The organism is Roseomonas sp. TF40 (genome assembly GCF_057219975.1).
Map to the genome: position 1 here is coordinate 1 of NZ_JBXVVR010000009.1, position 55,458 is coordinate 55,458.

Consider the following 55,458-nt stretch of genomic DNA (forward strand, 5'->3'; position numbering starts at 1 on the left):
ACCTGGCCCATAGCGCGTCCTTCCATGCCTGGGAAAAGACTGCACCATCAAACCCTGGGATCAAACACCTAGAGCACGAGCTGCGTTCATGAGAACGCAGCGTGCTCTAAGGGCCGCCTGCTATCCCAGAAGCCGCGCGAGCGCCGGGGAGAGCGCGATGCTCTCCACCGGCCCATGCGGGATGAGGTCCGCGCGCGGTGAACCGAGCGCCGCGATGATGGCCTGCACGCCCGTCTCCACCGAGCAGAGCACCGGCACCGCCACGCGCGGCGCGATCATCGCGCGCAGCCCGGCGAGGCCCGCCCCGCCCAGGATCACCACCTGCGCGCCGGCCGCGATGGCCTCGTTGCAACTGCCCACGAGGCTGTCCACCGCGCCTTCCGGGTCGCGCGCGATCTCCGCCCCCGTCGGCGTGATGGTGTGCACGCCGCTCAGCGCCGCCGCATAGCCGCGTGCGGCGAAGAATTCGGTGAGCATGGGCCGCCACGCCACGCCGCCCGTCACCACGCCGAAGCGCGCGCCCAGCTTCAAGGCAGCGAGGGCCGAGGCCTCGGCGAGGCCCAGCACCGGCACGGGCGAGACCTCCTTCAGCGCGTCCAGCCCCGGATCCCCGAAGCAGCCCAGCAGCACGCCCTCCACGCCCGCGCCATGTTCCGCGAAGGCATCCAGCGCCGCATGGCCGGCGATGGCGCTCGCCGCGCGGCTGGCGATGTAGCGCGCGCCGAAACGGCCCGTCGCCCCCTCGAAAAGCACGCCCGGCGGCGCCAGGGCATTGGCGATATCGACGAGCCTGTCGGTGAGTGCCGCCGTTGTGTTGGCGTTGATCAGCAGGATGCGGCGCGGTGCGCTCAGGTCGGGTCGCCGCTCGCCAGATACCATGCCATGATCTCCTGCCCCTGCATGAAGACGGTATCGGGCAGGGCGAGCAGATCGTCCAGCATCGCCTCGAAGGCCGCGATGCGGTGCGGCACGGCGCTGATATAGGGGTGGACGGCGAAGCACATGACCTTGGGCGTGCGCGTCGCCTCCGCCAGCAGCCGCGCGGCGGCAAGGCGGGCGCGGCGGGGGAGTTCCTGCTCGTCATGGTGCTGGATCATGGCGATGGGGATGTCGTTCAGCTCGGCGCTGTAGGGCATGGTCAGCATCGGCCCCTGCGCGGTGGCGAGCCGGCAGGGCAGGTCATCGACGATCCAGTCGGCGCAGTAGCGGATGCCGGCCTCGGCCAGCAGGTCCGGCGTCTCCAGCGTCTCGGTGAGGCCCGGGCCGAGCCAGCCGGGCGGCGGCGCGCCGGTGCAGGCGCGGATGGCCTCCACCGTCTGCGCGATCATCGCGCGCTGGTCGGCCACGCGATGGGTCGGCACCTGGACATGGCCATGGCCCATGAACTCCCACCCCGCATCGCGCGCGGCGTTCGCGACGCGCGGATAGGTGGTGCAGACCGAGCCATTGATCGACAGCGTGGGTCTTATGCCGCGCTTCTCGAAAGCTTGGAGAAAGCGCCAGAAGCCCACGCGCATGCCGTATTCATGCCAGGCCCAGTTCGCGAGATCCGGCTGCAGCGCGGCCCCGGTCGGCGCAGAGAGCACCTGGCGCGGCATCGGATTGTCGATCAGCCAGGTCTCGACATTGACCACGGGCCAGATGATCAGCCGCTGCCCGCCCGGCAGGGCCGAGGGCGGGCGATCCTGCGGCGCCGCATAGGCGAGCCGATCCTCGGGACGCATCACGCCGCCTTCTTGCCATGGTGCGAGTGCAGCCGCGAGCCGAGATCGCGCCGCACCTCGTTGAACTCGGGCGAGGCCACGTCGCGCGGGCGCGCGAGGTCGATGCGCTCGGCGCTCGCGATGCGCCCCGGGCCGGGCTCCATCACCACCACGCGGTCGCTGAGGAAGATCGCCTCCTCGATGGAATGGGTCACGAACAGCACGGTCAGCCCGGTGCGCTGCCAGAGATCGAGCAACTCATCCTGCAACCGCTCGCGCGTCATCGCATCCAGCGCGCCGAAGGGTTCGTCCATCAGCACCACCTCGGCATCATTGGCGAGCACGCGCGCGATCGCCACGCGCTGCTTCATGCCGCCCGAGAGCTGGTGCGGATGCGCATCCGCGAAGCGGGACAGGCCGATCAGCGCGATGAAGCGCTCGGCCGTCTCACGCACCTCGGCCTTGGGGCGGCCGCGGCTCAGCGGTCCGAAGGCGATGTTCTCGCGCACGGTGAGCCAGGGGAACAGGCCGTAATCCTGGAACACCATGCCGCGATCCGGCGCCGGCCCCTCGATGGGCTTGCCCCACATCAGCGCCTGGCCCGCGCTCGGCTTCTCGAAGCCTGCGACGATGCGCAGCAGGGTCGACTTGCCACAGCCCGAGGCGCCGATCAGGCAGACGAACTCGCCCTTCTTCACGGTGAGGTTCGCATCGCGCAGCGCCTCGATGCGCGCATCGCCCAGCGTATAGGTCTTGCCGACACCCTGGATGTCGAGGATGGGGATCTCAGCCACGGTGCGAGGGGCTCCAGCGCAGGAGGCGGTTCATCAGCATCACCACCACGCGGTCGCTGACGAAGCCCGCGATGCCGATGACGATCATGCCGCAGATGACGAGTTCGGTGCGGCTCAGCGTGCGCCCATCCATGATGACCGCACCCAGCCCCTGCGGCACGCCCGTCATCTCGCCCACCACGATGACGAACCACGCCAGGCCGAGGCCGAGCCGCAGGCCGGTGAAGATGGATGGCAGCGCGGCGGGCAGCACCACCTTGAAGAACTGCGCATTGCCGCGGCAGCCCAGCATGGAGGCGGCCTCGAACAGCCGCGGCTCGACATTCTTCACCCCGAAGATCGTGTTCAGCAGGATCGGGTAGAAGGCGCCGAGAAACACCAGGAAGAAGGCCGAGGTCGAACCCAGCCCGAACAGGATCATCGACAGCGGCAGCCAGGCGGTGACCGGGATGGGCCGCATCAATTGCAGGAAGGGGTCGAGCAATTGCCGCACCAGCTCGACGCGCCCGATCAGCAGGCCGAGCGGCACGGCCACCAGCGCGGCCAGCAGGAAGCCGCCATAGACCCGGCTCGCCGAGGCCAGCAGGTGCAGATGCAGCGTCGCCGAGAAGGCGTCGTCCCAGATGCCGCCGATGGCGAAATCGACCATGTATTCGGCGACATCGGCCGGCGAGGGGATCAGGCGCGTCATGCCCGCCTTCACCGCGAGATGCCAGAACAGCAGCAGCGCCAGCGGCACGATGAGGGAGAGCAGGACAGGCTTCGCCCGGCGCAGGAAACGCACCGCACCGGTGGCCGGCGTCACCGCCACCGGCGCGGTCATTGTGGCCTCCGACATGGCCTGCCCTCCCCCTGCCGTGTCAGCTCATCGCCACTTCGTTGGAGAAGCGCGGGTTGAGGAAGGTGTTGAAGTTCGGCAGCTGGCGGATCTGGCGCATCTCCAGCATCTGCTGCGCATAGGCGCGCGACTGCGTCAGCACCGTGTCGTCGAGCTTCCAGATGTATTCGACGTTCCCCGCGCCCAGCGCCTGCTCGACGGCGGCGCGCGGCGCACCCAGGATGCGCACCGTGGCGTCGGCGACCTCGCGCGGATTGGCCATCATGAACTCGCTCGCGCGGCGATGGATGCCGAGCATGGTGCGCACCAGCGCGGGATCCTGCGCGATGATCTGCTCGCTCGTCGCGAAGATCATGTTGAGCCCGCCCATCGCGGTGCCATAGGGGTATTCCACCAGCTGGCCCACGCCCGAGGAGATGGACAGGCCCGGCCCCGGCTCGGCGCCGACATAGGCGTCGATGTCGCCGCGGTTCAGCATCGCGTGCATCTCGCCGAAGGGCACGCGCACGGCGGTGATGTCGCGCACCGTCATGCCGCTCTGGCGCAGCCGCTCGAGGATGAAGACCTCCTGCGTCGAGCCCGGCCAGATTCCTACGCGCCTGCCGCGCAGATCGGCGATGCTGCGGATCGGCCCGCCCGCCTTGGAGATCACGCCCATGCCGCGGTTGCAGAAGGCGCCGACCACGACAACGGGCTCACCCGCCGCCGCCCCCAGCGTGGCGGCGGCGATGCCGAAGCCGCCGAACTCCACGCTGCGCGTCACCACGGCGTTCTTGCCATCGGTCGGGCTGTCGAAGGTGGTGATGTCGATCGTAAGTCCAGCGGGAGCAAATCGCTGGTAGAAATGCGGCGTCATCGAATGGATCAGGCGCAGCGAGCCCATCTTCACCGTGCGCGGCGCCTGCGCATTGGCGATGTGCGGGGCCGCGAGCGGCGCGAGGGCAGCGGTGGCGAGAAGGTGACGGCGGCGGATCATCATGCGTTCTCCTGTGGGGTTGGTCAGGCGGTGGCGAGCTGGGCGATGAAGGCGCGCCAGCCGCCGAAGCGGGTGATGTCCTGCGCGCCGGCAAGGCCCGCAGGCTCAACAAGGAAGCCCTTGGGCGTGCTGCCATCGGCCAGGATCAGCGTGCCGATGCACAAGGGCGCGGGGATGCCGGCGACGAAGCGCCCGAACCCATCCTCGGGCAGCGCCCAGACCTCGGTGGCGATGGCCGCGCCCTGCTCGGCGCCGACGCGCAGCAGGCCGGGCCGCCGCGGCGGGCCGCCGGCCAGGGCGTGCAGGCGATAGAGGGGCGCGGTCTCCACGGCGCGGCGGAACTCGGCGCCTTGCGCCACCAACTCGGCATTCAGCGCCATGCCGGACAGATGCGCGCCGACGACGCAGATCTCGATCATGCGGCGATCTCCATCGCGAAACGGGCGAGCCGCGCATCGCTCTCGCGCGGGCCGACCAGGGTGACGCCGAAGGGCAGGCCATCCGGGCGCATCGCCCCCGGCACGGCCAGCGCGGCGAGGTCGAGCAGGTTGACGAAATTCGTGTAGGTGCCGAGCCGCGCATTGGGGCCGATCGGGTCAGCGGCGAGTTCCGCCAGCGTCGGGAAGTTGGGCGCGGTGGGCAGCAGCAGCGCGTCGATCCCCGCCCAGCTGGCGCGCGTGGCCAGGCGCAGCGCGGCCAGGCGATGCAGCCCGGCGAAGGCATCGGTTGCCGAGAATCGCGCCGCGCCGGCCAGGATTCGCTGCGTCACCGGATGCATGACCTCGCGCGGCACCGCGGCCCCGAAGGCGGCGTCGCGCTCAGCGACGAAGGCGCCCTCATAGAGCAGCCGCGCGACTTCGAGGAAAGGCGAGAGATCGACTTCCCTGAGCGTGGCAGCGCCCCCGATGCGCGCGATCGAGGCTTCCCAGGCTGCGCGCTGCTCGGGCCCGTCGAGATGCAGGTCGGCGGCGCGGGGGATGCCCAGGCAGCGCAGCGGCGCCGCCAGGGAGGGCGTGCCGATCACGCCCGGGCGCGACCAGGGATCGGCCGCATCCGCGCCCGCCATCACCGCGAAGCAGGTCCAGGCATCCGCGACGTTGGTGGCGAAGACGGAGACGCAATCGAGGCTCGGGCAGGCCGGCACCACGCCGCGATTCGGCACTAGGCCAAGCGAGGGCTTGAGGCCGACCAGCCCGTTCAGCGCCGCCGGCACACGCCCGCTGCCCGCCGTATCCGTCCCCAGCGCGAGCAGCGCGAGACCCTGCGCCACCGCCACCGCGGAGCCGGAAGACGACCCGCCCGGCACGCGATCCGGCGCGCAGGCATTGCGCGGCACGGGGTGGGGCGTCCGCACGCCGACGAGGCCCGTGGCGAACTGGTCGAGATTAGTCTTGCCGATGATGATCGCCCCCGCCGCGCGCAGCCGCGCCACGGCCGGCGCGTCCTCGGCCGGCAGGCGCGCATAGGCCGGGCAGGCCGCGGTGGTGGGCATGCCCGCCACATCGATATTGTCCTTCACCGCCACCGGCACGCCCCAGAGCGGGAAGCGCACGGTGTCGCGCGTCGGCAGGGCGGCGAGCGCCTCGGCCAGCGCGGCGGCGTCCGGCTGGTGCAGGAAGATGCCGGGATCGGCCAGGGCGCGCGCGCGCTCGGCCAGCTCCGCGAGCAGGGCGGCCGGGGTCAGGCCCGCGGCATAGGCGTCATGCAGCGCGGCGATGGTGGCGGGCAAGGGCATGACCCTGCCCTAGCAAGACACGCGCCAAGCGCCGGGCCCTGGGACAGGCACGGCGAATCAGGGGTTTGCGAAAAATGGATCCCTGTTCATGTATGCAAGGCGGCTCGAAACAGGCCCATATGCCGACAAATTAGGCAGCACTCGGATGCCGCCGCGCCCCCGCCATGGCATTCCAGGTCTCCCCGGTCACGCCGATATGCCGCCGCAGCGCCGCCGCCGCCTCCGCCGCATCGCCGCGCTGGATCGCGGTCAGGATCGCGCCATGCTCCTCATGCGAGCGCCGCAGCCGGTCCGGCGCCTCGAGCTGCGCGGCACGGAAAGGGGCGAGGCGCCGTCGCGTGGCGGTGGCGATCTCGGACAGATAGGCGTTCCGCGCCCCCGCATAGAGCAGATGGTGGAAGGCGACATTGGCGGCGCGATAGGCGGCCACGTCGCCCGCCCGCACCATCGCCGCCATGCCGGCGTGCTGGCGTTCCAGCCCGCGCCGCTGCGCCGGGCTCATCGCCACGGCGCAGAGCCCCGCGGCCATCGCCTCCAGCTCCGCCATCACCACGAACATGTCGCCGAGCTGCGCCGCATCCGGCACCGCCACCACCGCGCCGCGTCTCGGCGCGATCTGCACCAGCCCGGTCGGCGCCAATTGGCGCAGCGCCTCGCGCACCGGGGTGCGGGAGACGCCGAAGCGCGCGGCGAGCTGCGTCTCATCCAGCGCCGTGCCGGGCTTGAGCTGCGCGCCCACGATCTCCTCCGCCAGCGCGGCCGCGATCGCCTCGGCCCGCGTGACGGGGCGCGGCGCGGGGCTCGGGGCGATGTCCGGCGGGCGGGGCATGGCGCCGTTGTGATCCCATGCGCCCGCCCTGTGCAAGCAGGAGATGATCCCCGCGCAGGACGTGACGCGCCCCGCGCGCCGTCGCACAATGCGGCGTGGGATTCACGATGGAGCGACACGGATGAAGACGCGCGCGGCGGTGGCCTGGGCGGCGGGCAAGCCCCTCTCGATCACCGAGGTCGAGATCGGCGGGCCGAAGGCCGGCGAGGTGCTCATCGAGGTGAAGGCCACGGGCCTGTGCCATACCGACCTCTACACCCTCTCGGGCGCCGATCCGGAGGGGCTGTTTCCCGCCATCCTCGGCCATGAAGGCGCCGGCATCGTGCGCGAGATCGGCGCCGGCGTGACCAGCGTGAAGCCCGGCGACCATGTGATCCCGCTCTACACGCCCGAATGCCGGCAGTGCAAAACCTGCCTGTCGCAGCGCTCGAACCTGTGCACCGCCATCCGCGCGACGCAGGGCAAGGGCGTGATGCCGGACGGCACCTCCCGCTTCTCCTGCGAGGGTGGACCGGTGATGCACTACATGGGCTGCTCGACCTTCGCGAACCACACGATCCTGCCCGAGATCGCCCTGGCCAAGGTGCGTGAGGACGCGCCCTTCGAGAAGATCTGCTACATCGGCTGCGGCGTGACCACCGGCATCGGGGCTGTGATCAACACGGCCAAGGTCTGGCCCGGCGCCAATGTCGCCGTCTTCGGCCTGGGCGGCATCGGGCTCAACGTCATCCAGGGCGCGCGGATGGTCGGCGCCGACCGGATCATCGGCATCGACCTCAACCCGAAGCGCGAGGAGATGGCGCGGAAGTTCGGCATGACCGACTTCCTCAACCCGAACGAGATCGGCCACGACAAGGTGGTGCAGGCCATCATCGACCTGACGGGCGGTGGTGCGGACTTCTCCTTCGAATGCATCGGCAATGTGAAGGTGATGCGCCAGGCGCTGGAATGCACGCATCGCGGCTGGGGCGAGAGCATCATCATCGGCGTGGCCGGGGCGGGGCAGGAGATCGCGACGCGGCCCTTCCAGCTCGTCACCGGCCGCTCCTGGCGCGGCACCGCCTTCGGCGGCGCGCGCGGGCGCACCGACGTGCCGAAAATCGTGGACTGGTACATGCAGGGAAAGATCGACATCGACAGCCTGATCACCCATGTGATGCCGCTGGATGAGATCAACCACGGCTTCGAACTGATGGAGCGGGGCGAATCCATCCGGTCCGTTGTCGTGTACTGAGGGCTTGATGCTGCGATTGACCGAACTCAAGCTGCCGCTCGATCACGCGCCCGGCGCGATCGAGCAGGCGGTGCGCGCGAAGCTGGGACTGCGGGAGGGCGAGCTGCGCGCCTGCACCGTGGCCCGGCGCGCCTGGGATGCGCGCAAGCGTTCGGCGATCGAGCTGGTCTATTCCGTGGACATCGAGGTGGCGGATGAGGCCGCGCTGCTGCGCCGCCATGCGCGGGACAAGGTGCTCTCCCGCACCCTCGGTCCCACGCCCGACACCAGCTACCGCCATGTCGCGCGCGCGCCGGAGGGCATCCCGCGCCCCGTCGTGATCGGCACCGGGCCCTGCGGCCTCTTCGCCGCGCTGGTCCTGGCGGAGATGGGCTTCCGGCCAATCATCCTCGACCGCGGCAAGGTGGTGCGCGAACGCACCAAGGATACCTGGGCGCTGTGGCGCCGCTCGGTGCTCACGCCCGAGAGCAATGTGCAATTCGGCGAGGGCGGCGCGGGCACCTTCTCCGACGGCAAGCTCTGGTCCGGCATCAAGGACCCGCAGCATCTCGGCCGCAAGGTGCTCACCGAATTCGTCGCGGCCGGCGCGCCGGAGGAGATCCTCTGGGTCGCCAAGCCGCATATCGGCACCTTCCGCCTGGTGCAGATGGTGGAAAGCCTGCGCGCGAAGATCGAGGCGCTGGGCGGCGAGTATCGCTTCGGCACCAAGGTGACCGACCTGCTCGTGGAGGTCGGGCGCGACGGCATCCGCCGCACGCGCGGCGTGGTGACCGAGGCGGGCGAGACCATCGCCACCGACCATGTCGTGCTCGCCATCGGCCACAGCGCACGCGACACCTTCGCGATGCTGCTGGACCGCGGCGTGCATATCGAGCCCAAGCCCTTCTCGATCGGTGTGCGCATCGAGCATCCGCAATCGATCATCGACCGTGCGCGCTTCGGCGATTTCGCCGGCAATCCCATTCTTGGCGCCGCCGACTACAAGCTCGTGCACCATTGCGGCAATGGCCGCAGCGTCTATTCCTTCTGCATGTGTCCCGGCGGCACCGTGGTCGCCGCCACCTCCGAGCCCGGCCGCGTGGTGACCAATGGCATGAGCCAGTATTCGCGCGCCGAGCGCAACGCGAATGCCGGCATCGTGGTGGGCATCACGCCGGAGGTCGACTACCCCGACGGTCCGCTCGCCGGCATCGCGCTGCAGCGGCATTGGGAGACGCAGGCCTTCCTCGCCGGCGGCGGCACCTATGCCGCGCCGGGCCAGCGCGTGGGCGATTTCCTCGCCGGGCGACCCTCGACCGAACTCGGCGCCGTGATCCCGAGCTACAAGCCCGGCGTGACGCCGACCGACCTCGCGCGCTGCCTGCCGGATTTCGTGGTCAGCGCGATCCGCGAGGCGCTGCCCGCCTTCGGCCGCCAGATCGCCGGCTTCGACATGGCGGATGCGGTGATGACCGGCGTCGAGACGCGCACCTCCTCGCCCATCCGCATCCGGCGCGATGCGACGATGCAGAGCCTCAACACGCGCGGCCTCTACCCGGCCGGCGAGGGCGCGGGCTATGCGGGGGGCATCTTCTCGGCCGGCGTGGACGGCATCCGCGTGGCGGAGGCGCTGGCGCGCAACGTGGCGGGCCTCGGCGCGGCGGAAGCCGCCTGAGCGCCATGCGGGATTTCGATGTCGTCGTGCTCGGCGCCGGCGCGGCCGGGTTGTTCTGCGCGATGCGCGCGGGGCAACGCGGGCGGCGCGTGCTGCTGCTCGACCATGCCGAGGCGCCGGGCAAGAAGATTCTCATCTCCGGCGGTGGGCGCTGCAACTTCACGAATACGGGCTGCGTCCCCGAGCGCTTCCTCTCGGCCAATCCGCATTTCGCGCGCTCGGCGCTCAGCCGCTACACGCAGCACGACTTCATCGCGCTGGTGCGCAAGCACGGCATCGCCTTCCATGAGAAGACGCTGGGCCAATTGTTCTGCGACGGATCGGCACGGCAGATCGTGGCGATGCTGCTGGCGGAATGCGATGCCGCGGGGGTGGATCTGCGCCTCGATCACCGCATCACCGAGGTGACGCGCGCCGATCGCTTCCGCATCACCACCTCGCGCGGGGAGTTCAGCGCGGACTCCCTCGTGCTCGCCACCGGTGGGCTGTCGATCCCGAAGATGGGCGCGACGGGCTTCGCACATGACCTCGCGCAGCGCTTCGACCTGCCGCTGACCGAGATCCGCCCGGGCCTGGTGCCGCTGACCTTCGGCGATGCGATGCTGGAATTGATGCGCCCGCTCTCCGGCCTCGCGCTGGAGGCGATCGCGCGCGCCGGCAAGGCCGCCTTCCGCGAGGCGCTGCTCTTCACCCATCGCGGCCTCTCCGGCCCGGCCATCCTGCAGGCGAGCAGTTATTGGCGCGAGGGCGCGACCCTGACGCTCGATCTGGTACCGGAGCGCGACGCCACCGCGCATCTGCTCGCCGGCAAGCGCGCGCGCCCGAAGGCTGAGCCGAAGACGATCCTGGCCGAATTGCTGCCGCAGCGCCTCGCCCAGGCCATGGCCGCGCTGCATCTGCCGCCGCGCGTGATCGGCGAGGTCGGCGACGCCGATCTGCGCCGCCTCGGCGCGCTGCTCAAGGCCTGGACGCTGAAGCCCTCCGGCACCGAAGGCTATGCCAAGGCCGAGGTCACGCTCGGCGGCGTGGACACCGCCGCGCTGTCCTCGCAGAGCATGATGGCGAAGGCCGTGCCAGGACTCTTCGTGATCGGCGAGGCGGTGGACGTGACCGGCTGGCTCGGCGGCTACAATTTCCAATGGGCCTGGTCGAGCGGCTGGGCGGCCGGAGAGGCCGCATGAAGCGCTACGCCGCCGCCTGAAGCCCGCCCGCCTTCAGGATGAAGGCCGCGATCTCCGCCACGCCCTGCTCGGCCTTGAGGTTCGTGAAGATGAAGGGCCGCGCGCCGCGCATCTTCTTCGCGTCGCGGTCCATCACGCCGAGATCCGCACCCACCAGCGGCGCGAGGTCGGTCTTGTTGATCACCAGCAGGTCGCTGCGCGTGATGCCCGGCCCGCCCTTGCGCGGGATCTTGTCACCGGCCGAGACGTCGATCACGTAGATCGTCAGATCCGCGAGTTCCGGGCTGAAGGTGGCGGCGAGGTTGTCCCCGCCGCTCTCGATGAAGAGGATCTCGAGGCCGGGGAAGCGCGCGCTCATTTCCGCCACCGCGGCGAGGTTGATGGAGGCGTCCTCGCGGATCGCGGTATGCGGGCAGCCGCCGGTCTCCACGCCCATGATTCGGTCGGGCGAGAGCGCGCCGCTGCGCGTGAGGAATTCCGCATCCTCCTTTGTGTAGATGTCGTTGGTGATGGCGGCGACATCGTTGCCCTGGCGCATCGCCTTGCACAGGCGCTCGACCAGCGCGGTCTTGCCGGAGCCGACCGGACCGCCGACGCCGACGCGGAAAGGGCCGTTCGTCCGATGACCGAAGCGCAGCTGCTGCGCGGAGGTCTGAATCGGCCGATCAGAGGATGCACTCATGAGCGGAAAAGCCTCGTATACTGGGTTTCGTGACGCATCGAGAACAGGTCCAGCACCGGCGCGGCGCTGCCGAGTTCATCGGGCGAGGTGATGGCGAGCGCGGCTTCCGTCGCGGTCGCGACCGCCGGCAGCAGCGCGGCGGTGGCGATCTGCCCATCCGTCTGGCCCAGCGGCACCAGCCGCACGCCGGCGGAGACGATGTTCGCCGCGAAGGCGTTCAGCCAGCCGAAGCAGGCCTCGCGCAGCGGCACGCCGTGGAAGCAGGCCGCCGCGCCGAAGGCCACCGCATGGGTCAGCCGGCCGGGGTGGCGCGCGCTGTAGGCGGCGAAGCGCGGCTCGGGCCAGGCGCTGATGGTGACGCTGGCGAAGGCGTTGCCGGGCTGCGTGGCCTCCAGCGCCAGCTCCTGCGTGCCTCGCCAGGCGGCGGCGAGTTCCGTGATGTCGTCGAGTGCCGCGTCATCGCCCGCCGCCGCGGCACGCCAGGCGAGCGCGAGCAGCCCGCCATCCACCGCCCCCGCGCCCTGCGCCAGGGCGGCAGCGACATAGGCGACGAGGTCGTCCCGCCGCGTCACCGCCTCCTCCTCCACCGCCATCTCCAGCCCGTGGCTGTAGGAGAAGGCGCCAACCGGATAGGCCGGCGAGAGCCAGGCGAAGAGTCGCGCCAGCGCGGACGGACCCATGCGGGTGGGATCAGTGATGGTGGTGATGGTCGCCATCGCCATGATGGTGGTCATGTGCGTGGTCATGTGCATGGCCATGCGGGTGGGCCGGCGCGCGGTTGTGCTCGCCATAGGCGCCGCCCTCTGGGTTGAAGGGCGCGTTCACCGGCCGCACCGTCGCCCCCAGCCCCTCGAGCATGCGCAGGATCACGTGGTCATGCCGGATCAGGATCCGCCCCGCCTCGATCTCCGCCGGCAGGTGGCGATTCCCGAGATGCCAGGCCAGACGCATGAGATGCATGGGCGTGTTCGCCGTGACCTCGATCAGCGGCTCGGGCGCCGCGCGGACGCGCACATAGCCGCCGCCGACCAATTCCAGCCCATCGCCATCGCGCATCACCTGCGCCTCGGCGAGGTCGAGGATGAAGGCCAGCCCACCCTCGGCCGTGTAGAGCTTGCGGCGGCGATGGCGGTCGTCGAAATCGACGGTCACGGTGTCGCGCGCCTCCGCCTCCGGCCAGGTGCCGGCGGCATGGACGATGGTGGCGCGGGGAACGGCGCTGTCGGGCATGTGGCTCCTCAGAACAGGAAGTAGCGCTGCGCCATGGGCAGCACGGCGGCGGGCTCGCAGATCAGCAACTCGCCATCCGCGCGCACCTCATAGGTCTCGGCATCCACCTCGATCTTCGGCAGCGCGCTGTTCAGCACCATGTCGCGCTTGGTGATGCCGCCGCGGGTATTGCCGACCGCGAGCAGCGGCCGTGTCAGCCCGAGCTGCTTGCCGATATCGGCCTCCAGCGCGGCGGCAGAGGTGAAGGTGACCGAGGAGAGCAGGCCCGAACGGCCATAGCTGCCGAACATCGGGCGGTAGTGGATGGGCTGCGGCGTGGGGATGGAGGCGTTGGGATCGCCCATCGGCGCCATCGCGATGCTCCCGCATTTCAGCACGTAATCCGGCTTCACGCCGAAGAAGGCCGGCGACCAGAGCACGAGATCCGCGAGCTTGCCGACCTCGATGGACCCCACATGCGTGGCGATGCCCTGCGCGATGGCGGGGTTGATCGTGTATTTCGCGATGTAGCGGCGCACGCGCAGATTGTCGTTGTCGCCCGTCTCCCCGGGCAGGGATCCGCGCTGCACCTTCATCTTGTGCGCCGTCTGCCAGGTGCGGATGATCACCTCGCCCACCCGGCCCATCGCCTGGCTGTCGCTGCTCATCATGCTGATGGCGCCAAGGTCGTGCAGGATGTCCTCGGCCGCGATGGTCTCCTTGCGGATGCGGCTCTCGGCGAAGGCCACGTCCTCGGGGATGCGCGGGTCGAGGTGATGGCAGACCATGAGCATGTCGAGATGCTCATCCACCGTGTTGCGCGTGTAGGGCATGGTGGGGTTGGTGGAAGAGGGCAGGAAGTTCGGCTCGCCGATCACCTTGAGGATGTCCGGCGCATGGCCGCCGCCCGCGCCTTCCGTGTGGAAGGCCTGGATGGTGCGCCCGGCCACGGCGCGGATCGTCTCGTCCACGAAACCGCTTTCGTTCAGCGTGTCCGTGTGGATCGCGACCTGGATGTCGAAGCGGTCCGCGACATCGAGGCAGGTGTCGATGGCCTTGGGCGTGGTGCCCCAATCCTCATGCAGCTTGAGCCCGCAGGCGCCGGCGCGGATCTGCTCCTCGAGTGCCGCGGGCAGCGCCGCATTGCCCTTGCCGAGGAAGCCGAGATTCATCTGGAAGGCCTCGGCCGCCTGCATCATGCGCGCGATGTGCCACGGCCCCGGCGTGCAGGTGGTGGCCAGCGTGCCATGCGCGGGGCCCGTGCCGCCGCCGAACATGGTGGTGACGCCGGAGGCCAGCGCCTCCTCGATCTGCTGCGGACAGATGAAGTGGATATGCGGGTCGATCCCCCCCGCGGTGAGGATGCGCCCCTCACCCGCCAGAATCTCCGTGCCCGGGCCGATGATGATGGTGACACCGGGTTGCGTATCGGGGTTGCCGGCCTTGCCGATGGCGGCGATCCGCCCGTCCTTCAGCCCCACATCGGCCTTGTAGATGCCGGTGTGGTCCACGATCAGCGCATTGGTGATGACGGTGTCCATCGCGCCGCCGGCGCGCGTGACCTGCGACTGACCCATGCCATCGCGGATCACCTTGCCGCCGCCGAACTTCACCTCCTCGCCATAGGTGGTCAGGTCGCGCTCGACCTCGATGATCAGCGCGGTGTCGGCAAGGCGCAGGCGGTCGCCCGTGGTCGGGCCATACATGCCGGCATAGGCGCGGCGGGAAAGGCGGGTGGCCATGCTCAGAGCGCTCCTTCCGTCTCGCCGCGGAAGCCGTGCACGATGCGCGCGCCGGCATAGGGGATGAGCCGCACGCGACGCGACTGGCCGGGTTCGAAGCGCACCGCCGTGCCGGCCGCGATGTCCAGCCGCTTGCCGCGCGCCGCGGCGCGATCGAAGCGCAGCTCCGGATTCGTTTCGGCGAAGTGGTAATGGCTGCCGACTTGCACCGGCCGGTCGCCGGTGTTCGCGACGTCGAGTTCCGTCACCTCCCGGCCGGCATTGATCTCGATCTCCCCTTCCGCCGGGAACAGCTCGCCGGGGATCATCGGATGGGCTCGTGCACGGTGACGAGCTTGGTGCCGTCGGGGAAGGTGGCTTCCACCTGGATCTCGTGAATCATCTCGGCGACACCCTCCATCACCTGCGCGCGCGTGATGACGGTGCCGCCATCGCGCATGAGTTCGGCCACGCTGCGCCCGTCCCGCGCGCCCTCAACCACGAAATCAGTGATGAGCGCCACCGCCTCGGGGTGGTTGAGCTTCACGCCGCGTTCCAGCCGCCGGCGCGCCACCATCGCCGCCATGGCGACCAGCAGCTTGTCCTTCTCGCGCGGTGTCAGGTTCATGCCTCACCTCTCCTGTCGGCCGAGCATGCCGCAATCCGGATCATGTGCGCCAGAGCCGCGGCAGTCTGGCGGGGTGGCCGAAGGCGGCCTGGCGCAGCACCATCAGCGCCGCCCCCAGCGCCGCGCGCACCGCCCCCGCCTCGCCCTGCCAGCGGGCCAGCAGCAGGCCCGGCGCCACGAGGCTCGCGCCCCCGGCGGCGAGTTCGCGCGCCTGCTCGCGATGCGTCGCGGCCTCGGGCATCGCCAGCAGCAGCGTGGCCAGCGCGCCGGCGCCATCCAGCCCGAAGCGGCTGGCCCGCAACGCCGCCGGATCCGCCAGGCGCAGCGTATCCGCCCAGGCCAGCCTTCCGCCGCGGCGCAGCCGCCAGGAATCCTGCACGGCGCCCTGGGTCAGCACCTCACCGCGCGCGGCACGGCCGAGCACAAGCATCTCCGCCGCGATGAGGCGCGCCGTGGGCGCGAGGGCGATGTCGATGCGCCGGCGCAGCCGCGCGCCATCGAAAAGGATCGTCTCCTGCGGAAGCCATTCACAGATGGCATCCTCTCCGAGATCGATATTCGTTGCGATCTCCGTCTCCGGCCCCAGGCTGCGATAGATCTTCTCGGCCGCCGCCGTCGTCATGGTGAAGCGCGTGCCGGCATCGAGCGTGAGGGAAAAGGCGGCGCTGTCGCCGCCTGCGAGCCCGCCCGCGACATTCACCAGCGCCGCGGTGCTCGGCTCATCGGGGTCATGGTCGGGAAAGAGCACGCGCAGCGGTGCGGATTGATCGAGCGTGACAAGGCGCGCGCCACCAGGCGCCGCCGCAAAGCGCAAGGCGGCGCTGCCACGTGCTCTCTGATGATGCGGCGCTGCGATCGCGGCGATGCTCATGCGCGCAGCCTTGCATGTGCGATGGATCGTGCAAACCTCCCGAAGCGCGGCGCGATGCGCCTGCATTGCAGCGCGCTCATGTGCACAAGCAAGTGGCGCGCCGGGCCGGCTTCGGGGCACGCATCGCATAGGCGTGAGGCAGAGCCTTCGCGGCGCGGCAAGGCCGGGGGTCGGCCCGCGCGCGAATCGTATGCGAATCAGCCCCCGGCCCTGTGGCCCGCCCGCCATGGGAGCCTTGGCATGAGTCTCGCTAGTCCGCCCGCTGGGCAGACAGCCAGCCGTCTCCGGACCGGCGCGGACCGCCACCCGAAAAAGACCATGACCATCGCAGGAGGCTCCCGATCAAATGACGAAGCGTTTCTCCCTGACCCGTCGCGCGGCCCTGGCCGGCCTTGGCGGCGCGCTTGCCATGCCGGCCATCCGCCCGTCCTTCGCGCAAGCCGCGCCGATCCGCGTCGGCGTGCTGCATTCGCTGTCCGGCACCATGGCGATCAGCGAGACCGCGCTGCGCGACACGGTGCTGATGATGATCGAGTGGCAGAATGCGCGCGGCGGCATCCTCGGCCGGCGGCTCGAGCCGGTGGTGGTGGACCCGGCCTCCAACTGGCCGCTCTTCGCCGAGAAGGCGCGCGAGCTGCTGCAGGTCAGCCGCGTGGACGTGACCTTCGGCTGCTGGACCTCGGTCTCCCGCAAGTCCGTGCTGCCGGTCTTCGAGGAGCTCAACGGCCTGCTCTTCTACCCGGTGCAGTATGAGGGCGAGGAAGAGAGCAAGAACATCTTCTACACCGGCGCCGCGCCGAACCAGCAGGCGATCCCGGCGGTGGAATACCTGATGTCGGCCGATGGCGGCAGCGCGCGGCGCATCGCCCTGCTCGGCACGGATTATGTGTATCCGCGCACGACGAACCGCATCCTGCGCGCCTTCCTGAACTCGAAGGGCATCCCGGATTCCGACATTCTCGAGGAATACACGCCCTTCGGCCATTCCGACTGGCAGGGCATCGTCAGCCGCGTGAAGCGCTTCGCCGGCGAGGGCAAGAAGACCGCCATCGTCTCGACCATCAATGGCGACGCGAACGTGCCCTTCTACCGCGAGCTCGGCAACCAGGGCATCAAGGCCGAGGACATCCCCTCGGTCGCCTTCTCGGTGGGTGAGGAAGAGCTCGCCGGCATCGACACGCGCCCGCTGGTTGGCCATCTGGCCGCCTGGAACTACTTCATGTCGGTGCAGTCGCCCGCGAACACGGAGTTCCTGAACCTCTGGCGCGCCTATATCCGCAACCCGCGCCGCGTGACCAACGACCCGATGGAAGCCACGCTGATCGGCTTCAAGATGTGGGCGCAGGCGGTGGCCCAGGCCGGCACGACCGCGGTCGACGCGGTGCGCACCGCGATGTACGGCCAGAAGGTGGATGCGCCGAGCGGCTTCACGCTCGAGATGCACCGCAACCACCACCTCTCCAAGCCGGTGATGATCGGCGAGGTGCAGGCCGATGGCCAGTTCAACATCGTCTGGCGCACCCCCGGCCCGATCGTGGCCGAGAACTGGTCGCCCTTCATCCCGGAGAACGCCAACCGGCGCCGCGGCTGAGGCCTTCGGGGGCGGCGCCGAGCCGCCCCCGAACATCATCGCATGAAGAAGCTCATCCTCCTGCTGCTCCTGCTGCTGACGCCGGCGCTGGGCGCGCGCGCGCAGGACGCCTTCCTTGCCGAAGTGCCGGCCTTTGGCGGCGGCTTCGGCGCGGTGGCGGAATCGGTCGACCGCCTCGGCGCGCTGGGCGATCCCCGCGCCATCCCACTGCTGCGCGCGCTCGGCGACGGGCGGCTGCTGCGCAAATCCGATGGCACGCTGCTGCTGCGCGAGGGCACCGCGACACTCGATGTCGCCACCGGCGCGCCGGCCGATGCAACCGGCGCCGAACCCGTGCGCATCAACAATCGCGTGCGCGTGGCGCTGCGCGGCGCGCTGGGCCGGCTGCAGCTCGTCTCGCCCGATGCCGGTGAGCGCCAGGCCGCGGCCGAGGCCGTCTTCCGTACGCGATCGGCCGAGAATGTCGCGCTGCTGGAAGCCGCCTTGGCGCGCGAGAGCGTGCCGCGCATCCGCGAACGCATGGAGCTTGCCCTCGGCGCCTCGCGCCTGCTCGCCAGCGACCCCGCGGCGAAGCTTGCGGGCGTGGCCACGCTCGGCGCCAGCGCCTCGCCCGAGGCCCGCGCCGTGCTGCTCGAAGCGCGGGCCGCCAACCAGGAGATCCTGCCGCAGATCGAGGCTGCGGTCGCTGCCATCGACCGGCGCCTCGCCATCCGCCGCGGGGCGGAGACGCTGTTCCAGGGCCTCTCGCTCGGCTCGGTGCTGCTGCTTGCCGCGCTCGGCCTCGCCGTCACCTTCGGCGTGATGGGCGTGATCAACATGGCGCATGGCGAGTTCGTGATGCTCGGCGCCTACACGACCTTCATCGTGCAGGAGATCTGCCGCGACATTCCCTGGCTGCTGCCCTGGTCGTTGCCGCTTTCGGTGCCCGCCGCCTTCCTGGTGGCCGCGGCGGCAGGGGCCGCGATGGAACGCGGGCTGATCCGCCACCTCTATGGCCGCCCGCTGGAGACGCTGCTGCTGACCTTTGGCGTCGGCATGATGATCCAGCAGGCCGTGCGCCTGATCTTCGGCGCGCAGAACCGCGAAGTGCTGAGCCCGCCCTGGATGCAGGGCACGCTGCTGCTGCCCTTCGACATTCCGGTCACGGCCAACCGGCTCTGGATCCTGTTCTTCGCGCTCTTCGTGCTGGCGCTCACGGTGGCCGCCATCCGCTTCACGCGCTTCGGGCTCGAGATGCGCGCGGTGACGCAGAAGCGCGCCATCGCCGCCTCCATGGGCATCCGCACGGGCCGCGTGGATGCGCTGACCTTCGCCTTCGGCTCGGGCATCGCGGGCATCGCGGGCGTGGCGGTCAGCCAGATCGACAATGTCAGCCCCAACCTCGGCACCAGCTACATCATCGACAGCTTCCTCGTGGTCGTCTTTGGCGGCGTGGGCAGCCTGGCGGGCACGCTGGTCGGCGCGCTGGGCCTCGGTCTCGTGAACAAGCTGCTGGAGCCCTGGGCCGGCGCCGTGCTGGCGAAGGTCTTCGTGCTGGTCGCCGTGATGCTGTTCATCCAGCGGCGCCCGCGCGGGCTCTTCCCGCAGAAGGGCCGGGCGGCGGAGGCATGAGTGTGGCCGTCTCGCCCGCCGAGGCCCCGCCCTCGCGCCTGCGGCTCGGCCTGCGGGCCGGGCTGATCATCGCCGTGCTGGTGCTGGCCGCGATGCCGGTGCTGAACCAGTTGCCGGTGGACAACCCTTTGCATGTCTCGGACTTCCTCGTCTCCATCACGGGGAAGTGGATCTGCTATGGCATCCTGGCGCTGTCGCTCGACCTCGCCTGGGGCTATGCGGGCATCCTCTCGCTGGGCCATGGCGCCTTCTTCGCGCTTGGCGGCTATGCGATGGGCATGCACCTGATGCGCCTGATCGGCCCACGCGGCGTCTATGGCCACCCCGTGCTGCCGGACTTCATGGTGTTCCTCGGCTATCGCGAACTGCCGTGGTACTGGCTCGGCTTCGACAATTTCGCCTTCATGGTGCTGATGGTGCTGGCCGTGCCCGGGCTGCTCGCCTTCGTGCTCGGCTACCTTGCCTTCCGCAGCCGCATCACGGGTGTGTATCTCTCCATCATCACCCAGGCCATGACCTATGCGCTGATGCTGGCCTTCTTCCGCAACGACATGGGCTTCGGCGGCAATAACGGCTTCACCGACTTCAAGGAGTTGCTGGGCATGCCGCTGAACACGGGGGCGGCGCGCATCGCGCTGTTCTATGCCTCGCTGGTCGCGCTGGTCCTGTCCTATCTGCTCTGTGTGCGACTCACCCGCAGCAAATACGGCCGCGTGCTGACCGCGATCCGCGACGCGGAGAGCCGCGTGCGATTCCTCGGCTACAACGTCACGCATCACAAGCTCTTCGCCTTCGTCGTCTCCGCCATGCTGGCCGGCGTGGCCGGCGCGCTCTACGTGCCGCAGGTCGGCATCATCAACCCCGGCGAGTTCAGCCCCGGCAACTCGATCGAGGCCGTGGTCTGGGTGGCGGTGGGCGGGCGTGGCACGCTGGTGGGCGCGGTGCTCGGCGCCTTCACGGTGAACGGCCTCAAGACCTGGCTCACCTCCGCCGCGCCGGATCTCTGGCTCTTCGTGCTCGGCGGGTTGTTCGTGCTGGTCACGCTCTTCCTGCCCAAGGGCCTGATCGGCCTGCTGCGGAGGACGCCGAAATGAAGGGCCGTCGCCTCTACCTCGATGGCGTCTCGGTCGTCTTCGATGGCTTCCGCGCGCTGAACAACCTCTCCCTCATCGTCGAGCCGGGGGAGCTGCGCGCCGTCATCGGCCCGAACGGCGCGGGCAAGACGACGATGATGGATGTCATCACCGGCAAGACCCGGCCCACCCAGGGCAATGTGCGCTTCGGTGAGGCCGACCTGACACGCCTCGATGAGGCCGCCATCGCCAATCTCGGCATCGGGCGGAAATTCCAGAAGCCCACGGTCTTCGATGCGTTGACCGTCTTCGAGAACCTCGAACTGGCCTTGAAGGCCCCGCGCGGTCCGCTCGCCTGCCTGCGCTGGATCCTCTCCGGCGAGGCACGCAGCCGCATCGAGCAGACGCTGCACGAGACCGGCCTGGCCGAACGCGCGCAGGATCTGGCCGGCATCCTCAGCCACGGGCAGCGCCAATGGCTCGAGATCGGCATGCTGCTGATGCAGGACCCGGATCTGCTGCTGGTCGATGAACCCGTCGCCGGCATGACCGATGAGGAGACCGAGCACACCGCCGCGCTGCTGGTGCGCATAGCCGGTAGCCGCAGCGTGGTGGTGGTGGAGCATGATCTGGAATTCGTGCGTGCGCTCGGCCGGCGCGTCACGGTGCTGCATGAGGGCAGCGTGCTGAGCGAAGGGTCCATCGACCATGTGCAGAACGACCCGCGCGTCGTTGAAGTCTATCTGGGCCGCTAGATGCTGAACGTCGACACCATCGACCTCTCCTACGGCGCCAGCCTCTGCCTGCGCGGTGTCTCGCTGGTGGCGGAACCCGGACGTGTGACGGCCGTGCTCGGGCGCAACGGCGTGGGCAAATCCTCGCTGCTGCGCGCCATCATGGGGCTCGAGAAGGTCGGCAAGGGGACCATCACCTGGGAGGGGCGCGACATCACCCGGATGCCGCCCGCCGAACGTGCGCGCGCGGGCATCGGCTATGTGCCGCAAGGGCGCGAGATCTTTCCCTTCCTGACGGTGCAGGAGAATCTCGAAACCTCGCTCGCCGCCGCGCCACGCGGTTCCAAGGTCTCCGCGGAAGTCTTCGATCTCTTCCCCGTGCTGCGGCAATTCCTGCGCCGGCGCGGCGGCGATCTCTCAGGCGGGCAGCAGCAGCAACTTGCCATCGCGCGCGCCCTCTGCGCCCGGCCGCGGCTGCTGATCCTCGACGAGCCAACGGAGGGCATCCAGCCCTCCGTCATCAAGGACATCTCGCGGGTCATCCGCCACCTCTCCCGCGATCGTGGCATGGCGGTGATCCTGGTGGAGCAGTACTACGATTTCGCGCGCGAACTCGCCGACCAGATCGCGGTGATGGTGCGTGGCGAGGTGGCGCTGGGCGGGCCGGCCGGCACGCTGGACGAAGCAGCCGTGCGCAAGCTCCTCACGGTCTGAGCGCGAGCATCCCTTTCGAATCGAGGGCCAGCGGCGGCGCGCCGGGGGCCGCGCCGTAGACGTCGATCGGGTGGAACAAATAGATCCAGGGCGGGTTGGCGTGCAGCTGCCGCAGGCAGCGCGCATAGGCCTCCTCCCGCGCCGCGTCCTCGACTGCATGGTTGGCCGCGAGGATCATCGGCTCCAGCGCCGGATCATCATGCCCCTGCCACCACACGCCCTGCACGGCGGAGGAGATCTTGTCGTTCAGCACGCGGTAGCTGCTGTGCGGCGAACTGTCGAAGATGGCCAGGTCGCCGATGTTCTTGCGCCCGATCTCGCGCGCATATTCAGGCCGATCCTTCTGGACCTCGATCCGGCAGGGCAGGCCGATGGAGTCGAGGGCGGCGGCGACGCGCGCGCTGATCTCCAGCGCCTTCTCCGGCAGGGTCTCGGGCGTGCGCAGCAGCAGCGGTCCATCGGCGTGGAGGCCATCGAGCAGCCGCTTCGCGCGTTCCGGATCATGCGGATGCGGTGCAAGCCCCGCGCTGTGGCCGCCAAGATGCATCGGGCTGACGATGCTCGCCGAAAGCTGGCCCAGGCCGTGGAAGACCTCCTCCACCAGTGCCCGCCGATCCACCGCGAGATTGGCGGCGAGGCGCGCCGCCGGCGCCGTGAAGATCCCGCGGAAGCAGTTGAGGTAGTACATGACCGAGAGCGTGTTCACCGCGCGCCCCCAGGTGAAGGGCGCCTCGAAGGGCAGGCGCGCCTCGACGCGCTCGAGATTCATCGCCACATCCACCTCGCCCGCGCGCAACGCCGCAAGGCGATCCTCGGCATGGGGCATGGCGCGGAAATCGATGCGCGATGGCCCCTCACCCGCCGCGATCCGCTGCAGCACCACGCGCTGCTCGGCGGCGTAGTCCAGCACGCGCCAGGGGCCGGTGCCGAGCAGTGGCAACCCTTCGGGCGTCAGGCGGCAGGGGTAGAATTCGGAGAAAATGTCGAGGATGTCGGCGAAGGGCGTGGGGTTCTCCACCACCACCGTCCGCGCATCGGGCGCGGTGATTCGCGCCTCCGCCAGGTAGCGGCTGTAGCTCCATTTCATCCCGAACATATCGAGCGAGCCGAGCACGCCCTCCACGAAATCCAGCACATCCTGCGCGACGAAGGGCAGCCCATCCTGCCAACTGGCCCCCTCACGGATGGTGAAGATCCAGCGCCGCCCGCCCTGCTCATGACGCCAACTCGCAAAGAGTCCAGGCAGGATGCGCGCATCCTCCCAGCGCAGCAGCGGCTCCAGCGCCAGGTTCTTCAGCGTCAGCACGCTGGTGTCGTCGGTCACCTGGCGCGGCGGGGTGAAGCGGGCCTTCTCGGCGGCGATGCGGAGCGTGGACATGCGATTTCTTCCCTGCGGTCGCGATGATTGTGCCGGCTCGGCGATTTCGCGCTAGCCTCTTCGCAGCCAGAAGGACGCCGCCATGACGCTGACCCCCGAGATCGCCCGCCAGCTTCGCGCCTGCGCCGTGCCCACCATCAATGCCGTGATGGCGAAGTCGGGCCTGGGCAGCAACCACATGCGCCATGTCGCCCCGATCGGCCCGGCGCGGCGCTTCGTTGGCCGCGCGGTGACGCTGCGCGCCATCCCGACGCGCGAGGATCTGCGCGCGCGCGTCGCCGCCGGGGAACTCCCCGACCTGCAGAACAAGGCCTTCGAATCGCTCGGCCGGGACGACGTGCTGGTGATCGATGCGGGGGCGGATATGCGCGCCTCTGTGTTCGGCGACATCATGGCGACCTATGCGCAGGTCGCCGGCGCGGCCGCCATCGTCATCGATGGCTGTGTCTCCGACCGCGAGGCCATCGCGGGCATCGACCTGCCGGTCTTCGCGCGCGGCAATGCCGCCACCTCGGCCTCGCTCTTCCTGCATTTCGTCGAGATCGGTGCGCCCATCGGCTGCGACGGCGTGGGCGTGATGGCGGGCGACATCCTGGTGGGCGACGGCAATGGCGTGGTGCTGGTGCCCGCCGCCCATGCCGCGAAAGTGGCCGAAGCCGCCTTCGCGCGCGAGGAGATGGAAGCCTTCATCGTCGAGCGCATCAAGGCCGGCGCGCCGCTCACCGGCACCTATCCGGCGAATGCCGAGACGCGCGCCGCCTACGAGGCCTGGCGCGCGGCCAAGCGCTAGGCCGGCACCAGCATCCCGCGCGCGAGCGCCGGGCGCGCGGCCATCCGCGCCATCCAGGCCCGGAGGTTCGGCACGCCGCCGAGCCGGTCGAGCAGCTTCCCGCGGAAGGCGGCGGTGGGGTAGAGCGCGAAATCCGCCACCGTCACCTCGCCGCCGGCCAGGAAGGGCGACTTCGCGAGTTGCGCGTCGGCCACGCCGAAGAAGCGCATCAGCCGGCCCTCATAGTGGCGGATGATGTGCGGCGGTGTGTCCTGCAACTCGCTGTTCAGCACGAAGATCGGATGCGTGGCCGCGATGACATCCGTCATCACGAAGCTCATCCATTGCAGCGTCGCCGCGCGCGCGGCGGGCTCAGTCGGCAGGAAGCGCCCGGCCTTCTCGCAGAGGTAGAGCATGATGGCGAAGCTCTGCGACATGCCGATGCCATTGGTATGGTCGCGCATCACCGGCACGCTGCCGACCGGGTTGATCGCGAGCATCTCGGCGGGCAGCGACGCCTTGTCGTCGAAATCCACGAGATGCGCGCGATACTCCAGCCCGAGTTCCTCGAGCATGATGGAGACGCGCAAGCCATTGGTCGTGCGCGCCGACCAGATCTCGATCATGTGCCGAAGCCGATGCCCTCCAGGATCGGCTTCCACGCCGCTTCCTGGCGCTGCATGAAGGCCAGATGCTCGGCGGGCGTCGAGGTGATGATGTCCTGGCCGAGCCGTGTCGCCGCCACCTGCATCGCGGGGTCGGCGAAGGCGGCGTCGAAGGCGCGCTGCAGCACGGCGCGCGCATCGGCGGGGATGCCCTTCGGGCCGAACAGCCCCATCCAGCTCGTGACCTCGTAGCCGGGCAGCCCGGCCTCATCCATGGTCGGAAGGTCGGGCAGGATGCTCGCGCGCCGCAGCCCCGTGGTGGCCAGCGCACGCCAATGCCCCGCGCGCACCGGCTCCACCGAGGTGGCGATGGAGTTGAACATCACCTGCACGGCGCCGTTGGTGAGGTCGGCGCGCGCCAGCGCATCGCCGCGATAGGGCACATGCACCATCTGCGTGCCCGTCATCTTCATGAACATCTCGCCCGAGAGATGGATCGAGCCCCCCGCGCCGGCCGAGGCGAAGTTCAGCTTGCCGGGGTTGGCGCGCACATGCGCGATGAATTCCGGCACGGTGCGCGCCGGCACCGAGGGGTGCACGACCAGCACGTTCGGCGAGGCGAACATCAGCCCGAGGCAGTCGAGGTCACGCTCCCACTGGAAGGGCGTGTCGCGGATCAGGTAGCGCGTGTTGATGATGTTGGGCCCGCTGGTGACCATGGTGTAGCCATCGGCCGGCGCGCGCGCCGTGGCCTCGACGCCGAGATTGCCGCCTGCTCCGGGGCGGTTGTCCACCAGCACGCGCTGGCCGAGATGCGGCGCCATGAGGTCCGCGAAGGCGCGGCTCATCGCATCGCTTGCGCCGCCGGCGGGGAAGGGCACGATGATGCGCAGCGGCCGGTTCGGAAAGGCGCCCTGCGCGCGGGCCGCGCGCGGCATCAGGAAGGGGGCTGCGAGCAGGAGCGGAAGCTGGCGGCGATTCATGCGGGTTCTCTCCTTCGGACCCGCGCAGTCTCGGCAAGTCGGCGCGCGCGCGCAACGGGCAATTCAGCCCGGCAGGCCGCCAATGACCACGGGACGCGCAGGATCCGCACTCCAGGCGGACCAGGAGCCCACGAACATGGCAGCCGGTATACCGAGCGAAGCCAGTGCCGCGACATTATGCGCTGCCGAGACACCCGCGCCGCAGGACACGCCGATCGGCTTCGTCCCATCGGCGCCGAGCGCCGCGTAGAGATGCCGCAGCGTCTCAGCCTCGGCGAAGGTGCCGGCCTCGGTGAGGTTGTCGAAGGCCGGCGCGCTGAGCGAGCCCGGGATATGTCCGCGTCGCGGCGCGCCGGGGGCGACGGTGGCGCCGATGTAGTTGGGCCGCACGCGGCTATCGAGCAGCACGCCCGCGCGGGCCATCGCCTGCGCCGCATCGGCGTCGAGTTCCGGCATATGGCCTGGCGAGAGCACGACATCCCCGGGCGCGGGGCGCGGCGCCGCCTGCACCACGGGCAGCCCGGCGTCACGCCAGGCGGGAAATGCACCATCGAGCAGCCGCACATCGGCAATGCCGGCCCAGCGCAGCAGCCACCAGCCGCGCGCGGCGATGAGCAGCCGATCCATGTCGTAGAGCACCACGCGATCGCCCTGGCGAAGGCCCCAGCTGCGCGCATCGCGCTGCAGATCCGCGAGCGCCGGCAGGGGACGAGAGCCGCGCAGCCCGCCGCCCGGCCCAGCGAGCTGGGTCGGCAGATCGACATCGACGGCACCCGCGATGCGCGGCGTCGCAGCATAGGACGCGAGCCCCTCCGGCCCCGCGCTGCGCACGCAGAGCAGCACGGGCGGGCGCGGCCCGGCGAGTTCGGCGGCGAGCGCCTGTGCCGTGACGAAGACAGTGCTGCGCGGGTCGGCGGTCATGACGGGATCCTTAAAGCGTGGCGATGGCGGCCTGCATGCGCGCGATGCCCTCTTCGAGCAGCGCCGGCGGGCAGCCGAAATTCAGCCGCACATGCTTCGCCCCGCCCGCGCCGAATTCCGGCCCGGGATTGAAGCCGACCTTGGCCACGTCGAGGAAGAAGGCATGCGGGTCCGCGACCGGCAGCGCCGTGCAGTCGAGCCAGGCGAGGCAGGTGGCCTCAGGCGTCACCATGCTGACCCCCGGCAGGCGCGTGCCCATCGCGGCGCGCAGCGTGGCGCGGTTCGCTTCCAGCACGCGCAGCAGCGCGGCGAGCCAGGGCCCGCCCTCGGCATAGGCGGCGCGCGTCGCCTCCAGCCCCAGCACATTCGCGCCATCCACCATCCCGCTGCGCGTCGCCTCGAAGCGCGCGCGGATCGCGGGGTCGGTGATGATCGCGAAGGCAGCCTTCAGCCCGGCGATGTTGTAGGGCTTGGAGGGCGACATCAGCGTGATGGTGCGCGCCGCGATCGCCGGGTCGAGCGAGGCGATCGGCACATGCGCCCGGCCATCGAGGCCGAGTCCCGCATGGATCTCATCGGCCACGATCAGCGCGCCCGCACTCAGGCAGGCCTGCCCCATCGCGCGCAGATCCTCGGCGGAGAAGACCTTGCCGACCGGGTTGTGCGGGTTGCAGAGCAGGAAGGCGCCCACGCCGTCGAGCGCGCTGCGGAAGGCGTCGATGTCCAGCGCATAGCCCGTGGCCTCACGCACCAGCGGCGCTTCCTTGCGCGCCAGGCCCCAATTCCCCGGCGCTTCGAGCATCGGGCGATAGACCGGCGTCTGCACCAGCACCGCGCGGTCCGGCGCGCAGAAGGCCTTCACCGCCATGTTGAAGCCGGGCACCACGCCCGGGAGGAACACGATGTCCTCCGGCTGCACCTGCCAGCGATACTGTTCGGCGAGATGCGCCACGATCTGCCCGCGCAGCGCCGCACTCGCCACGCCATAGCCCAGCACCGGATGGGCGAGCCGCGCCGTGATGGCCGCGATGATGGCGGGCGAGGCCGCGAAATCCATGTCCGCGACCCACATCGGCAGCACGTCGGGCGCGTAGCGGCTCCATTTCGTGCTGGCCGTGCCGCGACGGTCGATGACGGTGGTGAAGTCGAAATCCATGCTGTCCTCGGCGTCCTCTCCGCGCCAGTGTGGCGCCTGCCGCGGGGCCTGCGAAGCCCCGCCCGGCGATGGACGGATGCGCCGGCAGATGCTCCGCTGCGCGCATGACCCAGGATGCCTCGCCGCTCCGCCATCCGCCCTTCCTGCTCTACCTGGCCTCGCGCATCCTCTCGGCGGGGTCGATGCAGGTGCTGGTCGTGGCGGTGGGCTGGCAGCTCTACGCGCTGACCGGCAGCGCACTGGACCTCGGCCTGCTCGGCCTCGCGCAGTTCGCGCCGGTGCTGCTGCTGACGCTGCCGGCGGGGCAGGTGGCGGATCGCTTCCCGCGCCAGGTCGTGCTGGCGCTCTGCCGCCTGGCGGCGGCGATGGCGGCGCTGGCCCTGGCACTGGGCAGTGCGGGCGGCTGGCTGGACCGCACGACCATCATGGTGCTGGTCAGCCTGCTCGGCGCCGCGCGGGCCTTCGAGCAGCCGGCCAATTCCGCGCTACTGGCGAGCGTGGTCGCACCAGGGCAGATCGCGCGCGCCACCGCCATGGCTTCCTCCGCCGCGCAGATCGCCTTCATCGCGGGGCCGGCGATGGGCGGGCTGCTCTACGGTCTGGGCGGGCCGGTGGTGTCCTACCTGCTGGCGGGCGGGGCGCTGGGCCTGTCGGCCGGCATGATCCTCGCGCTGCGCACCGCGCCGCGCATGGCCCCGCCCGGCCGGGCCACGTTGGCCTCCGTCGTCGCCGGCATCGGCTTCATCCGGCGCCGGCCGATCCTGCTCGGCGCCATGTCGCTCGACATGGTGGCGGTGCTGGCGGGCGGGGTCACGGCGCTGCTGCCGGTCTATGCGAAGGACATCCTCGAGACCGGCCCCGGCGGGCTCGGCCTGCTGCGCGCGGCACCGGCGGTGGGCGCACTCGGCATGTCGCTGCTGCTCGCCTGGCGGCCGATCGGCGGCGGGGCGGGGCAGCGCATGTTCCTCGCCGTGATCCTGTTCGGGGTGTCGGCCGCCCTGTTCGGCGCTTCCGCCTGGCTGCCGCTTTCCGTCGCGGCGCTGGTGCTGATGGGCGCGTCGGATGTGGTGAGCGTGGTGGTGCGCCAATCGCTGGTGCAACTCGCCACGCCGGATGACATGCGCGGGCGCGTGGCGGCGGTGAATGCGCTGTTCATCGGCGCCTCGAACCAACTCGGCGAGTTCCGCGCGGGGGTGAGCGCCGCGCTGATCGGCCCGGTCGGCGCGGTGGTGCTGGGCGGGCTCGCCACGGTGGGCGTGACGCTGCTCTGGATGCGGCTCTTCCCCACCCTGCGCGCCGTGGAGCGGCTGGAGGATGTGGTGCCGACAAGGCCCTGAGCCGTTCATCTTCACCGCGCCGATTCACGGTCCGGCAAGGGGTTCGTCCTTAGATCGTGGGCGTGATGAGCGGCCGTTCGTCGGGCCGCCTGTGGCAGGAGGCCGCGTCATGACCGAAGCACCCGTGCTCACCGCGCCCGCGCTCTACGCCTATGCCGTGCTGCCGGCCGATGCCGCGCTGCCATCCACGCCCGAGACCATCCTGCCCGGCGCGCCGCTGGCGCTGTTCCGCGGCGCGGGCTGCGCGGCGCTGGTCAGCGCCGTGCCGCGCCACGCCTTCGCCGCGCGCCCGGTGCAGGAACCGGCGCAGGCTGAATGGATCGCCGCGCGCACCCATGCGCATCACCTGACCATCGCCGCCGCCGCCGCGGCGGGGCCGGTGCTGCCGCTCGCCTTCGGGGCTGTGTTCGACGGCCCGGTGCCGCTCCGCGCTTGGCTCGATGCGCGCGCCCCGCGCCTGGCCGCCGCGCTGGCGGCGGTGGCGGGCTGCGCCGAGTTCACGCTGCGGCTGGAAGAGGATACGGAAGGCCACATCGCCTGGCTCGATGCGCATGATGCGGATCTGCGCGCCCTGGCGGAGGATGCGCGCAATGCCGGGGCCGATGACGCGTTCCGCCTCGGCGGGCGCCGCGCCCGACGGCTGACCGAGGCCCGCCACGCCCGACACCAGGCGTTGGCACGCGACCTTGCGGCGCGGCTGCAGCGCCATGCCCGGCTGCTGCCCGGCGACATGACGGCGCTGGTGCGCGAGGCGGATGTGCCAGCCCTGCGCGCGGATCTCGATCGCCTCGCCCGCGACCTCTCGGGCACCGGGCTGGCGCTGCGGCTCGCCGGGCCCTGGCCGCCCTATGCCTCGGCCCGGGCCGCGTTGCGCGAGGGCTGAACGCCACCGATCCGTCACGCAAGCGTCAAACGGCGGCAACAGGCCGGCGCCATGCAGCGCCGATGAGCACGCCCTTCCAGAACCCCGGCACCGTCGGCAAGCGCCTCGGCCCGCAGCCCCTGATCCACCCCTCCGCCGCGGTGCGCGACAGCACGCTCGGCGCCTATACCGAGGTCGGCGCGCGCAGCAGCCTCGCCGAGGTGACGATGGGCGACTACGCCTATGTCGTGCACGACACGCAGATCATCTACGCGACGATCGGGCGGTTCTGTTCCATCGCCAGCCATGTGCGGGTGAATCCCGGCAACCATCCGCTGGAGCGCGTGGCGCTGAGCCACTTCACCTACCGCGCCAGCGCCTATGGCCTCGGCCCGGATGAGGCCGGCTTCTTCGACTGGCGGCGCGAGCACCATGTGACGCTCGGCCCGGATGTGTGGCTCGGCCATGGCGTGATCGTGCTGCCGGGTGTCACGATCGGCGCGGGCGCGGCGATCGGCGCTGGCACCGTGGTGACGAAGGACGTGCCGCCCTTCGCGGTGATGGTCGGCAATCCGGCACGCCTGCTGCGCTTCCGCTTTCCCGAAGCCGTGCGACATTCGCTGCTTCGCATCGCCTGGTGGGACTGGCCACACGACAAGCTCGGGGCTGCTCTGGATGAATTCCGCACCTCATCCGCGGAGTCCTTCTGCGCCCGGCACGACCCGCTCTTCTGTCACGAAGGATAAGCAGGACCGTCACACGATGGTCAGCCGCGGCGGCTAAGTCGCCCCCGGTGCAAAGGGGCGGGTGACCATGGCGCAGCGGCGCAACGTGCTTCTCATCGTGGTGGATCAGTGGCGGGCGGATTTCGTGCCGGCCCTCGGCGCGGATTTCCTGCGCACGCCCAACCTCGATCGCCTCTGCCGGGAGGGCGTGACCTTCCGCAACCACGTCACCACCGCGGTGCCCTGCGGGCCGGCGCGCTCCTCGCTGCTGACCGGCCTCTACCTGATGAACCATCGCGCGGTGCAGAACACCGTGCCGCTCGATGCGCGCCACTTCAACCTCGGCAAGGCGCTGCGGCTGATCGGCTACGATCCTGCGCTGATCGGCTACACGACCACGACGCCCGACCCGCGCACCACCGGACCGCGCGACCCGCGCTTCACCACGCTCGGCGACCTGATGGACGGATTCCGCAGCGTGGGCGCCTTCGAGCCGAGCATGGATGGTTATTTCGGCTGGCTCGCGCAGAAGGGCTTCGACCTGCCGCCGAAGCGCGAGGACATCTGGCTGCCCGCGGGGCTGGACGCCGTGCCAGGGGCCACCGCCCTGCCCTGCCGGATCCCGGCCGAGTTCTCCGACAGCGCCTATTTCACCGAACGCGCGCTGACCTACCTGAAGGGGCGCGGCCGGCGGCCGTGGTTCCTGCATCTCGGCTATTACCGCCCGCACCCGCCCTTCATCGCGCCCGCGCCCTACAACACGCTCTATGCGCCGGCGGACATGCCGGCCCCGATCCGCCGCGCGACATGGCAGGAGGAAGCCGCCCAGCACCCGCTGCTGCGCCACTACCTGCAGGGCCAGTCGCAGGGCAGCTTCTTCCATGGCGCCGGTGGCGCGGTGACCGCGCTGGACGAGGCGGCGATCCGCCAGATGCGCGCCACCTATGCCGGGCTGATCACGGAGATCGACGACTGCCTCGGCAAGGTCTTCGCCTATCTCGAGCAGACCGGCCAGTGGGAGGAGACGATGATCGTCTTCACCTCCGACCATGGCGAGCAGCTTGGCGACCATTGGCTGCTCGGCAAGATCGGCTACCAGGATGAGAGCTTCCGCATCCCGCTGGTGATCAAGGATGCCGGCGCCAATCCGCGCGCCGGCGCCGTGGATGCCGCCTTCACCGAAAGCGTGGACGTGATGCCGACGATCCTCGAGGCGCTGGGCGGGGCCACGCCACGCGCCTGCGACGGTGCCTCGCTGCTGCCGCTGCTGCGCGGCGAGCGGCCCGAGCATTGGCGCGACCTGCTCTTCTACGAATACGACTTCCGCGACGTGCACTACTCGAAACCCGAGACCTCGCTCGGCCTGGGCATGGATGAGAGCAGCCTCTGCGTCGTGCAGGATGCCGAGTTCAAATACGTGCATTTCGCCGCCCTGCCGCCGCTGCTCTTCGACCTGAGCGTGGATCCGCATTGCTTCGTCAACCTCGCGGATGACCCCGCCCATGCAGGCGTGGTGCGCGACTATGCGCAGAAGGCGCTGTCGCACCGCATGAAGCATGCCGAGCGCACGCTCACGCATTTCCGCGCGACACCCGCCGGGCTCGAGGAGCGCACCCCCGCCCCACCATCCGCCGCGCTGCGCGACGCCGCCGAATGACCCGCGATCCGAGGAGCCCCCGCCCCATGACCATCACCCGCCGCACCGCCTTCGGCGCCGCTGGCGCCCTCGCCCTGCCGCGCTTCGCCATCGCGCAGGCCGACCAGCGCCCTTCCCTCACCATCGCGGTGCAGAAGATCGCCAACACCAACACGCTCGAGACGCTGCGCGAGCAATCCAATGTCGGCACGCGCACCTGGAGCAGCTATGCCGAGACGCTGATCGAGCAGAGTTGGACCGGCGACCTTTCGCTCCAGCCTTCGCTCGCCACCGCCTGGACGCGCATCGATGACCGCACCGTGGAACTCACGCTGCGTCAGGGCGTGCGCTTCCACGATGGCCGCGTGATGACCGCCGAGGATGTCGCCTTCTCCTTCGGCGCCGAGCGCATGGGCTGGGGCATGACCGCCGACCAGGCGCGCAATCTCTTCGCCACCATTCCCGGCCAGACCCAGGGCCGCACCCCGCCGCCCGAGGTGCTCGCCGTCGCGCGCCGCACCTACCCGGCCTTCGAGCGAATCCAGATCATGGACGCGCAGACCGTGCGCTTCGTGAACCGCGTGCCGGACGTGACGCTGGAAGGGCGGATCAGCCGCAATGTCGGCATGATCCTCAGCCAGGCGTCGTTCAACGAGGCCCGCAGCTGGCTCGACTGGGCGCGCCGGCCGATCGGCACCGGGCCCTTCCGCATCGCGGAGTTCCGCCCCGACCAGCTGCTGGTGCTGGAGGCCTTCGACGAGTACTGGGGCGGCCGCCCACCGGTGCGCCGGCTGCGCTTCGTGGAGGTGCCGGAAGTGGCCAGCCGCATCAACATGCTGCTGACCGGCGAGGCCGATTTCGCCTGCGACATCCCGCCCGACCAGATCCGCAGCGTCGAGCGCAGCCCGCGGCATGAGGTGGTGGGCGGCACCATCATGAACCATCGCCTGACCGTGTTCGACAAGAACCACCCGCATCTGCGCAACCCGCTGGTGCGCCGCGCCTTCACCCACAGCATCGACCGCGATTCCATCGTCGCCGCGCTGTGGGGCGGCACCTCGCGCGTGCCGCGCGGGCTGCAGTTCGACTTCTACGGCGAGATGCTGCACAGCGACTGGACCGTGCCGCGCTTCGACATCGCCGAGGCGCGCCGCCTGCTGCGCGAGGCGAATTACCGCGGCGAGCCCATCCCGTACCGCCTGCTCAACGGCTACTACACGAACCAGGTGCCGACCGCGCAGATCCTGGTCGAGGGCTGGCGCGCCGCCGGGCTCAATGTGCAGATCGAGATGCGCGAGAATTTCCCGCAGGTCCTCTCGCGTGAGGGGCAGCGCGGCGTGCGCGACTGGTCGAACAGCGCGAGCTTCAACGACCCCACCGCCTCCCTCACCGCGCAGCACGGCCCCGAGGGCCAGCAATGGCAGATCGGCGAGTGGCAGAACGAGGAGTTCGGCCGCCTGTCGCAGGAGCTGGAAACCTCCGTCGATCGCGCGCGGCGCCGCGTGGTGTTCCGCCGCCTGCTCGAGATCGCCGAGCGCGAGGACCCCGCCTACACCGTCCTGCACCAGTCGGTGAACCTGACCGCGAAGCGGCGGGACCTGCGCTGGAATCCGGGCCAGTCCTTCCAGATGGATTTCCGCAGCCGCAACTGGGCCGCGTGATGGCCCTGGTTGCGCTGCGCGGCCTGCGCGTCGCCTTCGCGGGCCAGGCCGCGCTGCGCGGCATCGACCTCACCATCGCGCCGGGCGAGGCGCTGGGCATGGTGGGCGAATCCGGCTGCGGCAAGTCGGTCACCTGGCTGGCCGCGCTCGGCCTGCTGCCGGGCAAGGCGGCGGTCACGGGCAGCGTCCGGCTGGGCGAGACCGAACTCATCGGCGCCCCCGCCGCCGTGCTCGAGGGCGTGCGCGGCCGACGCATCGGCATGATCTTCCAGGACCCGGCGAGCAGCCTCAACCCGGTGCACCGCGTCGGCCGGCAGATCGGCGAGGCGCTGGCCCTGCATCGCGGCCTGACCGGCGCGGCCGCGCGGGCGGAGGCGCGCCGCCTGCTCGACCTTGTGGGCATTCCCGATGCGGCGCAGCGGCTTGATGCCTTTCCGCATGAATTCTCCGGCGGGCAGAACCAGCGCGTGATGATCGCCATGGCGCTCGCCGGGCAGCCCGAATTGCTGATCGCCGACGAGCCCACCACCGCGCTCGACGTCACGATCCAGGCGCAAATCCTTGAGTTGCTGCAGGCGCTGCGGCGCGAATTCGGCATGGCGCTGGTGCTGGTCTCCCACGACCTGGGCGTGGTGGCCGAAACCTGTGAGCGCGTCTGCGTGATGTATGCCGGGCGCATCGTCGAGGAAGCGCCCGTGGCGCGGTTGTTCGACGCGCCGGCGCATCCCTACACGCGCGGACTGCTCGGCGCGCTGCCGCCGATCACCGGGCCGCGCCGGCGCCTCGCCGCCATTCCGGGCGGCGTGCCGGAACCCTGGGCGATGCCGCCCGGCTGCGCCTTCGCGCCGCGCTGTGCCGAACGCCTCGCGGCCTGCGATGCGGGCCCGCCGGCGGAGGCGCAGCCCGCGCCCGGCCATCGCGCCGCCTGCCTGCGCAGCGCCGCGCCGCAGATGGCCGAGGCGGTGCCGGCATGAGGCAGGACAGCCCGCTGCTCGAAGCGAAGGGCCTGGTGCGCCGCTATACGATGCGGCGCGGCCTGATGGGACGATCCGTGGAGGTCCGCGCCGTGGACGGCATAACGCTGACGCTCGAGCGCGGCCGCACCCTCGGCCTTGTGGGCGAGAGCGGTTGCGGCAAATCCACCACGGGGCGGCTGGTGCTGGGGCTGGAGGCGCCGGATGCCGGCCATGTCGCCTTCGAGGGCCAGCCCATGCCCGCGCCGGACTCGCCGCCCTGGCGGGCGCTGCGGTCGCGGATGCAGATGGTGTTCCAGGATCCGCTCGGTGCGCTGGACCGGCGCCTGACCATCGCCGCGCAGGTGGCCGAACCACTCGCCATCCATCGCCTGCCGGGCGATCCGGCCCCGCGCGTGGCGGAGTTGCTCGGCGCGGTCGGCCTGCGCGCCGACCAGGGCGCGCGCTACCCGCATGAGCTTTCGGGCGGGCAGCGCCAGCGCGCCGTGCTGGCGCGCGCGCTTGCGACCAACCCGGCGCTGCTGGTCTGCGACGAGCCGATCAGCGCGCTTGATGTCTCGATCCAGGCGCAGGTGATGAACCTGCTGCTCGACCTGCAGGAGCGGCTCGGCCTGGGCATGCTGTTCATCAGCCATGATCTGCGCGCCGTGCGGCAGGTGAGCCACCGGATCGCGGTGATGTATCTGGGCCGCATCGTCGAGGAAGGCGCGCCGGACGAGGTGCTGCAGCACCCCGCGCACCCCTATGCGCAGGCGCTGGTCTCGGCGATCCCGCACCGGGGCAAGGCGGGCCATCGCATCGTGCTGCAGGGCGATCCGCCGAGCCCGGCGCAGCGGCCGAGCGGCTGCGCCTTCCATCCCCGCTGCGCCGCCGCGGTGCCGCGCTGCGTGGCCGAGGCGCCCGTGCTGAAGCCGCGCGCGCAGGATGGCAGGCTGGTCGCCTGCCATGTCGCGCAGGGCGAGGCCGACACCATGGCGAGGGCCGCCTGAGATGCTGCGCTTCCTCGCCACGCGGCTGCTGCGCGCGGCCATCACCATCGTGATGGTCGTGACCTTCGCCTTCGTCGTGCTGCGCCTGTCGGGCGATCCGGCGCAGATCATCCTCGGCGCCGATGCGCCGCCCGAGGCGGTGGACGCCTTCCGCATCGCCTGGGGCCTCGACCAGCCCGTCTGGCTGCAATACTTCCACTATTTCGGCGCCATCTTCAGCGGCGATCTCGGCCGTTCCATGCGCGACGGGCGCGAGGCGATCGTGCTGGTGACGGAGCGCATCCCCGCCACCCTCGCCCTGACCCTGCCGGCGCTGGCGATCAAGCTCGGGCTCGGCATCCCGGCGGGCATCTATGCGGCGCTGCATCGCAACGCGCCGATCGATCGCCTGCTGATGATCATGGCGGTGGCGGGCTTCACCGTGCCCTCCTTCGTGCTCGGCCTGCTGCTGGTGCTGGTCTTCGCCGTGCAGCTCGGCTGGCTGCCCTCAGGCGGGCAGGAGAGCTGGCGGCACGCGATCCTGCCCGTGATCACGCTGGGCATCGGCGGCGCCGCCGTGCTGGCGCGCTTCACGCGCAGCGCCATGCTCGAAGTGCTCGGCCAGCCCTATATCCGCACGGCGAGTGCGAAGGGCGTCGCCTGGCGCGACGTGGTCTGGGGCCATGCGCTGCCGAACGCGGCGATCCCCACCGTCACGATCGTGGGCTTCATGGTGGGCAGCCTGATCGCCGGCGCGGTGGTGGTGGAGAGCGTCTTCAGCTGGCCCGGCGTGGGGCGGCTGCTGGTGGTGGCCGTCGCCAACCGCGACCTCGCCGTCGTGCAATGCATCCTGCTGCTGGTGGCGATGACGATGGTGAGCGCGAACCTGATCGTGGACCTGCTCTATGGCGCGCTCGACCCGCGCCTGCGCAGCGCGCCGCGCGCGGCGGGGGCCGGCTGAGATGCCCGAGGCCCCCCTGCCCGCCAGCCTCGCCCCGCCCGTGGCGCGGCGGCCGATGCCCCCGCCGCTGGTGCTCTTCGGCCTCGCCTGGCTCACGGCGATGCTGCTGGTCGCGATCCTCGCCGATGTGATCAGCCCCTATGCCTATACCGCGCTCGACCTGCGCAACCGGCTCTCCCCGCCGATCGGCTTCGGCGGCACCTGGCTGCATCCGCTGGGCACGGACGAGCTGGGCCGCGACGTCGCGGCGCGGCTGATCTATTCCATCCGCACCAGCCTGCTCATCGCCTTCGGGGCCACGCTGATCGGCGCGGCCTTCGGCACCACGCTGGGCTTCCTGGCCGCGCATTTCCGCGGCGTCGTGGAGCAGATCGTGCTGGCGCTGGTGGATTTCTCGGCCAGCCTGCCCTTCCTGATCCTCGCCCTCGCGGTGCTGGCCTTCTTCGGCAATTCGATGGCGCTCTTCGTCTGCCTGCTCGGCTTCCACGCCTGGGAGCGCTATGCGCGCATCGCCCGGGGCCTGGCCATCAGCGCCGGCGCGCAGGGCTATGCGGCGGCGGTGCGGCAGCTGGGCGCGACGCCGATGCGCATCTATGGCCGGCATGTGCTGCCCAACATCGCCTCCACGCTCATCGTCTCGATGACCCTCGCCTTCCCGGAGATCATCCTGCTGGAATCGGGGCTGAGCTTCCTGGGGCTGGGCGTGCAGCCGCCCGAAACCTCGCTCGGCTCCATGGTCGGCTACGGGCGCGAATATCTGACGCGCGCGCCCTGGATCCTGCTGGCCCCCGCCTTCACCATCGTGCTCACCACGCTCTCCGTCTCCCTGATCGGCGACTGGCTGCGCGACCGTTTGGACCCGACGCTGAGATGACACGGATCATCATGGTGGCCCTCGATGGGCTGCGCCCCGACATGGTCTCGCCCGAGGCGACGCCGCATCTGTGCGCCCTGACCGCACGGGGCACGCGCTTCGCCCAGGCGCGCAGCGTCTTTCCCTCCGAGACGCGGGTGGCGACACCCTCCCTCGTCACGGGCTGCCGGCCGGGTGGGCATGGCATGGTGGCGAATACGCTGTTCGACGCCACCGTCGCGCCCGACCGGCTGCTGCGCACCAAACTCGTCGCCGATCTGGCGGTGCTGGCGGCGGGGCGCGAATCGCCGATGGAGAAGCCGAGCCTGGCCGAGCACCTCGCCGTGGCCGGCCGAAGCTTCGCCCTGGTCAGCGCCGGCACCCAGGGCGCGGCGCAGCTGCTGCACCCGGCGGCGGAGCGGCTCGGCAGCTTCCGCTGGAACATCTCCGATCGCGGCGGCGCGACGGCCGATCTGGTGCGCGACAGGCTGGGCGCCACGCCGGCCCATGCCGTGCCCAACACGCCCCGGGTCGAGCATGCCGGCCGCGTGCTGCTGGAGGTCGTGCTGCCGGAGATCCGGCCGGATGTCGCGCTGCTCTGGCTCTCCGAGCCCGACATCTCCTTCCACTGGGGGGGGCTGCGCTGCGCCCATGCGCAGCAGGCGCTGCGCGACGCCGACGCGCTGCTCGGCCGCATCATCGCCTGGCGGGATGCGCAGCCCGATGCGCGCGACATCGCGCTGATCGTGCTGTCCGACCACGGGCATGTGACCGGGGTGGGCAAGGTCTCCCTGCAGGCGGAGTTGCAGCGCGCCGGCTTCCGGGCCGGCACGGGGATGGAGTCGCAGACCGACATCGTCGTCGCCCCCGCCGCCGCGCCGGGGCTGTGGCTGCGCGACCCCGCCCTGGCACCGCAGGTGGCGGCCTTCCTCGACTCCCAGCCCTGGGCCGGCCCGCTGTTGCTGCGTGACCCGGCGCTGCTGCCCGCGGGCCGCGCGCTGCCGCTGGCCATGCTGGGCGCGGCGCATCGGCGCAGCGCGGACATCGTCGCGACCTTCGCCGGCAGCGAGGCGCCGGACGCCTGGGGACTGCCCGGCACCGCGCCCTTCGATGCGCCGGACGTGCCGGAAGGCGGGGGGATGCATGGCGGGCTGCACCGGGCGGAACTCGCGACCGTGCTGGTGATGCAGGGCGGGCCCTTCCGCGCGGGCGCCGTGGCGCAGGAGGCCGCGGACCTGACCGACATCGCCCCCACCGTGCTGCATGTGCTGGGCCTCGCGCCGGCAGGGCTGGAAGGCCGGCCGCTGCGCGGGGCGTTGGACGCCGCGGCCGATGCCCCGCCGCTGCGCGAGATGCTGCGCCTCACCCCCGGATTCGTGCTGGAGGCGATGCGCATGGCCCCGGGCGGGCGGCTCTACCCGACGGCGCTGCGCCGCTGTCGCGTGACAGATTAGTGACAGTTTTATGAATCGCCCCTATCCTCCCGCCAAGTCGAATTCCGGGGGGATCCATGTCCAGGCGTCTCGTTCTTGCCGCGGCTGCCGCCGCCTTCCTGCCGATGGGCGAAGCCGCCGCCCAGGGCACGCTCAACCTCTATTGTTCGGTGCAGATCGAGTGGTGCCAGGCGATCGCCACCAATTTCCAGCGCGACACGGGCATCCGGGTCAACATGACCCAGCGCGGTTCGGGCGAGACGCTGGCCGCCATCCGCGCCGAGGGCCAGAATCCGCGCGGTGACGTGTGGTTCGGCGGCACGGGCGACCCGCACCTCGCCGCCGGGGAGGAGAACCTCACCCAGGCCTATGAGAGTGCCAACAACGCGCAGCTCCATCCCTGGGCGCTGACGCAGTGGCGCCAATCCAACCAGCGCGCCGTGGGCGTCTACGCCGGCGCCGTCGGCTTCGGCTACAACACCGAATTGCTGGCGCGCAAGAACATTGCCCCGCCGCGCTGCTGGGCCGACCTGCTGGACTCGCGCTTCCGCGGTGAGATCCAGGTGGCGAACCCGAATTCCTCCGGCACCGCCTATGTGATCATCGCCACGCTGGTGCAGATCATGGGCGAGGACCCGGCCTTCGAGTTCTTGCGCCGGATGCACCCGAACGTGAACAGCTATGCCCGCAGCGGCACCGGGCCGATCAAGGCCGTGGCGCGCGGCGAGACGGGCGTCTCCCTCTCCTTCGTCCATGATGCGGTGACGGAACGGAATGCCGGCTTCCCCGTCTCCTACGCCACGCCCTGCGAGGGCACGGGCTTCGAGATCGGCTCCATGTCCATCATCCGCGGCGCGCGCAACCTGAGCCAGGCGCGCCGCTTCTACGACTGGGCCCTGACCGAGCCCGCACAGCGGCTGGGCTTCGAGGCCGGCGGGCAGTTGCAGCAGCCTTCCAACCGCTCCGCGCCGCTGCCGCCCAACGCGCCGGACCTCTCGCAGATCCGCCTGATCGAGTATGATTTCGCGAAGTACGGCCAGGCGGCGGAACGACGCCGGCTGATCCAGCGCTGGGACCGCGAAGTCGGCGCCCTGCCCCGCTGATTTACCCTGGCCGGCGCGGCTTCGCGCGCCGGCCCCCCTTCCCTGTCCCCCGCCGCCAGGATTGCCCCCATGTCCCCCAAGACCCTCGCGGCCGCCGCCGCGCTGAGCTTCGCCCTCGCCACGCCCGCCGCGGCGCAGGGCAGCCTCAACATGCTCTGCGCGCCGGCCGCCGATTGGTGCGAGGCGATCGCCGCGGGCTTCCAGCGCGAGACCGGGATCCGCGTGGCGATGGCGCGCAAATCGGCCGGCGAGATCCTGGCCCAGATCCGCGCCGAAGCGCAGAACCCGCGCACCGACATCTGGTTCGGCGCCTCGGCCGAGACGCATATCAGCGCCGCCCAGGCCAATCTGCTGCAGCCCTACACCTCGCCCAACATGGCCGGGCTGCAGCCCTGGGCGCGGCGGGTGCATGAGATGTCGGGCGGGAACTGCGTCGGCGTCTCCTCCGGCGCCATCGGCCTGGCCTGGAACCGGGAGTTGATGACGCGCAAGAACCTGCCGCTGCCGCGGAGCTGGGCCGATCTGCTGAACCCGGCCTATCGCGGGGAGATCCAGCTGCCCAACCCGAACTCCTCCGGCACCGCCTACACCATCATCGCGGGGCTGGTGCAACTCTGGGACGAGGATCGCGCCTTCGCCTATCTCGCGCGGCTGCATGCCAATGTGAACGCCTACACGCGCTCCGGCGCGGCGCCGATGCAGGCGGTTTCGCGCGGCGAGACGGCGATGGCCGTCGCCTTCAACATGGAAGTCGCCAGCATGCAGGAGGCAGGCTTCCCCATCGACCTGACCTACCCGACCGAGGGCACGAGCTATGAGGTCGCCTGCATGTCGATCATCCGCGGCGCGCGCAACCTGCCGCAGGCGCGGCGCTTCTACGACTGGTACCTGACGCCCGCGGCGATGGATATCGGCCCGCGCGTGAACCAGTTCCATGTGCCCGCGCATCCCGGCGCCGCGGCGCATCCGCGCATCCCGGATCTCGGCGCGATCCGGCTGGTGGATTACGATTTCGCCGCCTTCGGCGACGCCAACATGCGCCGGCGCATCCTGCAACGCTGGGACCGCGAGATCGGCGCGCTGCCGCGATGAGGGCGCTTCTCACCGCCGGGCTGCTCGCCGCCCTGCCGGGTGCGGCGGCCGCGCAGGGCCAGCTCAACCTCTATTGCTCGGCCACCATCGAGTGGTGCCAGCCCATCGCGCGTGGTTTCGAGCGGGAGAGCGGCATCCGCGTGACGCTGACCCAGCGCTCGACCGGCGAGATGCTGGCCGCGATCCGAAGCGAGGCGCGCAACCCGCGCGGCGATGTCTGGTGGGGCGGCACGGGCGACCCGCATGTCGCCGCCGGCGAGGAAGGCCTCACCCAGGCCTTCGAGAGCCCGCGCATCGCCGAGTTGCATGATTGGGCGCAGGCGCAATGGCGCCAGACCCAGGGCCGCACGGTGGGCGTCTATGCCTCGGTGCTCGGCTTCGGCTTCAACACGGAACTGTTGGCGCGGCGCAACCTGCCCGCGCCTGCCTGTTGGGCGGACCTGCTCAATCCCGCCTATCGCGGCGAGATCCAGATGGCGAATCCGAATTCCTCGGGCACCGCCTATATCGTCATCGCCACGCTCGTGCAGATGATGGGCGAGGATCCGGCCTTCGACTATCTCAAGCGCCTGCATGGCAGCATCAACGCCTATCCGCGCAGCGGCACCGCGCCAATCACGGCGGTGGCGCGCGGGGAGACCGCGCTCTCCATCTCCTTCGTCCACAACGCCGCCGAGGAACGCGCGGCGGGCTTCCCCGTGGGCCATGCCGTGCCTTGCGAGGGCACGGGCTATGAGATCGGCTCCATGTCCATCCTGCGTGGCGCGCGCAACCTGGCCGCCGCGCAGCGCTTCTACGATTGGGCGCTGAGCGCGCCGGCGCAGCTCGCCGCGAGCCAGGAGGCGAAGAAGCTGCAGACCATGGCCAATCGCGGCGTGCCGCTGACCGAGGGCGCGCCGAACATGGCGACCGCGCGGATCATCGACTACGACAACGCCCGCTTCGGCGCCTCCGCCGAGCGGCGGCGGCTGCTCGCGCGCTGGGACAGGGAGGTCGGCGCCCTGCCGCGCTGAGCGACACGCCATGTTCTTCGGCACCTCCTTCTTCTTCTGGCTGCTCGCCGCGCTCGGCACGCTGCTCGTCCCCTGGCACATGCAGCAGGATGGGCTGACGCTCACCGGGCTGATGGCGCTAGGGCGGGAGGAGGCCGAGGCCTCTTCCGCGTTGTGGCAGGCGCTGGCCTTCGGGCGCTTCTGGTTCTGGCCGGTGATCGCGGGCCTCGCGCTCGCATTGCCGGGCGCGCTGCCGGGCATGGTGCGGGCGCGGCGCGCGGATTTCCTCGTCTGGGGCGGCGGCTTCGCGCTGGCGGCGATCATCGCGCAGGGGCTGGCCATCGGCATCCAGGGCTGGTCCTGGCCCGCCCTCGCCGGCCTGTTCGGGGAGCTGGAGGACCGGCAATTCGGCATCGGCCTCGGCGGTTCGCTCGCCACGCTGGGCGCCTTGATCCTGCTGACGGATGGCCTCGCGCTGCGCGGCTTCTTCAAGGGCGATCGCTTCGTCTCCGGCGCGGTCGGCGTGCTGGTGGCCTCCATCATCCTCTTCACCGCCTGGCCCGTGGGCACGGTGCTGAGCGAGATGTTCACGCCGCGCGGCGATCTCGGCGTCGCGGCGGCGATGGCGGACCGGCTGTTCGATACGAAGATCTGGGGCCTCGGTTGCGTGACGGGCCCGGTGAATTGCGGCGTGTTCTGGAACACGCTGCTGCTCGCCACCTCCACCGCCACGGCGGCGACGATGCTCGGGCTGTGCTTCGCGCTGATCGTCACGCGCAGCCAGTTTCCTGCCAAGCGCGCGCTGCGGCTGCTGACGGTGCTGCCCATCATTACCCCGCCCTTCGTCATCGGCCTGGGGCTCATCCTGATCTTCGGCCGCTCGGGCGTGGTCAACCAGATGGTCGAGGCGGTCTTCGGCCTGCAACTCGGCCGCTGGATCTACGGCTTTAACGGCGTGTGGCTGGCGCAGGTCTTCTCCTTCACCCCCACCGCCTTCCTGGTGCTGATCGGCGTGGTGGAGGGCATCTCGCCCGCCATGGAGGAAGCCTCGCAGACGCTGCGCGCCTCCAAGATGCGCACCTTTCGGGCCGTCTCGCTGCCGCTGATGCTGCCGGGCATCGCCAATGCCTGGCTGGTGGTCTTCGTCGAGAGCCTCGCGGATTTCGGCAATCCGATCGTGCTCGGCGGATCCTTCGGCGTGCTCTCCACCGAGATCTTCTTCGCCGTGGTCGGCGCGCAGCAGGATTTCGGGCGCGCGGCGGTGCTGGCGGCGATCATGCTGGTGGTGGCGCTGACCGCCTTCGTCATCCAGCGCGCCATCGTCGGCAAGCGATCCTATGTCTCGATGACGGGCAAGGGCGATGTCGGCCTGCCCACGCCGCTGCCCGGCCCGGTGCGCACCGTGGCCTATCTGGTGGCGCTGCCCTGGGCGGTGCTGACCATCGTGGTCTACGCCATGGCCCTGGCCGGCGCCTTCGTGCGCGTCTGGGGCCGCGACTGGACGCCCACGCTGGTGCATTTCCAGCGCGCCTTCGCGCTGGAATGGTCGCCCTCGGGGTCGGTGATCTTCTCGGGCGGCGCGTGGCATTCGCTGTTCACCACCATCCAGCTCGCCGCCATCGCAGCGCCCCTCACCGCGGGGCTCGGCCTGCTCGCCGCCTGGGTGCTGACGCGCCAGCGCTTCGCCGGTCGCACGGCGCTGGAATTCGCGCTGATGCTGACCTTCGCCGTGCCGGGGACGGTGATCGGCGTGGCCTATATCCTCACCTTCAACCTGCCGCCGCTGGAGATCACGGGCACGGCGATGATCCTCATCGCCTGCTTCGTCTTCCGCAACCTGCCGGTCGGCGTGCGCTCGGGCGTGGCGGCGATGAGCCAGCTCGACAAATCGCTGGACGAGGCGGCGATCACGCTGCGCGCCTCGACCTTCCGCACGCTGACCACGGTGGTGCTGCCGCTGCTCAAGCCCGCCATCGTCACCGCGCTGGTCTATTCCTTCGTGCGCGCGATGACGACGGTCTCGGCCGTGATCTTCCTGGTCTCCGCCGAGTATGAGATGGCGACGGTCTTCATCATCAACCGCGTGATCAACGGCGATTACGGCCTGGCCATCGCCTATTGCGCCGTGCTGATCGTGCTGATGATGGCGGTGATCGGCCTGATCAACCTCCTCGTCGGCCGCCGCCAGCTTGGCCGGCGCAGCGCCGCCGCCCCCTCCGGAGCCCCCGCATGATGACCAAGACCACCGGCGCCGAGGTGCGGCTCACGCGCCTGGGCAAGCGCTACGGCCAGGTGCAGGCGGTCAAGCCGCTCGACCTCGTGATCGAGGGCGGCACGCTGGTCACGCTGCTCGGCCCCTCGGGCTGCGGCAAGACCACGCTGCTGCGCATGATCGCGGGCCTCGAACAGGCGAGCGAGGGCAGCATCGAGATCGGCGGGCGCGACGTGACGCTGCTCTCCGCCGGCGAGCGCAACGTCTCCATGGTGTTCCAGAGCTACGCGCTGTTCCCGCATATGAGCGTGCTGGAGAACGTCGCCTATGGCCTGATCTCCTCGGGCATCAAGAAGCGCGAGGCGCATGTGAAGGCCGAGGCGGCGCTGGAGACGGTGGGCCTCAAGGGCTTCGGTTCGCGGCTGCCCTCCGAGATGTCGGGCGGGCAGCAGCAGCGCGTGGCGGTGGCCCGCGCGCTGGTGCTGGAGCCCGACGTGCTGCTCTTCGACGAGCCGCTGTCGAACCTGGATGCGCGGCTGCGGCGGAGCATGCGCGAGGAGATCCGCGCGCTGCAGCAGCGGCTTGGCCTCACGGTGGTCTATGTCACGCATGACCAGTCGGAGGCGCTGGCCGTCTCCGACAAGATCGTGGTGATGCGCAATGCCGGCATCGCCCAGGCCGGCACGCCCGAAGAACTCTACATGCAGCCCGACAACGTCTTCGTCGCCACCTTCATGGGCGAGGCGAATGCGGTGCGCGGCAGCATCGAGCGGATCGAGGGCGAGATGGCCGAGGTCGCGCTGGATGTCGCGCGCATCGCGCTGCCGCATCGCGGGCTCGCGGTCGGACCGGTGGATGTGGTGCTGCGGCCCGAGGCGATCCGCATCACGCCCGAGGGCACGCTGCCGGCGAAGGTGGCGCGCGCGACCTATATGGGCGCGCATATGGAATACTACTTCGACACGCCCGTGGGCACGCTGTTCGCCATCGGCACGGACAGGGCGCATCGCCGTGCACCGGGCGATGCGGTGATGCTGGCCCTCGATCCCGAGGGCGTGGTCGTCGTCAGGCCGTAGCGTAGCGGGAGAGTGCGAGGTCATCATGGGCGATCGCCGGCTTGCGGTCGCTCATCAGGTCGGCCAGCAGATGGCCGCTGCCGCAGGCCATGGTCCAGCCCAGCGTGCCGTGGCCGGTGTTGAGGAACAGGTTGGGCAGCTTCGTCGGGCCCACCACCGGCGTGCCATCGGGCGTCATCGGCCGCAGCCCGGTCCAGAAGCTGGCATTGGGGATGTCGCCGCCATCCGGGAACAGATCGCCCACCGAATGGGCCAGCGTCTCGCGCCGCGGCCGGCGCAGCTTCAGCGAGAAGCCGGCGAGCTCCGCCGTGCCGCCGACGCGGATGCGATCGCCGAGCCGCGTGATCGCGACCTTGTAGGTCTCATCCATCACGGTCGAGACCGGAGCACCGGCTTCATCGGTGATCGGCAGCGTCAGTGAATAGCCCTTCACCGGATAGACCGGCACGGCGATGCCGAGCGGCCGCAGCAGCGCCGGCGCGTAGCTGCCCAGCGCCACCACATAGCGATCGGCGGTCAGCCGGCCCTGATCCGTCGCCACGCCCGTGACCTGCCCGGAAGAGGCCTCGATGCCCTTCACCGTGATGCCATGGCGGAACACCACGCCATCGGCGGCGGCCAGCGCGGCGAGGCGCTGTGTGAAGAGATGCGCATCCCCCGTCTCGTCGCCCGGCAGGCGCAGCCCGCCGACGAACTTGCCGGCGACGCGCGCCAGAGCGGGCTCGGCGGCGATGCAGCCGGCGGGGTCCAGCACCTCATAGGGCACGGAGAACTGGTCCAGCACCGAGGTATCGTCGCCGACATGGTCGAGCTGCTTCTGCGTGCGGAACAATTGCAGCGTGCCCTGCATGCGCTGGTCGTAGGCGATGCCGGTCTCGGCGCGCAGCGCCTTCAGGCAGTCGCGCGAATACTCCGCAAGCCGCACCATCCGCGCCTTGTTGCGCGCATAGGCGTCCTCCGTGCAGTTCGCGAGCATCTTGGCGAGCCAGGCGTAGAGACCCTGGTCGAGTTGCGGCCAGAGCACCAGCGGGCGGTGCGTCATCATCAGCCACTTCATCGCCTTGATCGGGATGCCCGGCGCCGCCCAGGGCGCGGAATAGCCCGGCGAGACCTGGCCCGCATTGGCGAAGCTGGTCTCCATGCCGGGTGCCGATTGCCGGTCGATCACCGTCACCTGGTGGCCCGCCCGCGCCAGGTACCAGGCGCTTGTCACGCCCACCACGCCGCTGCCGAGCACCAGGATCCGCATGGGACACTCCGTTCCGAGACCGGCCGAGCATAGGCGGTGGAAGCGGTGAATGTCCGGCGCATCCGTCGCAGGGTCTGGCGCCCAGCGCGTGATTTTCGCAGTATCTGCGAAATTTCCGCAGGATCCGCCGATGGACGAGTATGACCGCGCGATGCTCCGCCACCTTCGCCAGGATGGTCGCATGACCAATGCCGCGCTGGCCGCGGCGGTGGGCCTCTCGCCCTCCGCCTGCCTGCGCCGGCTGCGCCTGATGGAGCGCAGCGGGACCATCCGCGGCTACACCGTGCTGGTCGAGGAAGCCGCACCCGGCGCGCTGGTCGTGGTGATCGTGCAGATCACACTGGAACGGCAGACGGATGAGCATCTGCGCCGCTTCGAGGAAGCGGTGCGCCGCTGCCCCGAGGTGCGCGAATGCTACCTGATGACCGGCATCGCCGATTACCTGCTGCGCGTGGAGGCGCGCGACGCCGCCGATTACGAGCGCATCCACAAGGAGTCGCTGTCGCGCATGCCCGGCGTGGCGCGCATCCAGTCGAGCTTCGCCATCCGCACCGTCATCCGCGATGGCTGAAGGCTAACCGATGACCAGGATCTCGGCCGCGCTCCAGCCTGTCGCGCCGGTCAGATCGGCGATGGTCACCGCCGGCGCGGCGCCGACCCCATCGGGGTCCCACAGCAGCAGGGCGCGTGCCGTGTCGAAGACGAAACAGCCCAGCGCCGTGCCCGTCGCCACGCCCAGCCCATTGGCCTCATAGCGCCCGGCGGCGAGCAGATCGAGGCCCGGCGTCAGCCCGAAGCCGGCGGCCGAGACCAGGATCACATCCTCGACGCCGCGATAGGCCACCACGCGGTCGCCGCCCTCCTCCGGGCTCAACCACACGAAGGAATCCGCGCCCGCCCCGCCCTCGAGCCGGTCCGCGCCGAGCCCGCCCGTGAGGGTATCCGCCCCCTCCCCGCCCGACAGCGTATCCGCGCCGGCCGCGCCTTCCAGCCGGTTCGCGAGGGCATTGCCCGTGATCATGTTGGCGAGGTCGTTGCCGCCGCCGGACACGGCCGTGCCGTTCAGCGTCAGGCGCTCCACCTGCTCGGGCAGGATGAAATCCACGGCCGAGACGACATGGTCGGTGCCGCCACGCGCGGCCTCCACCACCACATCCTCCGCGTCATCGACGTAGTAGAGGTCGTTGCCGGCGCCGCCGATCATCAGGTCCGCGCCTTCCTCGCCCATCAGGCGATCGGCGCCATTGCCGCCCAGCAATTCGTCATCGCCATCGGCGCCGCGCAGCGTATCGGCCCCGCCGCCGCCCTCGAGCCGGTTGCTTGCGGCATTGCCGACAAGCGAATCATCGCCGCCGCCGCCGGTGACATCCTCGATCTGGCGCAGCAGGTCGGTGCCGGTCTCGGCGCTGCTCGCGCGGCCATTGGCGAGTGTGACCACCGCATCGGCCTCGGTATCCTCCAGGCTGTAGCGATCCGCGCTGCCCGCCCCGCCCAGGTAGGTGTCGTTGCCGTCGTTCAGGCTTGCCATGAAGGTGTCGTTGCCCGTCCCGCCGCGCAGCGAATCATCGCCGCCGAGCCCCGTCATCAGGTCCGGTGCGGCGCGGCCGAGCAGCGTCTCACCCGCCGCCGTGCCGCGGATGGGTTCCACGAGGATGTCGCTGACCTGCACGCTCAGCGCCTGGGTGGCGGTCAGGCCGCCCGCGTCGCGCACCTCGATCTGCAGCTCGTAGCGGTTGTTGCGGTCGGCATCGCGCGCCGTCTCGAAATCCGGCGCCAGCTTGAAGGCGAGCGCGCCGGTGGCGCTGTCCATGGTGAAGCGCGCGGCATCCGCGCCACCCGCGATGCGCCAGGTGAGGGCATCGCCCTCGGCATCGCTGGCGACCGGCAGCAGGAAGAGCCCCGCGCTGTTCTCCGCCACCGTGACGCTGCGGGCCGCGCCGCCGAAGAGCACCGGTGCCTGTGCCGCGGCGACATTCTCATAGGTCACGTCGGCCGCCAGCAGGCGCGCCTGGTGCGCCTGGGCGAAGCCGCCCGTGGCCCCGGTCAGCGCCACGGTGGCGAAGCGGCCCTGGAAGAGCGTGGCGGCGAGATCGGCGGTCAGGCTGAACGCCTCCCCGCCATCGAAACGCACCGTCAGCAGCTGCGCCTCGGCATTCCAGCTCAGTTCCAGGCGATGCCACAGCCCGTCCTCGACATTGCCGAGATCGACGGTGATGGGGGTGAGGCCCGGCCCCTCCAGCCGCAGATGGTCGTTGCGCGGGGCGTCCGGCGTGCTCTGCCAGGTGTCGAGCCGCAGCACCAGGGCGCGCGCGATCCCCGCCGCGCCCAACCCGTCGCCACCCGCGCCGAGGGCCAGCGCCGCATCGCCGTCACTGTGCAGGACCAGCGCCATGCCCTCGGCGCCGGCGGCGTCATTGGCGCCGAAATTGAGTTCGAAGAGCAGGCGCAGATCGGCGCGCAGATCGACCCGCGTGGTCAGCGCAACCGCGCCGATCTCGTCGATGGCGCCCTGGGTGAGGCGCCAGCTGCCATCGGGGGCGATCGCCGCATCGCCGGTGGCGATCACGCTCTGCGCGGGCAGGATCGGCGCGATCTCGATCCGCCCGATCTGGCCGGTCACGATGTCGGCGTACCAGACATACCCATCCGGCCCCTGGATCATGTGGATCGGCCCGGGCCGGCCCTCGACCTGCGTCAGGTAGCTGAGTTCGGCGGGGCGATTCACATCGACGCTGAAGACGCGCCCGGTGACTAAGTCGCTGAAGAAATAATCGTTCACCAGCGCGGTCGGGTAGCGGTCGCCGGTATAGACCACGGCGCCGCCGACCACGGCCTGCATCTGGTAGCCGGGCACCGTCTCCTCATGCGCGAAGGCGCGCAGCGCGAGCACGGGATCCACCAGCCCCGCCGCCACCGCCTCATAGAAGGCGCGGCCGGCGGCGGTCTCGCGGTAGACGGGGGTGGGCACCAGCAGCCCGTCGCCGCCCTCGAACCAGGGCCAGCCGAAATTGGCGCCGGCGCCGCCGGCATTGATCTCCTCATAGGACCACCAGCCGACCTCGCCGATCACCGTGCGGCCATCGGGCGCGATGGCCATGGAGAAGGGGTTGCGCAGGCCGAGCTGGAAGACCTTGGCGCGGTTGCTGTCGAGGTCCATGCCCGCGGTGACGAAGGGGTTGTCGGCCAGCCCGTCGCCCGTGAGCGGATCGATGCGGAGAACCTTGCCCGAGAGGCTGTCCAGCGCCTGCACATCGGCGGTGCGCGGATCGGCATAGTTGTAGGAGGTGCCATCCCCCGTGCCGACATAGAGCGCGCCATCCGCCCCGAAGGCCAGCGCGCCGCCGCCATGGGAGAGGCTGTCGACCTTGATGTAGTCCTGCTTGAAGCCGCCGATCCACTCGGCCGGCGTCGGCCCGGCGGTGCGTTCGGAGGAGGTGGCGCCCGACAGGCCGGGCTCGGTGTAGTCCAGCGCGCCGCCGCCGCCGATATCGGCCAGGCGCTGGCCTGCGCCGCCGAGCATCGTCACCGCGCTGCCGGGGACCAGCGTGGTGTAGCCCGTCGCGGGATCGAGGGTGTGGCGGACGAGATGCGCGAAGCGGTTGCCAAGCCCGTCGCGCGCGGCCTCCGGGTCGGTGGCCCAGCCGGTCTCCATCGGATCGACGACGTAGAACAGGTAGAGATAGGGGTTGTCGGCCAGGTCCGGGTGCAGCGCGATGCCGAGCAACCCGCGATCGCCGCTGCTGTTCACCTTGTCGGTGAAGTTGATCAGCGTCTGGATGGTGCCGGTCTCGGTGTCGGCGATCTTCACCACGCCATCCTTCTCGGCGATGAAGATCCGCGTCGGGTCGAGCGGCGAGAAGGCGAAGCGCACCGCCTGGTGCAGCCCGCCCTCGATCACCGGGGCGAGGGTGACGGCGTAGTCCGGCACCGGGGTGGGCTCGGGCGGCGGCGGCGGGGCCGGGGTTTCCTCATCGAGGATGGAGATGCGGATGGTCCGCGGCGCGCCGAGGGCCGCGCCCTCCACCTTGATCAGGTCCAGGCTGAAGACCTCGGTCGCCTCGCCACGGTTGTCGTTGACGATGGCGATGGGCACGAAGGCGCGGGTCGCACCGGCGGCCATGGTGATGGTGCCGCCCTCGGCGATGTAGTCCACGCCCGGCGTCGCGGTGTCGGTGGCGATGCCATAGGTGATGGTGACGGGCTGGTCGGCGGGGCCGGTGCGGCGGATCTCGACATAGGCCGTGCCCTCCCACTCATCGATCTGGAGATGGGTCTGGGCGAGGGAGATGGTGCCGCTCATGGGGGTGCGGGGCCTTGCTGGGTCCGCGCGCGGGGGTCAGCGCGTCTCTAAAGTCGAGACTAGCGCCTGAACCCATCCCAATCAACGCTATTTTTACAGATTATTCTCTTTTTTAGGACTATCGCCGATAGATCAGCGCAACTCCGCCGTGCGCACCGTCGCCGGGGGGCGCGGCGGCGGCAGGGTGAGTTGCCCGCGCGTCGGGCTCGCCAGGTTGCTCGGCGTCGCGGCCGGGCGCGCCGGGGTGGGCCGCGGCGTCGTGGCAGGCCGCGGCGTCGTGGCGGGGCGTGGCGGCGTGGTCGTGCGCACCGGCGTGGGCGCGCTGCGCGCCGTGGCGGCCGGGCGGGGCGCGGCCTGGCGAGTCGCGGCGGCAGCCGGGCGGGGGGTGACCGCGGCACGCGGCTGGGCCCGGCCGGCCTGCGCCGTGGCCGTGGCGCGCGGCAGCGCGCCGGCGCTCGCTTCGCGCACCATCACCGGGCGCACCCCGGGATCGCGCCGGGCGGCGACGCCCAGCTGTTCGAAGCTCTGGTCCAGCAGGCTCGCCATATGCGCGTCGCGCTCGACCCAGGAGGTGCCGCCGAAGACTGCGCCCACCACGCGGCGCCCGCCGCGCTCGGCGCTTGTCACGATGTTGAAGCCGCTGTCGCGGATGTAGCCGGTCTTGATGCCGTCCACCCCTTCATATTCGGTCAGCATGCGGTTGTGGTTGCGGATCCGCACGCCGCCGAACTGGGCGTGGGTCACGCCGAAATAATGGTAGTGCTGCGGATAGTCGTTCAGCAGCCGCCGCCCGAGAATCGCCATGTCCCGCGCCGTGGTCACCTGGTCCGGATCGGGCAGGCCGGAGGCGTTGCGGAAGGTGGTGTTGGTCATGCCCAGGGCGCGGGCGCGCATGGTCATCAGCTGGCCGAAGCGGGCTTCCGACCCGCCCAGGCGCTCGCCCACCGCGGCCGCGACGTCATTGGCCGAGCGCGTGACCAGCGCCAGGATCGCCTGTTCCGCCGTGATGCTCTGCCCCGCGGGAATGCCGAGCTTGGAGGGCGGGCGCGACGCCGCCTCCTCGGACATCACGATGGGGGAGTCGAGCCGCAGCCGCCCTTCCCGCATCGCATCGAAGAGCATGTAGAGGGTCATCATCTTGGTGAGCGACGCCGGGTGGCGCGTCTCATCCGCATTGGCGGCGACCAGCACATTGCCGCTGCGGTGGTCGAGCACGATGGCGGCATAGCGGTGGCTGCCGATCTGCGCGACGGCCGGCGCGGCGGCCAGCATCACGCCAAGGCCCAGAACGGCCGCAAAGGCCACAAGGCGGGTCCGCAGGCCCTTCGACATCACGACAACCCCCGACGCATCATCCGTCATCCCCTGCGCCGGACCCTAGGCAAAGCGCCCGGCAATGTCCACCACCGAGTCGCCCGAACCTTGTGTAACAGCAAGGGGTTAATGCCCACTGTTGAAAGCTTCGGCGAAAAAGCCCGGTACAGATGGGCCAAGGGGGCCGCCTCACCTTCGCGCGAGCCCCCCGGCGATTTCATGCTGCACTGCAAAAAAATGCTTGCCTCACCCCTCCCCTCCTGGATAGAAGCGGCGGCGTGCTGCACCGCAGCAATTCCCCGGAGCCGGGTTTGGCTCCCGATCAGGCGCCGCGCGCCTGGAAACAAGGTTGCAGGAGGCCCCGATCATGGCGGCAGAGACCAAGGAATCCAAGCGCACCGTGGCGCTGGTCCAGAATGTGGCGACGCAGGGTGCGGCGCAGGCGAAGAAGATCATCGACGACAGCGCCAGCCAGGCGCGCGTGGCAATGGAGAGCAGCATGGAACAGGCGACGAAGACGGCCGAGGGTTTCTTCAAGGCCGCCGAGGAGGCCGCTGAGTTCGGCCGCGGCAACATCGAGGCCTTCACCAAGGCCACGCAGACCCTGACGGTCGGCATGCAGGACCTCGGCAAGCAGTACTTCGCCATGTCGCAGGCCCTGACGGACCACGCCATGGAGAGCGCCAAGGCCCTCGCCGCCGTGAAGAGCCTGAAGGAAGCCGCCGACATCCAGGCCGCCTTCGCCAAGGCCTCCCTGGAGCGCGCGATGAGCGAGGCCTCCAAGCTCAGCGAAGCCACGATGCGCCTCGCCGAGCAGGCCGGCGCCCCGATCACCGCCCGCGTGACGCTGGCGGTCGAGAAGATGAGCAAGCCGCTCGCCGCCTGAAGCCCGCTGGTCGCGGCCCTGCCGCGGCCTCAGGCCTGACGGATGGACCCGCCGGGTCGCCGTGCCTTCCCCTCCGGGAAAGGTTCGAGCGACCGGCGGGTTTTTCTTTTTCGGCGTCAAGGGCTGGTTTCCCGCCCCGCCGGGTAACACATCCCTCGCGATCTTCTGTCAGGATCGGTGGGGACCCTTTTCGTCGGGCCTCGCGCTCCGATATCCTGTAGACTCCAATGGCCCGGGACCTGGCCGGGCAGACAGCCAAGGTAGGTATGAGCGACAGCGACAAGCGCCCAGGACAGGGCAACGGGTCCGATGCACCGACCACCGGCGTGGTGGTCAAGGCGCGCCCGCGCACCCGCAAGCCCTCCATGTACAAGGTGTTGATGCTGAACGACGACTACACGCCGATGGAGTTCGTCGTGCATGTCCTCGAACGCTTCTTCCAGAAGACGCGGGAGGAGGCGACGCGCATCATGCTGCACGTGCATCGCCGCGGCGTCGGCGTGTGCGGCGTCTATACTTATGAAGTCGCCGAGACCAAGGTGACGCAGGTGATGGATCTGGCCCGCCAGAACCAGCACCCGCTGCAATGCACGATCGAGAAGGAATAGCCCGGCCCGGATCAAGGCCGGATAGGCTGTTGCGTTGGGGGAGGAAGAGGCCATTTCCTGGGTAACCCGTGGCACGGTGCTCGCCTGAACCCCGTGTCCACCCGATAGGGAGCGTCAACCATGCTGTCCCGTAACCTCGAGCAGACGCTCCACCGCGCCCTCGGCCTCGCCAATGACCGCCGGCACGAATACGCGACGCTCGAACACCTGCTGCTCGCCCTGGCCGATGATGTGGACGCCGCCACCGTGCTGCGCGCCTGCGGCGTGGATGCCGAGAAGCTGAAGCGCGACCTCGCCGAATTCCTCGACAAGGACCTCGCCGGCCTCGTCTCCGACCGCGCGGGCGATGCCAAGCCCACCGCCGGCTTCCAGCGCGTGGTCCAGCGCGCCGCCATCCATGTGCAGTCGAGCGGGCGGGACGAGGTGACCGGGGCGAATGTCCTCGTCGCCCTGTTCAGCGAGCGCGAATCGCACGCGGTCTATTTCCTGCAGCTGCAGGACATGACGCGCCTCGATGCGGTGAACTTCATCAGCCACGGCATCGCCAAGGCGCCGGGCCGCAGCCAGGCGCGCCCGGTCGCCGGCAGCACGCCGAACAACCCGCCCGAGGAGACGCCCGAGAAGGATGAGAAGCCCGCCCGCGGCCAGCGCGGCCAGGACGCCCTCACCAACTACTGCGTCAACCTCAACAAGAAGGCGCAGGCCGGCAAGATCGACCCGCTGATCGGCCGCGACCAGGAGATCGAGCGCACCATCCAGATCCTCTGCCGCCGCACCAAGAACAACCCGCTCTATGTGGGCGACCCCGGCGTGGGCAAGACCGCCATCGCCGAGGGCCTCGCCAAGCGGATCATCGAGGGCGACGTGCCGGAGGTGCTGGCGAAATCCACCATCTACGCGCTCGACATGGGCTCCCTGCTCGCCGGCACGCGCTATCGCGGCGATTTCGAGGAGCGGCTCAAGGCCGTGGTGAACGAGCTTGAGCAGCAGCCCGGCTCCATCCTCTTCATCGACGAGATCCACACGGTGATCGGCGCGGGCGCCACTTCGGGCGGGGCGATGGATGCCTCGAACCTACTCAAGCCCGCCCTGGCGCAGGGCACGCTGCGCTGCATCGGCTCGACCACCTACAAGGAATACCGCCAGCATTTCGAGAAGGACCGCGCGCTGGTCCGCCGCTTCCAGAAGATCGACGTGAACGAGCCCTCGGTCGAGGATGCGGTGAAGATCCTGCAGGGCCTCAAGACCAACTACGAGAAGCACCACAAGGTGCGCTACACGCCCGAGGCGATCCGCGCCGCGGTCGAGCTCTCGGCCAAGTACATCCATGACCGCAAGCTGCCCGACAAGGCGATCGACGTGATCGACGAGGTCGGTGCGTCCCGCATGCTCGTGCCCGAGACCAAGCGCCGCAAGACCGTGACGCTGAAGGATGTGGAGGAGATCGTCGCCAAGATCGCGCGCATCCCGCCGAAATCCGTCAGCGCCGACGACAAGGAAGTGCTGCGCACGCTCGAGCGCGACCTCAAGGCCATGGTGTTCGGCCAGGACAAGGCGATCGAGGCGCTCTCGGCGGCCATCAAGCTCTCCCGCGCCGGGCTGCGCGACGCGGAGAAGCCGATCGGC

Annotated in this window: 51 protein-coding genes (1 of these 51 only partly in view); 28 read left to right on the plus strand and 23 right to left on the minus strand. The window is 70.4% G+C overall.

Annotated features, from left to right (window positions below):
* Window positions 1-120 precede the first annotated feature (120 nt).
* From AC2D9U_RS20980 to AC2D9U_RS21015, 8 genes are all read right to left on the minus strand, one after another.
* A complete protein-coding gene (locus AC2D9U_RS20980; RefSeq protein WP_484752585.1) occupies window positions 121-879 on the minus strand; it encodes an aspartate/glutamate racemase family protein in 759 nt (252 codons plus the stop codon).
* On the minus strand, window positions 849-1,724 hold the full coding sequence (locus AC2D9U_RS20985) for a polysaccharide deacetylase family protein (RefSeq protein WP_484752587.1): 876 nt from the start codon (window positions 1,722-1,724) through the stop codon (window positions 849-851). The genes AC2D9U_RS20980 and AC2D9U_RS20985 overlap by 31 nt, the downstream gene beginning before the upstream one ends.
* Window positions 1,724-2,497, minus strand: coding sequence for an ABC transporter ATP-binding protein (locus AC2D9U_RS20990; RefSeq protein WP_484752589.1), 774 nt, complete (start codon window positions 2,495-2,497; stop codon window positions 1,724-1,726). The genes AC2D9U_RS20985 and AC2D9U_RS20990 overlap by 1 nt, the downstream gene beginning before the upstream one ends.
* Window positions 2,490-3,335, minus strand: coding sequence for an ABC transporter permease (locus AC2D9U_RS20995; RefSeq protein ID WP_484752591.1), 846 nt, complete (start codon window positions 3,333-3,335; stop codon window positions 2,490-2,492). Before AC2D9U_RS20995 ends, AC2D9U_RS20990 begins: the two co-directional genes overlap by 8 nt.
* Window positions 3,336-3,357: 22 nt before the next feature.
* Window positions 3,358-4,311 (minus strand): ABC transporter substrate-binding protein, encoded by a 954-nt coding sequence (locus AC2D9U_RS21000; protein ID WP_484752593.1) that lies wholly within the window; start codon window positions 4,309-4,311, stop codon window positions 3,358-3,360.
* Between the two features lie 23 nt (window positions 4,312-4,334).
* Window positions 4,335-4,730: an allophanate hydrolase-related protein gene (locus AC2D9U_RS21005; RefSeq protein WP_484752595.1), complete on the minus strand. Its 396-nt coding sequence runs from the start codon at window positions 4,728-4,730 to the stop codon at window positions 4,335-4,337.
* Window positions 4,727-6,046 carry an allophanate hydrolase gene (gene atzF / locus AC2D9U_RS21010; RefSeq protein ID WP_484752597.1) on the minus strand — a complete coding sequence of 440 codons (1,320 nt, stop codon included), beginning with the start codon at window positions 6,044-6,046 and terminating at the stop codon, window positions 4,727-4,729. The genes AC2D9U_RS21005 and atzF overlap by 4 nt, the downstream gene beginning before the upstream one ends.
* 130 nt (window positions 6,047-6,176) lie before the next feature.
* Window positions 6,177-6,875 carry a GntR family transcriptional regulator gene (locus tag AC2D9U_RS21015; protein WP_484752599.1) on the minus strand — a complete coding sequence of 233 codons (699 nt, stop codon included), beginning with the start codon at window positions 6,873-6,875 and terminating at the stop codon, window positions 6,177-6,179.
* Window positions 6,876-6,996: 121 nt separating this feature from the next.
* Here AC2D9U_RS21015 and AC2D9U_RS21020 point away from each other — a divergent pair, with 121 nt between their 5' ends.
* From AC2D9U_RS21020 to AC2D9U_RS21030, 3 genes are read left to right on the plus strand one after another with little or no spacing between them, the layout of a single operon-like run.
* Window positions 6,997-8,109 carry an S-(hydroxymethyl)glutathione dehydrogenase/class III alcohol dehydrogenase gene (locus tag AC2D9U_RS21020; protein WP_484752601.1) on the plus strand — a complete coding sequence of 371 codons (1,113 nt, stop codon included), beginning with the start codon at window positions 6,997-6,999 and terminating at the stop codon, window positions 8,107-8,109.
* A gap of 7 nt (window positions 8,110-8,116) precedes the next feature.
* A complete protein-coding gene (locus AC2D9U_RS21025; protein WP_484752605.1) occupies window positions 8,117-9,763 on the plus strand; it encodes an NAD(P)/FAD-dependent oxidoreductase in 1,647 nt (548 codons plus the stop codon).
* Window positions 9,764-9,768: 5 nt separating this feature from the next.
* Window positions 9,769-10,944 (plus strand): BaiN/RdsA family NAD(P)/FAD-dependent oxidoreductase, encoded by a 1,176-nt coding sequence (locus AC2D9U_RS21030; RefSeq protein ID WP_484752607.1) that lies wholly within the window; start codon window positions 9,769-9,771, stop codon window positions 10,942-10,944.
* A 4-nt stretch (window positions 10,945-10,948) separates the two neighbouring features.
* Here AC2D9U_RS21030 and ureG read toward each other — a convergent pair whose 3' ends face one another.
* Genes ureG through AC2D9U_RS21065 form a run of 7 tightly spaced genes read right to left on the minus strand, consistent with a single transcriptional unit; the run spans window position 10,949 to window position 16,055 of the window.
* Window positions 10,949-11,626: an urease accessory protein UreG gene (gene ureG, locus AC2D9U_RS21035; RefSeq protein WP_484752609.1), complete on the minus strand. Its 678-nt coding sequence runs from the start codon at window positions 11,624-11,626 to the stop codon at window positions 10,949-10,951.
* A complete protein-coding gene (locus AC2D9U_RS21040) occupies window positions 11,623-12,372 on the minus strand; it encodes an urease accessory protein UreF (protein ID WP_484752611.1) in 750 nt (249 codons plus the stop codon). The genes ureG and AC2D9U_RS21040 overlap by 4 nt, the downstream gene beginning before the upstream one ends.
* Window positions 12,317-12,856: an urease accessory protein UreE gene (locus AC2D9U_RS21045; protein WP_484752613.1), complete on the minus strand. Its 540-nt coding sequence runs from the start codon at window positions 12,854-12,856 to the stop codon at window positions 12,317-12,319. The genes AC2D9U_RS21040 and AC2D9U_RS21045 overlap by 56 nt, the downstream gene beginning before the upstream one ends.
* A gap of 8 nt (window positions 12,857-12,864) precedes the next feature.
* Window positions 12,865-14,577, minus strand: a complete 1,713-nt coding sequence (ureC, locus tag AC2D9U_RS21050; protein ID WP_484752615.1) for an urease subunit alpha — start codon at window positions 14,575-14,577, stop codon at window positions 12,865-12,867.
* Window positions 14,578-14,579: 2 nt separating this feature from the next.
* Window positions 14,580-14,885 (minus strand): urease subunit beta, encoded by a 306-nt coding sequence (locus tag AC2D9U_RS21055; protein ID WP_484752616.1) that lies wholly within the window; start codon window positions 14,883-14,885, stop codon window positions 14,580-14,582.
* Window positions 14,882-15,184, minus strand: coding sequence for an urease subunit gamma (locus AC2D9U_RS21060; protein ID WP_484752618.1), 303 nt, complete (start codon window positions 15,182-15,184; stop codon window positions 14,882-14,884). Before AC2D9U_RS21060 ends, AC2D9U_RS21055 begins: the two co-directional genes overlap by 4 nt.
* 40 nt (window positions 15,185-15,224) lie before the next feature.
* A complete protein-coding gene (locus AC2D9U_RS21065) occupies window positions 15,225-16,055 on the minus strand; it encodes an urease accessory protein UreD (protein ID WP_484752619.1) in 831 nt (276 codons plus the stop codon).
* Window positions 16,056-16,401: 346 nt separating this feature from the next.
* On the opposite strand from AC2D9U_RS21065, the gene urtA reads away from it, so the two are divergent.
* The 5 genes from urtA to urtE are packed head-to-tail and all read left to right on the plus strand — an operon-like array spanning window position 16,402 to window position 21,778.
* Window positions 16,402-17,646 carry an urea ABC transporter substrate-binding protein gene (urtA, locus tag AC2D9U_RS21070; protein WP_484752621.1) on the plus strand — a complete coding sequence of 415 codons (1,245 nt, stop codon included), beginning with the start codon at window positions 16,402-16,404 and terminating at the stop codon, window positions 17,644-17,646.
* 42 nt (window positions 17,647-17,688) lie between these two features.
* Complete coding sequence (gene urtB / locus AC2D9U_RS21075) at window positions 17,689-19,257, plus strand: urea ABC transporter permease subunit UrtB (RefSeq protein WP_484752623.1); 1,569 nt, start codon at window positions 17,689-17,691, stop codon at window positions 19,255-19,257.
* A complete protein-coding gene (gene urtC, locus AC2D9U_RS21080) occupies window positions 19,254-20,351 on the plus strand; it encodes an urea ABC transporter permease subunit UrtC (RefSeq protein ID WP_484752625.1) in 1,098 nt (365 codons plus the stop codon). The genes urtB and urtC overlap by 4 nt, the downstream gene beginning before the upstream one ends.
* Window positions 20,348-21,085 carry an urea ABC transporter ATP-binding protein UrtD gene (gene urtD, locus AC2D9U_RS21085; protein ID WP_484752627.1) on the plus strand — a complete coding sequence of 246 codons (738 nt, stop codon included), beginning with the start codon at window positions 20,348-20,350 and terminating at the stop codon, window positions 21,083-21,085. Before urtC ends, urtD begins: the two co-directional genes overlap by 4 nt.
* Complete coding sequence (urtE, locus tag AC2D9U_RS21090) at window positions 21,086-21,778, plus strand: urea ABC transporter ATP-binding subunit UrtE (protein ID WP_484752629.1); 693 nt, start codon at window positions 21,086-21,088, stop codon at window positions 21,776-21,778.
* On the opposite strand, the gene AC2D9U_RS21095 is transcribed toward urtE, so the two are convergent.
* The gene (locus AC2D9U_RS21095) at window positions 21,768-23,156 is read right to left on the minus strand and encodes an ABC transporter substrate-binding protein (RefSeq protein WP_484752631.1); all 1,389 of its coding nucleotides are present in this window, start codon (window positions 23,154-23,156) and stop codon (window positions 21,768-21,770) included. The two genes, urtE and AC2D9U_RS21095, sit on opposite strands and share 11 nt — an antisense overlap.
* A gap of 82 nt (window positions 23,157-23,238) precedes the next feature.
* Here AC2D9U_RS21095 and AC2D9U_RS21100 point away from each other — a divergent pair, with 82 nt between their 5' ends.
* Complete coding sequence (locus tag AC2D9U_RS21100; protein WP_484752633.1) at window positions 23,239-23,946, plus strand: RraA family protein; 708 nt, start codon at window positions 23,239-23,241, stop codon at window positions 23,944-23,946.
* On the opposite strand, the gene AC2D9U_RS21105 is transcribed toward AC2D9U_RS21100, so the two are convergent.
* From AC2D9U_RS21105 to AC2D9U_RS21120, 4 genes are all read right to left on the minus strand, one after another.
* Window positions 23,943-24,551: a glutathione S-transferase family protein gene (locus AC2D9U_RS21105; RefSeq protein WP_484752635.1), complete on the minus strand. Its 609-nt coding sequence runs from the start codon at window positions 24,549-24,551 to the stop codon at window positions 23,943-23,945. The two genes, AC2D9U_RS21100 and AC2D9U_RS21105, sit on opposite strands and share 4 nt — an antisense overlap.
* Window positions 24,548-25,513: a Bug family tripartite tricarboxylate transporter substrate binding protein gene (locus tag AC2D9U_RS21110; protein WP_484752636.1), complete on the minus strand. Its 966-nt coding sequence runs from the start codon at window positions 25,511-25,513 to the stop codon at window positions 24,548-24,550. The genes AC2D9U_RS21105 and AC2D9U_RS21110 overlap by 4 nt, the downstream gene beginning before the upstream one ends.
* Window positions 25,514-25,576: 63 nt before the next feature.
* The gene (locus tag AC2D9U_RS21115; protein WP_484752638.1) at window positions 25,577-26,434 is read right to left on the minus strand and encodes a sulfurtransferase; all 858 of its coding nucleotides are present in this window, start codon (window positions 26,432-26,434) and stop codon (window positions 25,577-25,579) included.
* 10 nt (window positions 26,435-26,444) lie between these two features.
* Entirely contained in the window at window positions 26,445-27,590 is a 1,146-nt protein-coding gene (locus AC2D9U_RS21120) for a MalY/PatB family protein (protein WP_484752640.1), read from the minus strand.
* A 104-nt stretch (window positions 27,591-27,694) separates the two neighbouring features.
* Here AC2D9U_RS21120 and AC2D9U_RS21125 point away from each other — a divergent pair, with 104 nt between their 5' ends.
* The 15 genes from AC2D9U_RS21125 to AC2D9U_RS21195 all read left to right on the plus strand — a co-directional run bounded on the left by AC2D9U_RS21125 (window position 27,695) and on the right by AC2D9U_RS21195 (window position 45,475).
* Window positions 27,695-28,927, plus strand: coding sequence for an MFS transporter (locus tag AC2D9U_RS21125; protein ID WP_484752643.1), 1,233 nt, complete (start codon window positions 27,695-27,697; stop codon window positions 28,925-28,927).
* A gap of 109 nt (window positions 28,928-29,036) precedes the next feature.
* Window positions 29,037-29,810, plus strand: a complete 774-nt coding sequence (locus tag AC2D9U_RS21130; protein ID WP_484752645.1) for a GvpL/GvpF family gas vesicle protein — start codon at window positions 29,037-29,039, stop codon at window positions 29,808-29,810.
* Between the two features lie 62 nt (window positions 29,811-29,872).
* Complete coding sequence (locus tag AC2D9U_RS21135; RefSeq protein ID WP_484752649.1) at window positions 29,873-30,535, plus strand: LbetaH domain-containing protein; 663 nt, start codon at window positions 29,873-29,875, stop codon at window positions 30,533-30,535.
* A 67-nt stretch (window positions 30,536-30,602) separates the two neighbouring features.
* On the plus strand, window positions 30,603-32,171 hold the full coding sequence (gene pehA, locus AC2D9U_RS21140) for a phosphoric/sulfuric ester hydrolase PehA (protein WP_484752652.1): 1,569 nt from the start codon (window positions 30,603-30,605) through the stop codon (window positions 32,169-32,171).
* A gap of 26 nt (window positions 32,172-32,197) precedes the next feature.
* Complete coding sequence (locus AC2D9U_RS21145) at window positions 32,198-33,811, plus strand: ABC transporter substrate-binding protein (protein WP_484752653.1); 1,614 nt, start codon at window positions 32,198-32,200, stop codon at window positions 33,809-33,811.
* Window positions 33,811-34,785: an ABC transporter ATP-binding protein gene (locus AC2D9U_RS21150; protein WP_484752657.1), complete on the plus strand. Its 975-nt coding sequence runs from the start codon at window positions 33,811-33,813 to the stop codon at window positions 34,783-34,785. The genes AC2D9U_RS21145 and AC2D9U_RS21150 overlap by 1 nt, the downstream gene beginning before the upstream one ends.
* Entirely contained in the window at window positions 34,782-35,774 is a 993-nt protein-coding gene (locus tag AC2D9U_RS21155; protein WP_484752661.1) for an ABC transporter ATP-binding protein, read from the plus strand. Before AC2D9U_RS21150 ends, AC2D9U_RS21155 begins: the two co-directional genes overlap by 4 nt.
* A 1-nt stretch (window position 35,775) precedes the next feature.
* Complete coding sequence (locus AC2D9U_RS21160) at window positions 35,776-36,714, plus strand: ABC transporter permease (protein ID WP_484752665.1); 939 nt, start codon at window positions 35,776-35,778, stop codon at window positions 36,712-36,714.
* 1 nt (window position 36,715) lies between these two features.
* Window positions 36,716-37,588 (plus strand): ABC transporter permease, encoded by an 873-nt coding sequence (locus AC2D9U_RS21165; protein WP_484752668.1) that lies wholly within the window; start codon window positions 36,716-36,718, stop codon window positions 37,586-37,588.
* A complete protein-coding gene (locus AC2D9U_RS21170; RefSeq protein ID WP_484752672.1) occupies window positions 37,585-39,021 on the plus strand; it encodes an alkaline phosphatase family protein in 1,437 nt (478 codons plus the stop codon). The genes AC2D9U_RS21165 and AC2D9U_RS21170 overlap by 4 nt, the downstream gene beginning before the upstream one ends.
* 56 nt (window positions 39,022-39,077) lie before the next feature.
* Complete coding sequence (locus AC2D9U_RS21175; RefSeq protein WP_484752676.1) at window positions 39,078-40,103, plus strand: ABC transporter substrate-binding protein; 1,026 nt, start codon at window positions 39,078-39,080, stop codon at window positions 40,101-40,103.
* A 69-nt stretch (window positions 40,104-40,172) separates the two neighbouring features.
* Window positions 40,173-41,195 (plus strand): ABC transporter substrate-binding protein, encoded by a 1,023-nt coding sequence (locus AC2D9U_RS21180; protein ID WP_484752680.1) that lies wholly within the window; start codon window positions 40,173-40,175, stop codon window positions 41,193-41,195.
* Entirely contained in the window at window positions 41,192-42,208 is a 1,017-nt protein-coding gene (locus AC2D9U_RS21185) for an ABC transporter substrate-binding protein (RefSeq protein WP_484752684.1), read from the plus strand. The genes AC2D9U_RS21180 and AC2D9U_RS21185 overlap by 4 nt, the downstream gene beginning before the upstream one ends.
* Window positions 42,209-42,218: 10 nt before the next feature.
* The gene (locus AC2D9U_RS21190; RefSeq protein WP_484752688.1) at window positions 42,219-44,420 is read left to right on the plus strand and encodes an ABC transporter permease; all 2,202 of its coding nucleotides are present in this window, start codon (window positions 42,219-42,221) and stop codon (window positions 44,418-44,420) included.
* Window positions 44,420-45,475 (plus strand): ABC transporter ATP-binding protein, encoded by a 1,056-nt coding sequence (locus AC2D9U_RS21195; RefSeq protein ID WP_484752692.1) that lies wholly within the window; start codon window positions 44,420-44,422, stop codon window positions 45,473-45,475. The genes AC2D9U_RS21190 and AC2D9U_RS21195 overlap by 1 nt, the downstream gene beginning before the upstream one ends.
* Here the strand turns inward: AC2D9U_RS21195 and AC2D9U_RS21200 are convergent.
* Window positions 45,465-46,724: a D-amino acid dehydrogenase gene (locus AC2D9U_RS21200; RefSeq protein ID WP_484752696.1), complete on the minus strand. Its 1,260-nt coding sequence runs from the start codon at window positions 46,722-46,724 to the stop codon at window positions 45,465-45,467. The two genes, AC2D9U_RS21195 and AC2D9U_RS21200, sit on opposite strands and share 11 nt — an antisense overlap.
* Window positions 46,725-46,854: 130 nt before the next feature.
* Here AC2D9U_RS21200 and AC2D9U_RS21205 point away from each other — a divergent pair, with 130 nt between their 5' ends.
* Entirely contained in the window at window positions 46,855-47,295 is a 441-nt protein-coding gene (locus tag AC2D9U_RS21205) for an Lrp/AsnC family transcriptional regulator (protein ID WP_484752700.1), read from the plus strand.
* 3 nt (window positions 47,296-47,298) lie between these two features.
* Here the strand turns inward: AC2D9U_RS21205 and AC2D9U_RS21210 are convergent, their stop codons facing one another.
* Window positions 47,299-51,024 carry a PQQ-dependent sugar dehydrogenase gene (locus AC2D9U_RS21210; protein ID WP_484752705.1) on the minus strand — a complete coding sequence of 1,242 codons (3,726 nt, stop codon included), beginning with the start codon at window positions 51,022-51,024 and terminating at the stop codon, window positions 47,299-47,301.
* 132 nt (window positions 51,025-51,156) lie between these two features.
* A complete protein-coding gene (locus AC2D9U_RS21215; protein ID WP_484752709.1) occupies window positions 51,157-52,386 on the minus strand; it encodes a D-alanyl-D-alanine carboxypeptidase family protein in 1,230 nt (409 codons plus the stop codon).
* 319 nt (window positions 52,387-52,705) lie between these two features.
* On the opposite strand from AC2D9U_RS21215, the gene AC2D9U_RS21220 reads away from it, so the two are divergent.
* From AC2D9U_RS21220 to clpA, 3 genes are all read left to right on the plus strand, one after another.
* The gene (locus AC2D9U_RS21220) at window positions 52,706-53,224 is read left to right on the plus strand and encodes a phasin family protein (protein WP_484752712.1); all 519 of its coding nucleotides are present in this window, start codon (window positions 52,706-52,708) and stop codon (window positions 53,222-53,224) included.
* Window positions 53,225-53,490: 266 nt separating this feature from the next.
* Entirely contained in the window at window positions 53,491-53,832 is a 342-nt protein-coding gene (gene clpS / locus AC2D9U_RS21225) for an ATP-dependent Clp protease adapter ClpS (protein WP_484752716.1), read from the plus strand.
* A gap of 120 nt (window positions 53,833-53,952) precedes the next feature.
* Window positions 53,953-55,458 carry the 5' portion of an ATP-dependent Clp protease ATP-binding subunit ClpA gene (clpA, locus tag AC2D9U_RS21230; RefSeq protein ID WP_484752719.1) on the plus strand. It continues 849 nt past the right edge of the window, so only the first 1,506 of its 2,355 coding nucleotides appear in the window; it begins with the start codon at window positions 53,953-53,955; its stop codon lies beyond the right edge, outside the window.

Excerpts from the sequence above, each read along its gene's own strand:
- AC2D9U_RS21215 (WP_484752709.1), bottom strand. The coding sequence starts at position 52,386 with ATGACGGATGATGCGTCGGGGGTTGTCGTGATGTCGAAGGGCCTGCGG.
- AC2D9U_RS21150 (WP_484752657.1), top strand. The coding sequence starts at position 33,811 with ATGGCCCTGGTTGCGCTGCGCGGCCTGCGCGTCGCCTTCGCGGGCCAG.
- AC2D9U_RS21200 (WP_484752696.1), bottom strand. The coding sequence starts at position 46,724 with ATGCGGATCCTGGTGCTCGGCAGCGGCGTGGTGGGCGTGACAAGCGCC.
- AC2D9U_RS21115 (WP_484752638.1), bottom strand. The coding sequence starts at position 26,434 with ATGACCGCCGACCCGCGCAGCACTGTCTTCGTCACGGCACAGGCGCTC.
- AC2D9U_RS20995 (WP_484752591.1), bottom strand. The coding sequence starts at position 3,335 with ATGTCGGAGGCCACAATGACCGCGCCGGTGGCGGTGACGCCGGCCACC.
- AC2D9U_RS21045 (WP_484752613.1), bottom strand. The coding sequence starts at position 12,856 with ATGCCCGACAGCGCCGTTCCCCGCGCCACCATCGTCCATGCCGCCGGC.
- urtD (WP_484752627.1), top strand. The coding sequence starts at position 20,348 with ATGAAGGGCCGTCGCCTCTACCTCGATGGCGTCTCGGTCGTCTTCGAT.
- AC2D9U_RS21190 (WP_484752688.1), top strand. The coding sequence starts at position 42,219 with ATGTTCTTCGGCACCTCCTTCTTCTTCTGGCTGCTCGCCGCGCTCGGC.
- AC2D9U_RS21025 (WP_484752605.1), top strand. The coding sequence starts at position 8,117 with ATGCTGCGATTGACCGAACTCAAGCTGCCGCTCGATCACGCGCCCGGC.
- AC2D9U_RS21060 (WP_484752618.1), bottom strand. The coding sequence starts at position 15,184 with ATGAACCTGACACCGCGCGAGAAGGACAAGCTGCTGGTCGCCATGGCG.
- AC2D9U_RS21175 (WP_484752676.1), top strand. The coding sequence starts at position 39,078 with ATGTCCAGGCGTCTCGTTCTTGCCGCGGCTGCCGCCGCCTTCCTGCCG.
- AC2D9U_RS21155 (WP_484752661.1), top strand. The coding sequence starts at position 34,782 with ATGAGGCAGGACAGCCCGCTGCTCGAAGCGAAGGGCCTGGTGCGCCGC.
- AC2D9U_RS21020 (WP_484752601.1), top strand. The coding sequence starts at position 6,997 with ATGAAGACGCGCGCGGCGGTGGCCTGGGCGGCGGGCAAGCCCCTCTCG.
- AC2D9U_RS21040 (WP_484752611.1), bottom strand. The coding sequence starts at position 12,372 with ATGACCACGCACATGACCACCATCATGGCGATGGCGACCATCACCACC.
- AC2D9U_RS21185 (WP_484752684.1), top strand. The coding sequence starts at position 41,192 with ATGAGGGCGCTTCTCACCGCCGGGCTGCTCGCCGCCCTGCCGGGTGCG.
- AC2D9U_RS21135 (WP_484752649.1), top strand. The coding sequence starts at position 29,873 with ATGAGCACGCCCTTCCAGAACCCCGGCACCGTCGGCAAGCGCCTCGGC.
- AC2D9U_RS21120 (WP_484752640.1), bottom strand. The coding sequence starts at position 27,590 with ATGGATTTCGACTTCACCACCGTCATCGACCGTCGCGGCACGGCCAGC.
- AC2D9U_RS21000 (WP_484752593.1), bottom strand. The coding sequence starts at position 4,311 with ATGATCCGCCGCCGTCACCTTCTCGCCACCGCTGCCCTCGCGCCGCTC.
- AC2D9U_RS21105 (WP_484752635.1), bottom strand. The coding sequence starts at position 24,551 with ATGATCGAGATCTGGTCGGCGCGCACGACCAATGGCTTGCGCGTCTCC.
- AC2D9U_RS21165 (WP_484752668.1), top strand. The coding sequence starts at position 36,716 with ATGCCCGAGGCCCCCCTGCCCGCCAGCCTCGCCCCGCCCGTGGCGCGG.
- atzF (WP_484752597.1), bottom strand. The coding sequence starts at position 6,046 with ATGCCCTTGCCCGCCACCATCGCCGCGCTGCATGACGCCTATGCCGCG.
- AC2D9U_RS21030 (WP_484752607.1), top strand. The coding sequence starts at position 9,769 with ATGCGGGATTTCGATGTCGTCGTGCTCGGCGCCGGCGCGGCCGGGTTG.
- ureC (WP_484752615.1), bottom strand. The coding sequence starts at position 14,577 with ATGGCCACCCGCCTTTCCCGCCGCGCCTATGCCGGCATGTATGGCCCG.
- AC2D9U_RS21195 (WP_484752692.1), top strand. The coding sequence starts at position 44,420 with ATGACCAAGACCACCGGCGCCGAGGTGCGGCTCACGCGCCTGGGCAAG.
- AC2D9U_RS21005 (WP_484752595.1), bottom strand. The coding sequence starts at position 4,730 with ATGATCGAGATCTGCGTCGTCGGCGCGCATCTGTCCGGCATGGCGCTG.
- AC2D9U_RS21220 (WP_484752712.1), top strand. The coding sequence starts at position 52,706 with ATGGCGGCAGAGACCAAGGAATCCAAGCGCACCGTGGCGCTGGTCCAG.
- AC2D9U_RS21210 (WP_484752705.1), bottom strand. The coding sequence starts at position 51,024 with ATGAGCGGCACCATCTCCCTCGCCCAGACCCATCTCCAGATCGATGAG.
- AC2D9U_RS21205 (WP_484752700.1), top strand. The coding sequence starts at position 46,855 with ATGGACGAGTATGACCGCGCGATGCTCCGCCACCTTCGCCAGGATGGT.
- AC2D9U_RS21095 (WP_484752631.1), bottom strand. The coding sequence starts at position 23,156 with ATGTCCACGCTCCGCATCGCCGCCGAGAAGGCCCGCTTCACCCCGCCG.
- urtC (WP_484752625.1), top strand. The coding sequence starts at position 19,254 with ATGAGTGTGGCCGTCTCGCCCGCCGAGGCCCCGCCCTCGCGCCTGCGG.
- urtA (WP_484752621.1), top strand. The coding sequence starts at position 16,402 with ATGACGAAGCGTTTCTCCCTGACCCGTCGCGCGGCCCTGGCCGGCCTT.
- AC2D9U_RS20985 (WP_484752587.1), bottom strand. The coding sequence starts at position 1,724 with ATGCGTCCCGAGGATCGGCTCGCCTATGCGGCGCCGCAGGATCGCCCG.
- AC2D9U_RS21130 (WP_484752645.1), top strand. The coding sequence starts at position 29,037 with ATGACCGAAGCACCCGTGCTCACCGCGCCCGCGCTCTACGCCTATGCC.
- AC2D9U_RS21065 (WP_484752619.1), bottom strand. The coding sequence starts at position 16,055 with ATGAGCATCGCCGCGATCGCAGCGCCGCATCATCAGAGAGCACGTGGC.
- AC2D9U_RS21055 (WP_484752616.1), bottom strand. The coding sequence starts at position 14,885 with ATGATCCCCGGCGAGCTGTTCCCGGCGGAAGGGGAGATCGAGATCAAT.
- ureG (WP_484752609.1), bottom strand. The coding sequence starts at position 11,626 with ATGAGTGCATCCTCTGATCGGCCGATTCAGACCTCCGCGCAGCAGCTG.
- AC2D9U_RS21110 (WP_484752636.1), bottom strand. The coding sequence starts at position 25,513 with ATGAATCGCCGCCAGCTTCCGCTCCTGCTCGCAGCCCCCTTCCTGATG.
- AC2D9U_RS21170 (WP_484752672.1), top strand. The coding sequence starts at position 37,585 with ATGACACGGATCATCATGGTGGCCCTCGATGGGCTGCGCCCCGACATG.
- AC2D9U_RS20980 (WP_484752585.1), bottom strand. The coding sequence starts at position 879 with ATGGTATCTGGCGAGCGGCGACCCGACCTGAGCGCACCGCGCCGCATC.
- AC2D9U_RS21015 (WP_484752599.1), bottom strand. The coding sequence starts at position 6,875 with ATGCCCCGCCCGCCGGACATCGCCCCGAGCCCCGCGCCGCGCCCCGTC.
- AC2D9U_RS21125 (WP_484752643.1), top strand. The coding sequence starts at position 27,695 with ATGACCCAGGATGCCTCGCCGCTCCGCCATCCGCCCTTCCTGCTCTAC.
- AC2D9U_RS21180 (WP_484752680.1), top strand. The coding sequence starts at position 40,173 with ATGTCCCCCAAGACCCTCGCGGCCGCCGCCGCGCTGAGCTTCGCCCTC.
- AC2D9U_RS21160 (WP_484752665.1), top strand. The coding sequence starts at position 35,776 with ATGCTGCGCTTCCTCGCCACGCGGCTGCTGCGCGCGGCCATCACCATC.
- AC2D9U_RS21145 (WP_484752653.1), top strand. The coding sequence starts at position 32,198 with ATGACCATCACCCGCCGCACCGCCTTCGGCGCCGCTGGCGCCCTCGCC.
- urtE (WP_484752629.1), top strand. The coding sequence starts at position 21,086 with ATGCTGAACGTCGACACCATCGACCTCTCCTACGGCGCCAGCCTCTGC.
- pehA (WP_484752652.1), top strand. The coding sequence starts at position 30,603 with ATGGCGCAGCGGCGCAACGTGCTTCTCATCGTGGTGGATCAGTGGCGG.
- clpS (WP_484752716.1), top strand. The coding sequence starts at position 53,491 with ATGAGCGACAGCGACAAGCGCCCAGGACAGGGCAACGGGTCCGATGCA.
- AC2D9U_RS21100 (WP_484752633.1), top strand. The coding sequence starts at position 23,239 with ATGACGCTGACCCCCGAGATCGCCCGCCAGCTTCGCGCCTGCGCCGTG.
- urtB (WP_484752623.1), top strand. The coding sequence starts at position 17,689 with ATGAAGAAGCTCATCCTCCTGCTGCTCCTGCTGCTGACGCCGGCGCTG.